This window comes from Mesorhizobium sp. A623 (genome assembly GCF_054489405.1).
Genome location: NZ_JBTMXB010000020.1, coordinates 1 through 57,671, shown reverse-complemented (window position 1 = coordinate 57,671; position 57,671 = coordinate 1). Strand labels below are relative to the sequence as shown.

46 protein-coding genes and 2 tRNA genes are annotated in these 57,671 nt (G+C 61.3%); 22 read left to right on the top strand and 26 right to left on the bottom strand.

Features of this window, described 5'->3' with window-relative positions:
• Nucleotides 1-43 precede the first annotated feature (43 nt).
• Nucleotides 44-2,152, top strand: coding sequence for a S9 family peptidase (locus ACX3P1_RS18895; RefSeq protein ID WP_459081156.1), 2,109 nt, complete (start codon nucleotides 44-46; stop codon nucleotides 2,150-2,152).
• Nucleotides 2,153-2,167: 15 nt separating this feature from the next.
• Here the strand turns inward: ACX3P1_RS18895 and ACX3P1_RS18890 are convergent, their stop codons facing one another.
• From ACX3P1_RS18890 to ACX3P1_RS18875, 4 genes are all read right to left on the bottom strand, one after another.
• Nucleotides 2,168-3,115 carry a cytochrome c gene (locus tag ACX3P1_RS18890; protein WP_459081155.1) on the bottom strand — a complete coding sequence of 316 codons (948 nt, stop codon included), beginning with the start codon at nucleotides 3,113-3,115 and terminating at the stop codon, nucleotides 2,168-2,170.
• 7 nt (nucleotides 3,116-3,122) lie between these two features.
• Nucleotides 3,123-3,560, bottom strand: coding sequence for a c-type cytochrome (locus ACX3P1_RS18885; RefSeq protein WP_459081154.1), 438 nt, complete (start codon nucleotides 3,558-3,560; stop codon nucleotides 3,123-3,125).
• A 157-nt stretch (nucleotides 3,561-3,717) separates the two neighbouring features.
• Nucleotides 3,718-4,320 carry a superoxide dismutase gene (locus ACX3P1_RS18880; protein WP_459081153.1) on the bottom strand — a complete coding sequence of 201 codons (603 nt, stop codon included), beginning with the start codon at nucleotides 4,318-4,320 and terminating at the stop codon, nucleotides 3,718-3,720.
• A 103-nt stretch (nucleotides 4,321-4,423) separates the two neighbouring features.
• Nucleotides 4,424-5,302, bottom strand: coding sequence for a branched-chain amino acid aminotransferase (locus ACX3P1_RS18875; RefSeq protein WP_459081152.1), 879 nt, complete (start codon nucleotides 5,300-5,302; stop codon nucleotides 4,424-4,426).
• Nucleotides 5,303-5,455: 153 nt separating this feature from the next.
• Between ACX3P1_RS18875 and ACX3P1_RS18870 the strand changes: the two genes are divergently transcribed.
• Both ACX3P1_RS18870 and ACX3P1_RS18865 read left to right on the top strand, forming a co-directional pair.
• Nucleotides 5,456-6,118: a haloacid dehalogenase type II gene (locus ACX3P1_RS18870; protein ID WP_459081151.1), complete on the top strand. Its 663-nt coding sequence runs from the start codon at nucleotides 5,456-5,458 to the stop codon at nucleotides 6,116-6,118.
• A gap of 178 nt (nucleotides 6,119-6,296) precedes the next feature.
• Entirely contained in the window at nucleotides 6,297-7,115 is an 819-nt protein-coding gene (locus ACX3P1_RS18865) for a L,D-transpeptidase (protein ID WP_459081150.1), read from the top strand.
• 17 nt (nucleotides 7,116-7,132) lie between these two features.
• Here the strand turns inward: ACX3P1_RS18865 and ACX3P1_RS18860 are convergent, their stop codons facing one another.
• On the bottom strand, nucleotides 7,133-8,680 hold the full coding sequence (locus ACX3P1_RS18860; protein WP_459081149.1) for a helicase HerA-like C-terminal domain-containing protein: 1,548 nt from the start codon (nucleotides 8,678-8,680) through the stop codon (nucleotides 7,133-7,135).
• A 209-nt stretch (nucleotides 8,681-8,889) separates the two neighbouring features.
• On the opposite strand from ACX3P1_RS18860, the gene ACX3P1_RS18855 reads away from it, so the two are divergent.
• Both ACX3P1_RS18855 and scpA read left to right on the top strand, forming a co-directional pair.
• A complete protein-coding gene (locus ACX3P1_RS18855; protein ID WP_459081148.1) occupies nucleotides 8,890-10,332 on the top strand; it encodes a methylmalonyl-CoA mutase subunit beta in 1,443 nt (480 codons plus the stop codon).
• Nucleotides 10,329-12,446 (top strand): methylmalonyl-CoA mutase, encoded by a 2,118-nt coding sequence (scpA, locus tag ACX3P1_RS18850; protein ID WP_459081147.1) that lies wholly within the window; start codon nucleotides 10,329-10,331, stop codon nucleotides 12,444-12,446. The genes ACX3P1_RS18855 and scpA overlap by 4 nt, the downstream gene beginning before the upstream one ends.
• 274 nt (nucleotides 12,447-12,720) lie before the next feature.
• On the opposite strand, the gene ACX3P1_RS18845 is transcribed toward scpA, so the two are convergent.
• The 4 genes from ACX3P1_RS18845 to ACX3P1_RS18830 form a co-directional block, all read right to left on the bottom strand.
• Nucleotides 12,721-13,194, bottom strand: a complete 474-nt coding sequence (locus tag ACX3P1_RS18845) for a GreA/GreB family elongation factor (protein WP_459081146.1) — start codon at nucleotides 13,192-13,194, stop codon at nucleotides 12,721-12,723.
• Nucleotides 13,195-13,288: 94 nt separating this feature from the next.
• Entirely contained in the window at nucleotides 13,289-14,293 is a 1,005-nt protein-coding gene (locus ACX3P1_RS18840) for an asparaginase (RefSeq protein ID WP_459081145.1), read from the bottom strand.
• Nucleotides 14,294-14,368: 75 nt separating this feature from the next.
• A complete protein-coding gene (locus ACX3P1_RS18835) occupies nucleotides 14,369-15,085 on the bottom strand; it encodes a Stf0 family sulfotransferase (protein ID WP_459081144.1) in 717 nt (238 codons plus the stop codon).
• 9 nt (nucleotides 15,086-15,094) lie between these two features.
• Nucleotides 15,095-16,261, bottom strand: a complete 1,167-nt coding sequence (locus ACX3P1_RS18830) for an acetyl-CoA acetyltransferase (protein ID WP_459081143.1) — start codon at nucleotides 16,259-16,261, stop codon at nucleotides 15,095-15,097.
• A gap of 168 nt (nucleotides 16,262-16,429) precedes the next feature.
• On the opposite strand from ACX3P1_RS18830, the gene betI reads away from it, so the two are divergent.
• The 8 genes from betI (at nucleotide 16,430) to ACX3P1_RS18790 (ending at nucleotide 25,001) form a co-directional block, all read left to right on the top strand.
• A complete protein-coding gene (gene betI / locus ACX3P1_RS18825; RefSeq protein ID WP_459081142.1) occupies nucleotides 16,430-17,023 on the top strand; it encodes a transcriptional regulator BetI in 594 nt (197 codons plus the stop codon).
• Nucleotides 17,020-18,543 (top strand): choline-sulfatase, encoded by a 1,524-nt coding sequence (gene betC, locus ACX3P1_RS18820; RefSeq protein ID WP_459081141.1) that lies wholly within the window; start codon nucleotides 17,020-17,022, stop codon nucleotides 18,541-18,543. Before betI ends, betC begins: the two co-directional genes overlap by 4 nt.
• 1 nt (nucleotide 18,544) lies before the next feature.
• Complete coding sequence (locus ACX3P1_RS18815) at nucleotides 18,545-19,183, top strand: glutathione S-transferase family protein (RefSeq protein WP_459081140.1); 639 nt, start codon at nucleotides 18,545-18,547, stop codon at nucleotides 19,181-19,183.
• A complete protein-coding gene (gene betA, locus ACX3P1_RS18810) occupies nucleotides 19,180-20,841 on the top strand; it encodes a choline dehydrogenase (RefSeq protein ID WP_459081139.1) in 1,662 nt (553 codons plus the stop codon). Before ACX3P1_RS18815 ends, betA begins: the two co-directional genes overlap by 4 nt.
• Before the next feature lie 54 nt (nucleotides 20,842-20,895).
• Nucleotides 20,896-22,359 (top strand): betaine-aldehyde dehydrogenase, encoded by a 1,464-nt coding sequence (gene betB / locus ACX3P1_RS18805; RefSeq protein WP_459081138.1) that lies wholly within the window; start codon nucleotides 20,896-20,898, stop codon nucleotides 22,357-22,359.
• 196 nt (nucleotides 22,360-22,555) lie between these two features.
• Nucleotides 22,556-22,632, top strand: a tRNA-Pro gene (locus ACX3P1_RS18800).
• A gap of 276 nt (nucleotides 22,633-22,908) precedes the next feature.
• Complete coding sequence (locus ACX3P1_RS18795) at nucleotides 22,909-23,274, top strand: TadE/TadG family type IV pilus assembly protein (protein ID WP_459081137.1); 366 nt, start codon at nucleotides 22,909-22,911, stop codon at nucleotides 23,272-23,274.
• Complete coding sequence (locus ACX3P1_RS18790) at nucleotides 23,271-25,001, top strand: TadG family pilus assembly protein (RefSeq protein ID WP_459081136.1); 1,731 nt, start codon at nucleotides 23,271-23,273, stop codon at nucleotides 24,999-25,001. The genes ACX3P1_RS18795 and ACX3P1_RS18790 overlap by 4 nt, the downstream gene beginning before the upstream one ends.
• Nucleotides 25,002-25,012: 11 nt before the next feature.
• Here the strand turns inward: ACX3P1_RS18790 and bglA are convergent, their stop codons facing one another.
• The 7 genes from bglA to ACX3P1_RS18755 are packed head-to-tail and all read right to left on the bottom strand — an operon-like array spanning nucleotide 25,013 to nucleotide 37,743.
• A complete protein-coding gene (gene bglA, locus ACX3P1_RS18785) occupies nucleotides 25,013-26,644 on the bottom strand; it encodes a beta-galactosidase BglA (protein WP_459081135.1) in 1,632 nt (543 codons plus the stop codon).
• A 17-nt stretch (nucleotides 26,645-26,661) separates the two neighbouring features.
• Nucleotides 26,662-28,635, bottom strand: coding sequence for a glycogen debranching protein GlgX (glgX, locus tag ACX3P1_RS18780; RefSeq protein ID WP_459081134.1), 1,974 nt, complete (start codon nucleotides 28,633-28,635; stop codon nucleotides 26,662-26,664).
• 10 nt (nucleotides 28,636-28,645) lie between these two features.
• The gene (locus ACX3P1_RS18775; RefSeq protein WP_459081132.1) at nucleotides 28,646-30,274 is read right to left on the bottom strand and encodes an alpha-D-glucose phosphate-specific phosphoglucomutase; all 1,629 of its coding nucleotides are present in this window, start codon (nucleotides 30,272-30,274) and stop codon (nucleotides 28,646-28,648) included.
• Nucleotides 30,275-30,277: 3 nt separating this feature from the next.
• Complete coding sequence (gene glgA / locus ACX3P1_RS18770; protein WP_459081131.1) at nucleotides 30,278-31,723, bottom strand: glycogen synthase GlgA; 1,446 nt, start codon at nucleotides 31,721-31,723, stop codon at nucleotides 30,278-30,280.
• A gap of 1 nt (nucleotide 31,724) precedes the next feature.
• Complete coding sequence (glgC, locus tag ACX3P1_RS18765; protein ID WP_459081130.1) at nucleotides 31,725-32,990, bottom strand: glucose-1-phosphate adenylyltransferase; 1,266 nt, start codon at nucleotides 32,988-32,990, stop codon at nucleotides 31,725-31,727.
• Between the two features lie 20 nt (nucleotides 32,991-33,010).
• On the bottom strand, nucleotides 33,011-35,224 hold the full coding sequence (gene glgB / locus ACX3P1_RS18760; RefSeq protein WP_459081129.1) for a 1,4-alpha-glucan branching protein GlgB: 2,214 nt from the start codon (nucleotides 35,222-35,224) through the stop codon (nucleotides 33,011-33,013).
• Nucleotides 35,225-35,280: 56 nt separating this feature from the next.
• Entirely contained in the window at nucleotides 35,281-37,743 is a 2,463-nt protein-coding gene (locus ACX3P1_RS18755) for a glycogen/starch/alpha-glucan phosphorylase (protein ID WP_459081128.1), read from the bottom strand.
• Nucleotides 37,744-37,968: 225 nt separating this feature from the next.
• Between ACX3P1_RS18755 and ACX3P1_RS18750 the strand changes: the two genes are divergently transcribed.
• Nucleotides 37,969-38,892, top strand: coding sequence for a carbohydrate kinase family protein (locus tag ACX3P1_RS18750; protein WP_459081127.1), 924 nt, complete (start codon nucleotides 37,969-37,971; stop codon nucleotides 38,890-38,892).
• A gap of 224 nt (nucleotides 38,893-39,116) precedes the next feature.
• Nucleotides 39,117-40,259, top strand: a complete 1,143-nt coding sequence (locus ACX3P1_RS18745) for a DegT/DnrJ/EryC1/StrS family aminotransferase (RefSeq protein ID WP_459081126.1) — start codon at nucleotides 39,117-39,119, stop codon at nucleotides 40,257-40,259.
• 3 nt (nucleotides 40,260-40,262) lie between these two features.
• On the opposite strand, the gene cysQ is transcribed toward ACX3P1_RS18745, so the two are convergent.
• From cysQ to ACX3P1_RS18725, 4 genes are all read right to left on the bottom strand, one after another.
• Nucleotides 40,263-41,051 (bottom strand): 3'(2'),5'-bisphosphate nucleotidase CysQ, encoded by a 789-nt coding sequence (cysQ, locus tag ACX3P1_RS18740; RefSeq protein WP_459081169.1) that lies wholly within the window; start codon nucleotides 41,049-41,051, stop codon nucleotides 40,263-40,265.
• A gap of 10 nt (nucleotides 41,052-41,061) precedes the next feature.
• Nucleotides 41,062-43,011: a sulfate adenylyltransferase subunit CysN gene (cysN, locus tag ACX3P1_RS18735; RefSeq protein WP_459081125.1), complete on the bottom strand. Its 1,950-nt coding sequence runs from the start codon at nucleotides 43,009-43,011 to the stop codon at nucleotides 41,062-41,064.
• A gap of 3 nt (nucleotides 43,012-43,014) precedes the next feature.
• Nucleotides 43,015-43,920, bottom strand: coding sequence for a sulfate adenylyltransferase subunit CysD (gene cysD / locus ACX3P1_RS18730; RefSeq protein WP_459081124.1), 906 nt, complete (start codon nucleotides 43,918-43,920; stop codon nucleotides 43,015-43,017).
• A 311-nt stretch (nucleotides 43,921-44,231) separates the two neighbouring features.
• Nucleotides 44,232-44,822, bottom strand: coding sequence for a biotin transporter BioY (locus tag ACX3P1_RS18725; protein WP_459081123.1), 591 nt, complete (start codon nucleotides 44,820-44,822; stop codon nucleotides 44,232-44,234).
• A gap of 124 nt (nucleotides 44,823-44,946) precedes the next feature.
• Between ACX3P1_RS18725 and ACX3P1_RS18720 the strand changes: the two genes are divergently transcribed.
• Nucleotides 44,947-45,855 (top strand): MBL fold metallo-hydrolase, encoded by a 909-nt coding sequence (locus ACX3P1_RS18720; protein ID WP_459081122.1) that lies wholly within the window; start codon nucleotides 44,947-44,949, stop codon nucleotides 45,853-45,855.
• A gap of 5 nt (nucleotides 45,856-45,860) precedes the next feature.
• On the opposite strand, the gene ACX3P1_RS18715 is transcribed toward ACX3P1_RS18720, so the two are convergent.
• On the bottom strand, nucleotides 45,861-46,649 hold the full coding sequence (locus ACX3P1_RS18715; protein WP_459081121.1) for a DUF1499 domain-containing protein: 789 nt from the start codon (nucleotides 46,647-46,649) through the stop codon (nucleotides 45,861-45,863).
• A gap of 82 nt (nucleotides 46,650-46,731) precedes the next feature.
• On the bottom strand, nucleotides 46,732-48,360 hold the full coding sequence (locus ACX3P1_RS18710; protein ID WP_459081120.1) for a fatty-acid--CoA ligase: 1,629 nt from the start codon (nucleotides 48,358-48,360) through the stop codon (nucleotides 46,732-46,734).
• Between the two features lie 169 nt (nucleotides 48,361-48,529).
• On the opposite strand from ACX3P1_RS18710, the gene ACX3P1_RS18705 reads away from it, so the two are divergent.
• Complete coding sequence (locus ACX3P1_RS18705; protein WP_459081119.1) at nucleotides 48,530-48,889, top strand: hypothetical protein; 360 nt, start codon at nucleotides 48,530-48,532, stop codon at nucleotides 48,887-48,889.
• Nucleotides 48,890-48,996: 107 nt separating this feature from the next.
• Here the strand turns inward: ACX3P1_RS18705 and ppdK are convergent, their stop codons facing one another.
• The gene (gene ppdK / locus ACX3P1_RS18700; RefSeq protein ID WP_459081118.1) at nucleotides 48,997-51,660 is read right to left on the bottom strand and encodes a pyruvate, phosphate dikinase; all 2,664 of its coding nucleotides are present in this window, start codon (nucleotides 51,658-51,660) and stop codon (nucleotides 48,997-48,999) included.
• A 210-nt stretch (nucleotides 51,661-51,870) separates the two neighbouring features.
• Here ppdK and ACX3P1_RS18695 point away from each other — a divergent pair, with 210 nt between their 5' ends.
• The 4 genes from ACX3P1_RS18695 to ACX3P1_RS18680 all read left to right on the top strand — a co-directional run bounded on the left by ACX3P1_RS18695 (nucleotide 51,871) and on the right by ACX3P1_RS18680 (nucleotide 54,797).
• Nucleotides 51,871-52,215 carry a VOC family protein gene (locus ACX3P1_RS18695; protein ID WP_459081117.1) on the top strand — a complete coding sequence of 115 codons (345 nt, stop codon included), beginning with the start codon at nucleotides 51,871-51,873 and terminating at the stop codon, nucleotides 52,213-52,215.
• A 160-nt stretch (nucleotides 52,216-52,375) separates the two neighbouring features.
• Nucleotides 52,376-52,450 (top strand) — tRNA-Gln (locus ACX3P1_RS18690).
• A gap of 198 nt (nucleotides 52,451-52,648) precedes the next feature.
• Complete coding sequence (locus ACX3P1_RS18685; protein ID WP_459081116.1) at nucleotides 52,649-53,959, top strand: DNA methyltransferase; 1,311 nt, start codon at nucleotides 52,649-52,651, stop codon at nucleotides 53,957-53,959.
• Nucleotide 53,960: 1 nt separating this feature from the next.
• Entirely contained in the window at nucleotides 53,961-54,797 is an 837-nt protein-coding gene (locus tag ACX3P1_RS18680; protein ID WP_459081115.1) for a NotI family restriction endonuclease, read from the top strand.
• Nucleotides 54,798-54,893: 96 nt separating this feature from the next.
• Here ACX3P1_RS18680 and ACX3P1_RS18675 read toward each other — a convergent pair whose 3' ends face one another.
• From ACX3P1_RS18675 to ACX3P1_RS18665, 3 genes are all read right to left on the bottom strand, one after another.
• Complete coding sequence (locus ACX3P1_RS18675) at nucleotides 54,894-55,151, bottom strand: hypothetical protein (protein WP_459081114.1); 258 nt, start codon at nucleotides 55,149-55,151, stop codon at nucleotides 54,894-54,896.
• Nucleotides 55,151-55,423, bottom strand: coding sequence for a hypothetical protein (locus ACX3P1_RS18670; protein ID WP_459081113.1), 273 nt, complete (start codon nucleotides 55,421-55,423; stop codon nucleotides 55,151-55,153). Before ACX3P1_RS18670 ends, ACX3P1_RS18675 begins: the two co-directional genes overlap by 1 nt.
• 121 nt (nucleotides 55,424-55,544) lie before the next feature.
• A complete protein-coding gene (locus ACX3P1_RS18665) occupies nucleotides 55,545-56,042 on the bottom strand; it encodes a hypothetical protein (protein WP_459081112.1) in 498 nt (165 codons plus the stop codon).
• Nucleotides 56,043-56,090: 48 nt separating this feature from the next.
• Here ACX3P1_RS18665 and ACX3P1_RS18660 point away from each other — a divergent pair, with 48 nt between their 5' ends.
• Nucleotides 56,091-56,363 (top strand): hypothetical protein, encoded by a 273-nt coding sequence (locus ACX3P1_RS18660; RefSeq protein ID WP_459081111.1) that lies wholly within the window; start codon nucleotides 56,091-56,093, stop codon nucleotides 56,361-56,363.
• Nucleotides 56,364-57,671: the final 1,308 nt, after the last annotated feature.

Below are 57,671 nucleotides of genomic sequence, written 5' to 3'. Positions count from 1 at the left end.
TGTGCTCACTCGCCGCCACAGATTCCTTTGATCGCGAGACGATATGACAAAAGCCGCAGCCTTCCCGAGAATGAGCCCGCCGCAAACGGGAAAAAGGGCAACCTCCGATACGCATCACGGCATTACCCGGACGGACGATTATGCCTGGTTGCGGGCCGATAACTGGCGGGAAGTATTCAGGGACCCGTCGGTGCTCGACCCCGCCATTCGAAAGCACCTCGAGGACGAGAACGCCTACCAGTCGGCGCTCATGGCCGACACCGGCGCGTTGCGGAAATCGCTGTTTGGCGAAATGAAAGGGCGCATCAAGGAAGACGATTCGTCCGTGCCCATGAAGGACGGACCGTATGCCTACGGCTCGTCGTTCAAACTGGGCGGCGAACAGCCCCGCTATTTTCGCACGCCCCGCGACGGCGGGCCCGAGACGATCCTGCTCGACGGCGACGCCGAAGCGGAGGCAAAGCCGTATTTCCGCCTTGGCGGCATCGACCACTCCGGCGACCATGAACGGCTTCTATGGGCCTTCGACGACAAGGGCTCCGAATTCTACACGCTGCGGGTGCGCGACATTGCCAACGGGACCGACCTCGCCGACGAGATTGCCGACACCGGCGGCGGCGGCGTGTGGGATGCCGCAAACCGCGGCTTCTTCTATACGCGCCTCGATCCCAACCATCGCCCCTCGAAGGTGTTCTACCACGCGCTTGGCGACAGCCCCGAAAACGACAGGCTCGTCTTTGAGGAAACCGATCCGGGCTTCTTCATGGGCGTCGGCGGCACGCGCAGCAACGAATGGATCCTGATCGGCATCAACGACCACGAGACCTCCGAATACAGGATATTGGCGGCAAGTGATCTTACCGCCGAGCCGAAACTGGTGGCGGCGCGCGAAACCGGGCTGGAATACGAACTCGAGGAAGGCGGCGATGTCTTCTTCGTCCTGACCAATGCCGACGGCGCGAAAGATTTCAAGATCATGACCGCGCCTGCTGCCGATCCGGTGCGCGCCAACTGGAAGGAACTTGTGGCCCATGAACCGGGCCGACTTATCCTTTCGGTCATGGGCTTCAAGCATCATATGGTGCGGCTGGAGCGCAAGGACGGACTGCCGCGCATCGTCATCCACGACCGCGCGAGCGGCGAGGAACATTCGATCTCCTTCGACGAGGAAGCCTTCTCGCTTGGCCTGTCTGGCTCCTACGAATACGAAACCGAGATGATGCGCTTTTCCTATTCGTCGATGACGACGCCCGCGCAACTGTTCGACTACAACATGCGCAGCCGCGAACGCACCCTGCTCAAGACGCAGGAAGTACCGTCCGGCCATGACGCGGACCTTTATGTCACCCGCCGCCTGATGGCCCCTGCCGATGATGGCGAACTGGTGCCGGTGTCGCTGCTCTACCGGAAGGACACGCCGCTCGACGGATCGGCGCCGTGCCTGCTTTATGGCTACGGTGCTTACGGCATCACGATCCCGGCTTCCTTCAACACCAATTGCCTTTCGCTGGTCGACCGCGGCTTCGTCTATGCCATTGCGCATGTTCGCGGCGGCAAGGACAAGGGCTATGGCTGGTACGACGACGGCAAGCGCGAGTTCAAGACGAACACTTTTACCGACTTCCTGGCGGTGGCCCGCCATCTCGTTGCCGAAAATTTCACCGCGCATAATCGCATCGTCGCGCAGGGCGGCTCGGCCGGCGGCATGCTGATGGGAGCCATCGCCAACATGGCCCCGGAAGCCTTCGGCGCGATCGTTGCCGAAGTCCCGTTCGTCGATGTGCTCACCACCATGCTCGACGACACACTTCCCCTGACGCCTCCCGAATGGCCCGAGTGGGGCAATCCGATTGCATCCGAGAAAGACTACAAGACGATTGCCGCCTATTCGCCCTACGACAATGTGGCAGCGCTTGCCTATCCGCCAATTCTGGCGCTTGCCGGCTTGACCGACCCGCGCGTCACGTATTGGGAGCCGGCCAAGTGGGTAGCCCGTTTGCGCGAGCGCAAGACCGACGACAATCCGGTCCTGTTCAAGATCAACATGGATGCCGGCCATGCCGGCGCATCGGGACGATTTTCACGGCTGGAGGAGATCGCCTTCACCTATGCCTTCGCGCTCAAGGTGATGGGCAAGGCCGACATCTCCTGAAGTGCTCGCGTCCGATCAGGGAGACGGCTTGCGCGCCGGATACCCGTTCGGGTGCGGCGGTATGGTCTTGAGATAGGCCGCGATCGCGGCGCGGTCCGCGGGCGTCAGTTTGGCCATGTTCTCCTGCACGTCGACCATGGTCCCGCCTACGGAATCGAAATCCGGCGTGAAGCCGGTTTCGAGATAGTCGGCAATTTCCGTCACCGACCAATTGCCGATACCGCCCTCGCCAGCCGTGATGTTGGGAACCACGCCTGTGCCTTCGGCAGCGACAGCACCGGACAGCCACTCGCTCTTCCTGCTGCCACCGGCCAGCGTGCGCGGCGTATGGCATTCGCCGCAATGGCCCGGTCCTTCGACCAGATAGCGGCCAGCCAGAACCTCGTCCGGCGTGCCTTCCGGAAAGGACACCACCGGCTCATTGCTCAGGTAAAGCCGCTTCCAAAGACCAACGCCGCGCCGAATATTGAACGGAAAGCGAAGCGAAGCGCCGGGCGCTTTGCCGGCCACGGCTGGAAGCGTCTTCAGGAAGGCATAGAGATCGCCGATATCGGACGGCTTCATGCGCGCATACGATGTGTAGGGAAACGCCGGATAAAGATGCTCGCCAGCGGGCGAGACGCCCTTCATCATGGCGTTGGCCAGATCCTCGGCCGACCAGTTGCCGATGCCGTCCGTCTTGTCCTGCGAGATATTGGGGGGAACGAACGTACCGAACGGCGTCTTCAGTTCCATGCCGCCGGCAAGTTCGAGACGAGCCGCACCCTCCGCTTTCGGACGGGCATGGCAGGACGCGCAACCGCCGGCATGAAAAATGCGCTCGCCCCGCGCCGCGTCGCCCGGCCCAAGCAGCGCCAGCGTTTGTGCATCCAGCCTTTCGGGCGCGGAAAGGAACCAGCCGGCAACTGCCACGACGCCTGCCGCGAGAATGGCCGCGCCGACAAGCTTCCGCCCCCAGGGCATCGGGCTATCAGCTCTTCTTGATCCGGTACGCCTTATGGCAGGTGCCGCAATCGCCCCCCAGAACGCCAAGCTGCGTCTTCAGCGCATCGACATCGGCGGGTGCCGCCGCATTGACGGCCTTCACGTCGGCGAGATATTTATCCTCGGCCGCCTTGAAGCCGGTCATGTCTTCCCAGATTTTCGGCGATGCCGTCGTATCGCCCTCGTTGCTGCCCGCCGGGAAAAGCGCATCGATGTCGAGCTTCTCCGCATTGACCTGCAGCGCCTGCAAGGCCGCCAGCACTTCGCCCGCCTCGAACGGCTGCTCGCCCTTGACCACCTTGGTCAAGCCGCCAACGATTTTCCCGCGCTCCTTCATCAAGGCCTGACGGTCGAGAACCTGGTCAGCAAAGACGGCCGAGCCGCTTAGTGCAAGCATAGAGATGGCGAGGATGAGCTTTCTCATGCGGTCGTCTCCGGGTTAAAGAGGGTTGTTGGCTTGATAATGATGCGCAAGGTGGCCGAAAGTTTCCGCGCTTTCGACTAACGATTGCGTGATCAAGGATGCAAACCGCATCCAGACAAAAAACCCGGCCGAAGCCGGGTTTCCTGAAGCGAAAAGGTCAGCCCTTCGCTTTTTCGTAAAGCTCGAGCACGTGGTCCCAGTTGATGAGGCTGTCGACAAAGGCTTCGAGGTATTTCGGCCGGGCATTGCGATAGTCGATGTAATAGGAGTGTTCCCAGACATCGACGCCGAGGATCGGCGATGCGCCATGAACCAGCGGGTTCTCGCCGTTCGGCGTCTTGGAAATGGCGAGCTTGCCGTCCTTCACGGAAACCCATGCCCAGCCCGAACCGAACTGCGTGGTGCCGGCGGCGATGAAGTCGGCCTTGAACTTGTCGTAGCCGCCGAGATCGCTATCGACCGCCTTCTGCAACGCGCCCGGCAGTTTGTTCCCGCCGCCGCCCTTCTTCATCCACTTCCAGAAGTGGATGTGGTTGTAGTGCTGGGCGGCATTGTTGAACAAGCCGGCATTTTTCCCGAAGGACTGCTTGACGACTTCCTCCACCGAGAGATCGCCCATGCCGGCTTCGGCGGCCAGCTTGTTGCCGTTGTCGACATACGCCTTGTGATGCTTGTCGTGATGATACTCCAGCGTCTCCTTCGACATGAAGGGCTGCAAAGCCTCGTAATCATAGGGCAAGGCGGGAAGTTCAAAAGCCATGGTGTTACTCCTCAAAAAAATCCGGTATCGCTTACCGAACAAAGATAGGGCTGGATCGGTCGAAGACAACGCCGGGACCGATGCGCAGATGCGTTTTAGCCGGTCATCCGGCCGAAGTCGAATGCGCCCATTCCCAATAAAGCGCACGCGCTTTCTTGGCTACCGGTCCGGGCTGGAGGCTCCGGTCCTCGATCCGGGTCACGGGCACGATCTTTGAATGATTGCCGGTGGAGAAAATTTCGTCCGCTTCGAGGAAGTCGCGCACCGAAAGCGTTTTTTCCGTGACCTGGAAGCCATGATCGGCCAACAGCGCCATGGTGCGGGCGCGCGTGATTCCGGAAAGAAACGTGCCATTGGCGGCGGGCGTGAACACATGCCCGCCCTTGACCAGGAAAACGTTCGAGCTGGCCGTCTCGGCGACATTGCCAAGCATGTCCAGCACCAGCGCGTTGTCGAACCCGCGCATCTTGGCTTCCATGATCGCGCGGCCATTGTTGGGGTACAGGCACCCCGCCTTGGCATTGGTCGGCATGGTTTCCAGCGTCGGCCGCCGGAAGGGCGAAACGGAAATGGAAAACCCGCTGGGCGCGATCATCGGCGATTCGTACAGGCAAAGACAAAAGCGGGTCGAGGCCGGATCGGCGGGAACGCCCATATAGCCGCCGTCCTCCGCCCAGTACATGGGGCGGATATAGACCGCGGTGTTGCCGTCGAATTTCTTCAAACCATCCCACGTCAATTCCACGATGCGTTCGGGCGTCATGGTCGGCTTGAGGCCAAGGGCGATGGCGGAGGCATTGACCCGCTTGGCGTGAAGATCGAGATCGGGCGACACGCCTTCGAACCAGCGGCCGCCGTCGAACACGGTGCTGCCCAGCCACATGGCATGGCTGCGCGGCCCGATCAGGGCAACATTGCCTTCGTGCCAGTCGCCGTCAACGAAAGTCCAGGTCGCGGATTGCGCCGCTGCCGCCAGTGTCATGGTCTTGATCCGTTCCGATGTGTCGTGTGCCGGTATTGGAAAGCCGTTTGGATCGCGCCGTCAACCGGCAGAGCGCGGTTTTGTTGACGCCAGCGCCGTATTCGACTGAAATCAGGGCTTGCGTCCAGTGCCGCCCCGTCACACAAATGTGCAATGCAACATTCCGCCTATGTATTCGACGCCTATGGCACCCTGTTCGACGTGCACGCCGCCGTGCGCCGCCATGCCGATGCGATCGGACCGGATGGACATGCGCTTTCCGAACTGTGGCGCGCCAAGCAACTGGAGTATTCCTGGGTCCGCACCTTGATGGGGTCCTATGCCGATTTCTGGCAACTGACCGAGCAGGCGCTCGATTTTTCGCTCAGCAAGTTCCCGTCCGTCGATCCGGCCATCAGGCCAAGACTGCTCGACGCCTATTGGCGGCTCGACTGCTATCCTGAAGTGCCCGCCGTGCTGAAGGCATTGAAGGCGGCCGGCGCTCGGCTGGCCATTCTTTCCAACGGATCGGCCGAAATGCTGGACGCCGCCGTCCGCTCGGCAGCGCTCGACCAGGTGCTGGACGACGTGTTTTCCGTCGATACGGTCAAGCGGTTCAAGACCGACCCGTCCGTGTACGACATGGTGACGACGAACTGGCGGCTTTATCCCGGCGCGATTTCCTTCCAGTCCTCCAACCGGTGGGACATCGCAGGGGCCGCCAAATTCGGCTTCCGCACCGTATGGATAAACCGCACCAACCAGCCGGAAGAATACAGCGACTATTCGCCAAGCCTCATCCTTCCCTCGCTCGACGGCCTGCCGGCCAGCGGCTGATCGGCCGCGCTGTTGCATAAAAGCCACAGTGACAGGCTTGCCACATCATCGCCTTGGTTTGCCCACCATCCAGCCAGAATCGGAACCGTCTATCGCGCCGACAGTTTATCGTGAGGTTTCGCGCCGCCCGCCGGCGCCTTTACGTATGCTCGCGATACGGGAATTAGAAAAGGCCATTATGAACAGATCCGCATCACTGCTGCGCATGAACCGCAGAAGCTTTCTGAATACCGCCGCGCTCGGCGCTGCCTCCATCGCCGTATCGGCCTGCACCACGACGAGCCAGGCACCGACAGAGCCGCCGCAGCCGACCTATTCAGAGCCGCCGCTCGGGGGTTATGCGGAAATGTATGGCCCCATGGTGGACGAGGGTTTCGAGATACCGGCGATTCCCATCCAGAAAATCGATCCGCAGTTCCTGCGTCAGATCGTGCCCGATCCGACCGGCGAACAGCCTGGCACCATCGTCGTCGATACGACAGGGCATTTTCTCTATCTCGTGCGCGAAGGCGGACAGGCGATCCGCTACGGTGTCGGCCTTGGCCGCGCCGGCTTCGAATGGTCGGGCAAGGCCGTCGTCGAATGGAAGCGAAAATGGCCGAAATGGACCCCGCCGGACGATATGATCGCGCGCCAGCCCGAACTGGAAAGATACAGCGTCCGAAACGGCGGCATGCAGCCCGGCCTGACAAATCCGCTCGGCGCGCGCGCGCTTTATATTTTCCAGAACGGCGAAGACACGCTCTATCGCCTGCACGGTTCGCCGGAGTGGAATTCGATCGGAAAATCGGTTTCGTCCGGCTGTGTGCGGCTGATGAACCAGGACATCATCGACCTCTACGACCGGGTTCCCAATCGCACGCCCATCCTCGTCACCAGCAGTGTTGGAGCGCAGGTGCCGATGGCGTCCTACCAGAGCGGCGAGCCGATCGATGCCGGCGTGCCGGAAGGCTCGGTGCTGCTTGGCCGCGTCCGGTCGTTTTCCTCGATCTTCTGATCGGTGAAAGGGCGCGCTCAGCGCCCTTTCGAAAAACTTCCCAGGATGCCGCGTACAATAGCGCGGCCAAGCGACGAACCGACGGAGCGGACCACGGACTTGATTGCCGCTTCCGTGACCGACTGGCGGTTCGACGCGCGCGGCGACGGTGCGCGGCGTCCCGCCTGCTTCGGGGCTGTATCATCGCCGCCGAAACCGGGGATTGTCCAGCGCGATCCGCCTGAATCACCCTGCCCGGCCGATTCTTCCGCCTCCTGAGCGGCCTGCGCCTTTTTCTGCAGCATTTCGAACGCGGATTCGCGGTCGATCACCTCGTCATATTGGCCGGCAACCGGGCTTTCGAGCATCAGTTTGCGCCGCTCTTCCGGGGTGATCGGCCCCAGCCGCGACGATGGCGGGCGAATCAGCGTCCGCTGCACCATGGACGGAACGCCCTTTGCTTCCAGCGTCGAGACAAGCGCCTCGCCCGTTCCCAACTGGGTGATCGCCTTGGCGCAATCGAAATCCGGATTTGGCCGAAAGGTGTCGGCCGCCGTCTTGACCGCCTTCTGCTCACGCGGCGTATAGGCGCGAAGCGCATGCTGCACGCGGTTGCCGAGTTGCGCCAGCACGGTTTCGGGGATGTCGAGCGGGTTTTGCGTTACGAAATAGACGCCGACGCCCTTCGAGCGGATGAGCCGCACCACCTGCTCGACGCGATCCACCAGCACCTTGGGAGCGTCTTCGAACAGGAGATGCGCTTCATCGAAAAAGAACACCAGGCGCGGCTTGTCGGGGTTTCCTATCTCGGGCAGTTCCTCGAACAATTCCGACATCAGCCAGAGCAGGAAGGTCGCGTAAAGCCGGGGGTTCATCATGAGCTTGTCGGCGGCCAGCACGTTGATGGCGCCGCGCCCGTCGCGGGTGGTTCGCATGATGTCGGCAATTTTTAGCGCCGGCTCGCCGAAGAAATGCGAGGCCCCCTGCTGCTCCAGAATCAGCAGCGTACGCTGGATGGCGCCGACGGACGCCTTGGTGACGTTGCCGTAGCGTGCGCCAATTTCGTCCGCGCGGCTGGCTATGTTGGCGAGCAGGGATTGCAAATCCTTCAAGTCCAGCAGCAACAACCCCTCGTCGTCGGCGATGCGGAAGGCGATGTTCATGATGCCTTCCTGCGCTTCCGAAAGGTTCATCAGGCGCGACAACAACAGCGGCCCCATCTCGGACACGGTCGCGCGAATCGGATGCCCCTGCTCGCCGAACAAATCCCAGAAGATCACCGGGAATTCCTGGAATTCATAAGGGTCGAGCTTGATCGTCTTGGCGCGCTTGACCAGGAAATCCTCGGCGGTTCCCACCATGGCGATGCCGGACAGGTCGCCCTTGATGTCGGCGCAAAATACCGGCACGCCGGCATTGGAAAAGCCCTCCGCCAGAATTTGCAGCGTCACCGTCTTGCCAGTGCCTGTCGCTCCCGTAACCAGCCCATGGCGGTTTCCGTATTGAAGCAGAAGCTGCTCGGCGCGCTGGTAGCTGTCGTCCGGCTTGCGGCTTGCGCCTAGGAAGATGCTTTTCTCGTCCGCCATATATCCGGTCTCCGACAATCCAAATGGTTACCGCTTGCCGCGCGCAAAACGGTGGCCGAACGTATAGTGGGCCTGTGGCACAGCGACAATGGCTACCGGCCCGGCCCGGCCAAATTGGCTATCGAGAGCGGTGTTTGCATTGCGATACCGGGCTATCGACCCTACACTGGACCGAGTTGGCCGAAGCGGCCGATAGGACGGGAATTTGGATGACTACGGACGCCTTGACCGACAATAGTGATTTTGCGGCTGCCGATCGGCAGCGCTGGCGTCTGCTGGCCGAAAAGGCGCTCGCCGGAGCTTCGTTCGAGGACAGTTTGGTGTCCCACAGCGATGACGGCGTTCGCATCGATCCGCTCTATGGGCGGGCCGCGGACGCGGCTGCCGCACTGCGGGTCAGGCCGGACGCGCCGTGGACGATCAGCCAGCGCGTCGACGACCCGGACGTCGCCCGCGCCAAGGCGCAGATCGATGAAGACCTGGCACAGGGCGCTACCGGTCTGTCTCTTGTTTTCGAGGGCGCGCCGAACGCGTTCGGCTATGGCTTGCCCAGCACGGTCCAGGCGCTTGAAACGGTGCTGGACGGCGTGCCGCTCAACCAGGTTCACCTGCGTATCGATGTCCATCCATCAAGCCGGGCCATGGCCGATTGGCTGGTGGCGCTCCTGACCCGACGGCGCGTCGACCCAGCAAAGCTCAACATATCCTTCGGCATCGACCCGGCGGCGACCTTTGCGGGAACGGGCCGGCTGCGCATGTCGATCGAGGCGCTGCAGGCTTCGATGCCGCAATCGCTGGCGCATTTCTTCGCCATGGGCGTTCCGGGCGTGCTGCTTGAGGCCGATGGGCGGGTCTTTCACAATGCCGGCGCCACCGAAGCGCAGGAACTCGGCATCATGCTGGCATCGGCGGTGTCGCATCTGCGCCTGTTCGAGGAAGCGCGCCAGGCCCTCATTTACGCAGCACCTCATATCGGCTTCGTGGTCAGCGTCGACCAGAACCAGTTTCTGTCCATGGCCAAGGTCCGCGCCTTGCGCACGCTATGGGCGCGGGTGCAGCAGGCCTGCTCGATCCCGGCCTCCAACGCCGCCGTCCATGCCGAAACGTCGTTCCGGATGATGACGGCGCTGGACCCGGAGACAAATATCCTGCGCACGACCATCGCCTGTTTTGCCGCCGCTGTCGGCGGCGCCGATTCGATCTCGATCCTGCCGCACACGATTGCCCACGGGCTGCCCGGCGGCTTTGCCCGCCGCATCGCGCGCAACACGCAACTGATCATGGCGCGCGAAAGCCACATCGACTATGTCAACGATCCGGCGCGAGGGGCGGGCAGCATCGAAGCCCTGACCGAAAGCCTGTGCGAAGCGGCATGGGCCGAATTCCAGCGTATCGAAACCGAAGGCGGCATCCTGCCAAGCTTGCGCGACGGCCATATCCAGAAGCGCGTCAACGCGGCGCTTGCCGGGCGGCGAAAAAGCTACGCCCAAGGCAAGATCGCCATCGTCGGCACCACGCTCTATCCATCCAAGACTGAGCGGCCCGTCGAGACACTAAAGGCCGGGCGGCGACCTGAACCAACCGATGGGCTGGTTTTCTGCGAGCCGCTTCACCCCATCCGCCTCGACCAGACGACGAAGGCCCAGCAATGATCCCCGACTTCACCCAGATCGCCTGGTCCAAGGCCCCTGCCCGCGCGGCCAACGTCGAAGGACAGTGGCTGACGCCGGAAGGCATCGCCATCAAGCGCCTCTATGGCGAAAGCGACCTCAAGGACCTGTCGCATCTCGATACTTTTCCCGGCTTGGCGCCCTTCATGCGCGGGCCATATCCGACCATGTATGTCCAGAAGCCGTGGACGATCCGCCAATATGCGGGGTTCTCGACGGCGGAGGAATCCAACGCGTTTTACCGGCGCAACCTTGCCGCCGGCCAGAAAGGCCTTTCCGTCGCCTTCGACCTCGCCACCCATCGCGGCTATGACAGCGACCATCCGCGCGTTGCCGGCGATGTCGGCATGGCCGGTGTTGCCATCGATTCCATCCTCGACATGCGCCAGTTGTTCGACGGCATCCCGCTCGACGAGATGACCGTATCGATGACCATGAACGGCGCGGTACTGCCGATCCTGGCGCTTTACATCGTCGCGGCGGAAGAACAGGGCGTGGCCCAGAAAGACCTCGCCGGAACCATTCAGAACGACATTCTGAAAGAGTTCATGGTGCGCAACACCTACATCTATCCGCCGAAGCCCTCGATGCGTATCGTCTCGGATATTTTTTCCTATACGTCGCGGCACATGCCGAAATTCAACTCGATCTCGATTTCCGGCTATCACATGCAGGAAGCGGGCGCGACGGCCGACCTGGAACTCGCCTACACCATCGCCGACGGCATCGAATATGCGCGCGCCGGCGTCGCAGCCGGGCTGGATATCGACAAGTTCGCGCCCCGGCTTTCCTTCTTCTGGGCCATCGGCATGAACTTCTTCATGGAAGTGGCCAAGTTGCGCGCCGCGCGCCTCATCTGGGCGCAACTGATGCAGAAGAATTTTGCGCCGAAAGACCAGCGCTCGCTGTCGCTCAGAACCCATTGCCAGACTTCGGGCTGGTCGCTGACGGCGCAGGACCCCTACAACAACATCGCCCGTACCATGATAGAGGCGATGGCGGCGACGCAGGGGCACACGCAGTCGCTGCATACCAATTCCTTCGACGAGGCGCTGGCCCTGCCGACTGACCATTCGGCGCGCATCGCACGCAATACGCAACTCATCCTGCAAAAGGAATCCGGCACCACCGCCATCATCGATCCATGGGGCGGCTCCGCCTATGTCGAGCGGCTGACGCACGATCTGGCGCAGCGCGCATTGGCGCATATCGAGGAGATCGAGAAGCTTGGCGGCATGGCGGCGGCCACCGAAAAGGGCATCCCGAAACTTCGTATAGAGGAAGCGGCCGCACGCACGCAGGCGCGCATCGATTCCGGCGACCAGATTCTCGTCGGCGTGAATGCCTTCCGGCCGGACAGTGATACGAATGTCGATGTGTTGAAGATCGACAACGCCGAAGTGCGCGCGCGCCAGCTTTCAAAGCTGCAGCAATTGAAGGGCACGCGCGACGTGAACGCCGTCGAAACGGCACTGGACGCGCTGACCCGCGCCGCCGAAAATGGCGAAAACCTGCTGGATTTTTCCATCCGCGCCGCCCGCGCCAACGCGACCGTGGGCGAAATCTCGCTGGCGCTGGAAAAGGCCTTCGGTCGGCATGTCGCCACCGTGCAAACCATTTCCGGCGTCTATCGCAAGGCGCTGGGCGAGACCCCGGCTGTGGATCGGCTTCAGCAAAAGATTGCCGCCTTCGAAAAGAAGGCCGGCTGCAAACCGCGTATCCTTGTCGCCAAGATGGGCCAGGACGGGCATGACCGCGGCCAGAAGGTCATCGCCACCGCCTTCGCCGATCTTGGCTTCGACGTGACGGTCGGCGCGATGTTCCAGACGCCAGACGAGATCGCCAAGCTCGCCGCCGATCACGACGTCCATATCGTCGGCGCGTCGTCCCTGGCGGCTGGCCATCTGACGCTGATCCCCGAGTTGAAAGACGCGCTGAAGAAATCCGGCCACGACGACATCCTGATCGTCGCCGGCGGCGTTATTCCGCCGCAGGACTACGATGCGGTGCTGAAAGCGGGGGCAGCGGAAATCTTCCCGCCTGGAACGGTTATTCCCGACGCGGCCGAACGGCTGATGGACAGGCTGCTTTCTTAGCAAATCGACGTGTGGTAAGGAGAAAACATCTATCTGGGGTTGCGTTATGTCAAAGCTGAGCCAGACCGATGAGCAAAAGCTCGTAATCGCCCGCCAACTTATGGCCCGATATCATATTGCCATGTCGGTACTGACACAGGGCGTTCCCCGCACATGACCGACGAATTCAAGCAGAAACTCGTCGAAGCGAAAGAAAAATTGGCGCCCTATACGATCGCTGCGCGCGCGGTGAAGTCAAAGTAGTCGACGGAGCACTATCGGTGCGGGCGAGGCCTCAGCCTGCCCCCAGCCCGACAATCTCCCATTCCTTGCCGTTGACGGTGGCAACGTCGCCAACCTTCTTGCCGAACAAGGCGCGGGCCATCGGTGAGACATGCGAGATCGAGCCCTTGGCGGGGTCGGCCTCGTCCTCACCGACGATCTTCCAGGACACCGATTTCGCGCCCTCGCTTTCGAGTTCGACGATCATGCCGAACCGGACGACCTCGCTGTCGCTCTCCGGTATCGACAGTTCCGCGCTCTCGCGCCGCGCCGCCCAGTAGCGAAGATCGCGTGAAACCACAGCAACGCGCTGCTTGTCCGCCTCGGCTTCCGCCTTCGCCAATTCCTCGCGCAGATCGGTAATTTCGGCATCGATCCCGTCCAGGCCGTCTTGCGTGACCAGATTCCGATGCTCGCTGATCGGGCGCTCGCCAATGCTGGCGATGGCGTTTTCGCTGTCTTCCTCGCGGGTGAAGGCTCTGCTCATGCATGAAACTTAGGCTCGGGCGCGGGCCTTCACAAGTAATTCCCGAGCTTGCCGGCCTTTATCGGCCGGCAGTGCCAGCAATCACATAGGACGTTCAGGCCAGCGCTGCCGTCGGGCGCAGGCTGGCAACGGAAATGCCGTTCCAGTTCTTCAAAACCGGATTGGCCTGCCCGCCCAATTTAGCCGCTACCGCGTCGTCCTTCGACAGCAGTTTTGCCAATACGGCAGCGATCATGATTTCGACGGCGCGGGACGCGCCGTCGTCGCATTTGAGCGCGATACCCAGCCCAAGCTCAGGCAATGCCGCGCAATAGACGCCCTCGGCTCCGGTCTTGACGAAGATGCGCCCGGGTGCGGCTTCCATCAGCGCGACATCGGCACGGTCGGTGCCGGAAACCAGGAACGGCTCGGCCATGCAGGCGGACATCAGCCGCTTGGCGGCTTTCGCTCGTTGAGGCCCGAGCCCGTTGCCCGTTGTCATCCGCGCGAAGCCGCGCGCAAAATCGCGCAGCGGCACGGCATAGGTCGGGATCGAGCAGCCATCGGTGCCGCGATGGGCCTCGTCATGGGCGGCACCCGTCACGGTTTCCATCGCCCCGCGCACCATCTCCTGCAAGGCGTGGCCGGCCTTGACATAGCCCCGATGATCGATGCCGGCATGAGCGCATGTGCACAAGAAGCCCGAATGCTTGCCGGAACAATTGTTGTGCAGCGCGCTTGGCAAACCGCCGGCGCGTGCCAGATCGATCGTCGCGGCTTGCCTGGATGGCCAATGCGCGCCGCATTCCAGCGCCGACACATCAAGGCCCGCTTTGCCGAGCATGGAGCTTGCCAGTTCGGTATGGGTCGGCTCGCCCGAATGCGAGGCGCAGGCCAGCGCCAGTTCGCGCTGCCCGAAGCCGTAGGCGTCCGCCGCGCCGCTCTCGACAAAGGGCAGCGCCTGGATCGCCTTTACCGCCGAGCGCGGAAAGACGGCGCGCGCCGTGTCGCCGATTTCCCAGACCGGCTTGCCGTCGCCGTCGAACACCGACACCGCGCCGCGATGCGAACTCTCCACCACCGCGCCGCGCAGAACCTCAACCAGAACCGGATTAGTCACTTCGTTACCCTCACAATGGCTCCCCTTCGGAAGCCGTCACGGCCGTCAGCGGCAAAGAAAATGGCCTTACGCTGCTCAGCCGGCCATCACGGTGTCAAGCACCTGAAGATCGGAAAACTCCGCTGTGAAGCGGCGACGCCACTCCTCATTTATCCCGTCTGCCTGACGATCGAATTTGTACCAGTCCTCGCGACCCAGTTCGCAATTTCCCTCGACCATCGCATGGGTCGCGATCCGATGCACGACACGCTGCGGATCGGCGGTTACCTCCTCATAGGTCGTCCTCACCGGCACAACGCCGTTCCTGGCGAAGTACAGTTCCCACCGAGCCCGCCGGCCCAATAAATCGCGAACAATGTCCTGCAGGCCGCGACCGTCATACTGTGCCACGCCGCCCGGCGTAATGGGTGGCAGGCCGGCCACCCAGACATCCGTCTGCTTGGCCTTGAGCAGTGAAATCGCCTGGCCGAGAATGTCTTCCCTCGTCAACAAGACAAAAAAGACCTGCCCAAGATCCCGGGCAAGGTCGACATGCGGCAGAACGCGGTCCATTGCCCATGGGTGCATCTTCAAGGCGAGCACGCCGTTTGATGTCATGCCACGCGCGACGGCTTCACTAAACTGGTCCGGCACGTCTTCCGGGTAGCCCTCGTGATGCGAGCGCATCCAATGCGTATTGAAATACTCGTATGGCCTGCCCAGGATTCCGGTGGTCGCCATATGCTGCGATAGAAGATGCGAACCCGTTCTCTCGTCTGTGCAAAGAAGGATTGTTTTCTCAGGCAGGACCATGGGCCGTTTCTACCTTATGCGGTCGAGGATCGACACGTAATTGGCGACTGCAGCACCCCCCATGTTGAAGATGCCGCCGAGCATTGCGCCCGGTACCTGGATGCCACCGGCCTCGCCGGTCAGTTGCATGGCGCTCAGCACATGCATGGAAACGCCGGTCGCGCCGATCGGATGGCCCTTGGATTTCAGCCCGCCCGAAGGATTGACCGGCAAGCGGCCGTCCTTCGCGGTTTCGCCGCTGAGCGCGACTTTTGCACCCTCGCCCCGCTTGGCCAGCCCCATCGCCTCATATTCGATCAGTTCGGCGATGGTGAAGCAGTCATGCGTTTCGACGAAGGATAGGTCGTCCAGCGTCACGCCGGCACTCTTCAGCGCCTTGGCCCAGGCCACCTCACAGCCCTCGAACAGAAGAATATCGCGCTTCGACATCGGCAAAAAATCCTGCACATGCTCGTTGGCGCGGAAGGCCACGGCCCGGCGCATTTTCAGCGCGTTGGTTGAATCGGTCAGCACCAATGCCGCAGCCCCATCCGACACCAGCGAGCAATCCGTGCGCTTGAGCGGGCCAGCGACGAAGGGGTTCTTCTCGCTTTCGGTGCGGCAGAACTCGTAGCCGAAATCCTTGCGCAGCTGCGCGTAAGGATTATCGACGCCGTTCTTGTGGTTCTTGGCCGCAATCGTCGCCAGCGCATCCGACTGATCGCCATGGCGCTGGAAATAGGCGCTGGCGATCTTGCCGAAGACACCGGCGAAGCCCGCCGGCGTATCGCCGTCCTCCGGCAGATAGGAGGCGCGCAACAGGTTGCGGCCGATCTCGGGACCGGGCGTCGTCGTCATCTGCTCCGCACCGACCACCAGCACGACACGGGCCGCCTTGGCTTCGATGGCACGGATGCCCTGACGCACTGCCGCCGAACCGGTGGCGCAGGCGTTCTCGACGCGCGTAGCCGGCTTGAAGCGCAGCCGGTCGTCTGCCTGCAAGACCAGGCTCGCGGTAAAATCCTGTGCGGAAAAGCCGGCGTTGAAGTGGCCGAGCACGATCTCGTCGACCTCGTCGGGGCCGATGCCGGCGTGCTCCAGCGCCTCTGCCGCCACCGTGGTGATCAGGTTTTCGAGCGTCTCGCCCTCGAGCTTGCCGAAGCGCGAATGCGCCCAGCCGACGATACATGCGGTCATCACAATCTCCTTCCTGTTCGACGGCGTGGCCACCGCCAACAAGTTTCCTGCAAAATGGACGCCCGCGCCCGTCCCGTAAAGCAAAGTTTGCATTGGTTCGCGTCTGGCTCATCGAATTTTTGTTGATTGACGGGTCAATAAAAAATAAACTGACCCGAGGAGACTTCAATGCCAAAGATCGGAATGGAACCGCTGCGCCGCAAGGCGCTGATCGATGCGACAATCTCGGCGATCGGCGAGCGCGGTTCGCTGGACGTCACCATGTCGGATATCGCCGGACGCGCCGGCGTGTCTTCCGCGTTGGCGCATCATTATTTCGGGGCGAAGGACGAGTTGCTGCTGGCGACAATGCGGCATCTGCTGGCAGAGTTGGGCGCGGATGCGCGGCGCGTTTTGCATGCAGCGCCCACAGCCCGCGCGCGCGTCTCGGCGGTCGTTGCCGTCAACTTTTCCACCGTCCAGTTCAGGCCGCAGACTATTGCCGCCTGGCTCGCCTTCTATGTCGAGGCACAGCGGTCGCCGGCACTGCGCCGCTTGCTGAAGGTCTATGCGCGTCGCCTGCATTCCAACCTGATGAGCGGGCTGGCCAGCATCGTGTCGCGAAGGCAAGCTGATCAGATCGCCGAAACCACGGCAGCGCTGATCGACGGGCTCTATATCCGACGCGCGCTGATGGACGGCGTGCCGGATGCGGCAACGGCCATCGCGCTGATCGAAGACTATCTGCACCTGAAACTCAGCCAGCAAAAGACAGCACAATGACCGGTCAGCCGAATTTCCTCATCATCATGGTCGACCAGTTCAACGGGACGTTGTTTCCCGATGGCCCGGCGGATTTCCTGCATGCGCCACACCTGAAGGCGCTGGCCGCGCGCTCGGCCCGCTTCAAGAACAATTACACGGCCTCCCCGCTATGCGCGCCGGGCCGCGCCTCGTTCATGAGCGGGCAATTGCCCTCGCGCACCGGCGTCTACGACAACGCCGCCGAATTCGTCTCGTCGATCCCGACCTATGCGCATCATCTGCGCGCCGCCGGCTATCGCACCTGCCTGTCGGGGAAGATGCATTTCGTCGGGCCGGACCAGTTGCACGGCTTCGAGGAACGGCTGACGACGGACATCTACCCGGCCGATTTCGGCTGGACGCCGGACTACCGCAAGCCCGGCGAACGTATCGAATGGTGGTATCACAACCTCGGTTCGGTCACCGGGGCCGGCGTTGCCGAAATCACCAACCAGATGGAATATGACGACGAGGTCGCCTTCCACGCGGAGCAGAAACTCTATCAATTGTCGCGTGAAAGCGACGGCCCACGACGACCATGGTGCCTCACCGTCTCGCTCTCGCACCCGCACGACCCGTTCGTCGCGCGCCGCAAATACTGGGACCTCTACGAGAACTGCCAGGCTCTCGACCCGGAAAGCGCGTTCATTCCCTATGAGAAGCAGGACGCGCATTCGCAGCGCCTCTACAAGGCCAGCGACTACGACAGCTTCGACATCACCCGCGAGCAGATCCGGCGCTCTCGGCGTGGCTACTTCGCCAACATCTCCTATGTCGACGACAAGGTCGGCGAGCTTCTGTCGGTGCTGGAGCACACGCGGATGGCCGACGATACCGTTATCCTGTTCTGCTCGGACCATGGCGACATGCTGGGCGAGCGCGGCCTGTGGTTCAAGATGAGCTTCTTCGAAGGCTCGGCCCGTGTGCCGCTGATGGTGGCCGGCCGTGGCATTCCAGCAGGCCTCTATACCGAGCCGGTCTCCAATCTGGATATCTGCCCGACGCTCTGCGACATCGCCGGCGTCGACATGAGTGCGGTCATGCCGTGGACGGACGGCCAATCGCTCAAGCCTCTGACCGAAGGGGTCGCCCGGACGGAACCGGTGCTGATGGAATATGCCGCCGAGGGTTCCTATGCACCTATGGTGGCTATCCGTGACGGAAGCTACAAATTCGTCCATTGCGAAATCGACCCGCCGCAACTGTTTGACCTCGCGGCTGATCCGCTGGAGCGCGACAACCTCGCCGCCGATCCGGCAAACGCCGCGCTCGTCGCATCATTCATGGAAAAGGTGCGCGCGCGCTGGGACATGGCCGGTTTCGACGCCGCCGTGCGCGAGAGCCAAGCACGCCGCTGGGTCGTTTATCCGGCACTGCGTAACGGCTCCTACTTTCCGTGGGACTTCCAGCCGCTGCAAAAAGCTTCGGAGCGCTACATGCGCAACCACATGAATCTTGACACACTCGAAGAACAGAAGCGCTTTCCGCGAGGAGAATGAAATGATCACCATCTGGGGCAGGACCACGTCGTCCAACGTGCAGACCGTCATGTGGGCGTTAGCAGAACTCGGCGTCGAGCATGAGCGCATCGACGCGGGCGGGCCTTTCGGCGGGCTCGATACGCCGGAATACGCCGCGATGAACCCCAACCGGCTGGTACCGGTGCTGCGCGATGAGGGCGAGTACATTTGGGAAAGTTCCTCGATCGTGCGCTATCTGGGTGCGCGTTATGGTTCCGAGCAGTTCTGGCCGACCGATCCGCTGAACCGCGCCAAGCTCGATCAGTGGAGCGACTGGACCAAGACGACGCTGGTGCCGGCCTTTCTGACCAACGTCTTCTCGCCGATGATGCGCAACAAGCCCGGCGAGCGCGACGAGGCAGCCATAGCCAAGGGCGTCGCAAACCTCGCCAAGGTGATGCGCATCTTCGACAAGCGGCTGTCCGAGGGCGACTATCTCGGCGGCGACGAGCCGTGCTTTGCCGACATGGTCGCCGGCGTGCTGCTCTACCGCTATTTCACGCTCGAGATCGAGCGCACCCACCTGCCCCACCTCGCCGCCTATTACGAGCGACTGACACATCGCCCCGCCTACGCTCGGCACGTCATGGTTTCCTACGACAGCATGAGAGCGAAATGACTTCCAGCCTCGAAGCCGATTTCGTCATCATCGGATCCGGCTCGGCTGGCTCGGCCATGGCCTACCGCCTGTCGGAAGACGGCAAGCACTCGGTCATCGTCATCGAATTCGGCGGCACCGATATGGGGCCGCTGATCCAGATGCCATCGGCACTGTCGATCCCGATGAACATGCCGCATTACGATTGGGGTTTTTCGAGCGAGCCGGAACCGCATCTGGACGGGCGCACGCTGGTTACACCGCGCGGCAAGGTTTTGGGTGGATCGTCGTCCATCAACGGCATGGTCTATGTGCGCGGCCATGCGCGTGATTTCGATCATTGGGCTGAGCAAGGGGCGACCGGCTGGGGCTACGCCGACGTGCTTCCCTATTTCAAGCGCATGGAAGATTCGGAAGGCGGCGAGGAAGGCTGGCGCGGCAAAAGCGGGCCGCTGCATGTCCAGCGCGGCCTTCGCCGCAACCCACTCTATCAGGCCTTCATGCAAGCCGGCGTACAGGCGGGCTTCGAACTGACCGACGACTATAACGGCTCGAAGCAGGAAGGCTTTGGGCCGATGGAGCAGACGATTTTTCGCGGCCGCCGCTGGTCCGCGGCCAACGCCTATCTGCGGCCGGCGCTAAAGCGGCAAAACGTACGTCTCGTCAAGGGCTTCGCCCGACGCGTCATCATCGAGAATCAACGAGCGGCGGGAGTCGAGATCGAGGCTCATAAGAAGATTCAAATCGTTAAAGCGCGGCGTGAAGTGATCGTCGCCGCCTCCTCCATCAATTCGCCTAAAATCCTGATGCTGTCGGGCATCGGCCCGGCCGCCCATCTCCAGGCGAACGGCATCGACGTCGTCGCCGACCGCCCCGGCGTCGGCCAGAACCTGCAAGACCATCTCGAGCTTTACATCCAGCAGGAATCGACGCGGCCGATCACGCTGAACTCGGTTCTCAATCCCTTTTCCAAAGCGCTCATCGGCGCGCGCTGGTTGCTGTTCAAGAGCGGCCTGGGCGCCACCAACCATTTCGAGGCTGCCGCCTTCGTGCGCTCCGCCGCCCGCGTCGACTATCCCGACATCCAGTATCACTTCATCCCCGCCGCCGTGCGCTACGACGGCAAGTCGGCGACCAAGGCGCACGGTTTTCAGGCGCATGTCGGGCCGATGCGCTCGAAATCGCGCGGCGCGGTGAGCCTGCGCTCGCCCGACCCGAGGGCGAAGCCCAAAATCCAGTTCAACTACATGTCGCATCCCGACGACTGGCGTGATTTCCGCCATTGCATCCGGCTGACCCGCGAGATTTTCGGGCAGGCGGCATTCGATCCCTTCCGGGGTGAAGAAATCTCGCCCGGCAAGGCGGTCCAAAGCGATGAGCAACTCGACGATTTCATCCGCAATCATGCAGAGAGCGCGTTTCATCCCTGCGGCACCTGCCGGATGGGACGTGCTGACGATATAGGCAGTGTCGTCGATCCGGAGTGCCGGGTCATCGGTGTGGATGGCCTGCGGGTCGCCGATTCCTCGATCTTTCCGCGCGTCACCAACGGCAATCTCAACGGCCCTTCGATCATGACGGGTGAAAAGGCGTCCGACCATATTCTCGGCCGCGTACCGCTTTCCCCTTCCAACCAGGAGCCATGGATCAATCCGCGCTGGCAGGTATCCGACAGATAGAGCATGATCCGGCCACCGCCATCCAAGCGCCTCGCGACAAAACTGGAGACACCCATGCGCGCCCAACCGACGGCATCGCACTATATCAACGGCCGCTTCGTCGAAGACGATCACGGCGCGCCGCTGACTGTCATCTATCCGGCAACCGGCGAAACGATCGCGACATTGCATTCGGCAACGTCGAACATCGTCGAGTTGGCGGTCGAGGCCGCGCGCGCCGCACAGCCGGCCTGGGCGCGGCTGAAGCCGGTGGAGCGCGGACGTATCCTGCGCCGCGCCGCCGAAATCCTGCGCGCGCGCAACGCCGATCTCGCCCGGCTGGAGACGCTGGATACCGGCAAGGCAATCCAGGAGACGCTGGTGGCGGACGCGGCATCGGCTGCCGACTGCCTCGAATATTTCGGGGGCGCGATCCCCGTCTTCAACGGTGAGTCCGTCGATCTCGGCGGCCCGTTCGCCTATACGCGGCGCGAAGCGCTGGGCGTCTGCGTCGGCATCGGCGCCTGGAATTATCCGATCCAGATCGCCGGCTGGAAGTCGGCGCCGGCACTGGCCATGGGCAACGCCATGGTATTCAAGCCCTCCGAAAACACACCGCTTTCGGCGCTGGCCCTGGCGGAAATCTATACGGAAGCCGGTCTGCCGGATGGGTTGTTCAACGTCGTGCAAGGTTATGGCGACGTGGGTGCAGCGCTTGTCGAGCACGAAGCCGTCGCAAAGGTCTCGGTCACGGGTTCGGTGCCGACCGGGCGCCGGGTCATGGCGCTTGCCGGATCGAAAATGAAGCATGCGACCATGGAACTGGGCGGCAAGTCGCCATTGATCGTCTTCGACGATGCCGATCTCGAAAACGCCATTGGCGGCGCGATGCTGGGCAATTTCTACTCTACCGGCCAGGTCTGTTCCAACGGCACCCGCGTCTTCGTGCAAAAGGGCATCCACGATCGCTTTGTCGAACGATTGGTGGAACGGACGAAAAATATACGCATCGGCGATCCGCTCGACCCGGAAACGCAGATGGGACCGCTGGTCAGCAAGGCGCAGCACGACAAGGTTATCGGTTATCTGGGCATCGGCCAGCAGGATGGCGCGACGCTCGCCGTCGGCGGCAAGGTGCCGTCGCTGCAAGGGTTCGAGGGCGGGTTCTTCGTGGAGCCGACCGTCTTCACCGGCGTCACCGACACCATGCGGATCGCGCGCGAAGAAATATTCGGGCCGGTGATGAGCGTGCTGAAATTCGACGAGGAAGACGAGGTGATCGAGCGCGCCAACGCGACCGAATTCGGCCTCGCCGCCGGCGTATTCACGCGCGACCTGGCACGCGGCCACCGCGTCGTCGCCGACCTTCAGGCGGGCACCTGCTGGATCAACACCTATAATCTGACGCCGGTGGAAATTCCATTCGGCGGCGTCAAGCAGTCCGGTATCGGCCGCGAGAATTCGCTTGCCGCCCTGACGCTCTATTCGCAGTTGAAGTCGGTCTATGTCGAGACCGGCGACGTTGCGAGCCCTTACTGACCTCAGACTGAGTCGGCCGGATCGATGAACGTTTTTGCTCGTCGACCGGCCTGCCCCAAGTGCGAACTGGCCTCTTTCTGGAGCGAATAACCGGCCCAACCGGGCGTCCATTGGAGAAGCCTGCGAATTGCGACATTCGGGCCGCCATTGCGCTTGCAGGATCGGAATGCGCCGGTTATAAGCCCGCCACTGGTCACGGAGTGTAGCGCAGCCTGGTAGCGCACGTCGTTCGGGACGACGGGGTCGCAGGTTCAAATCCTGCCACTCCGACCAGAAAATCTCCCGTATCTTGCTCCCTGCGTTGCAGGTGAGCCACCTTTCCCTTGACGGAGCCCGTTCGGCTCATTTCCCTTGCGCCGCCACCTGGAAAGACCTCGCTTTTGTAGCCTGGTTGTATATTTCAACTAAATACAACCATAGATTTAAATCGAGCTTCCCGATTTTTGCAATCGGGCTTGGCATGCTGCGGGCATGTCAAAGCATTCAACTCCTCTTTCCTGCAGCCGTTTCCGCGAATGTCGCGCCGGAACATCGGCGATCGAGTTTGCCATGCTGGCGCCGATCTTCGTTCTTTTCCTGCTCGGAATGATTGCATACGGCATCTATTTCGGCGCCAGCCATTCGGTCCAGCAGATTGCTGCCGATGCGGCGCGCCTGGCGATCGGCGGCCAGAACGCTACCGAGCGGGAGCAGATCGTCACCGATTACGTCGCTGCCAATGCCGGCGGCTATCCGTTCATCGACCGGACCAAGCTTACCGTCAGCGCACGCGACAGCGCCAGCGTGGCCAACCAGTTCGATGTCTCGATCGGTTACGACGCGCGCAACCTGCCGATCTGGAACCTGCTGCCGGATCTGCCCATGCCCGGCACCACCATTACGTTCCGCTCGACCATCCGTGTTGGAGGCATATGATGCCGTCATTGTCCGGAAACAGGAGCCGAAACCTCTTCCGCCGCATGCTGGCCGACCGCCGCGCCAATTTTGCGGTAATGACGGCCTTGAGCGCCCCCGTCGCCATCGCCCTATGCGCGGTCGCCATCGACGAAGGCTCGCTCTATACCGAGCGTCGCTCCACGCAATCCCTGGTCGATATCGCGGCCATCACGGCGGCAGCCAATATCGACAAGGCGCAGGCCGCTGTCCTGCTTACCCTGAAGGACAATGGCCTCTCCTCTGTCGTCATCGACAACCCGGGTGAGCTACCCGAGGCCGGCAAGGCAGTCGTGGCGATCATACGCGGACGCTATTCGGCAACCGCCAGCCCTGCTACGCGATTCGAGGCCGGCAAGGAGCCCTATAACGCGGTGCGTGTTTCCCTGCGCAAGCTGGGCACGCTGCATTTCGGCGGGGCGCTGATGTCGCCGCCGGTGATCGGCACGACCGCCGTCGCCAGCGTTTCGGCGCAAGCGGCCTTTTCCATCGGCTCACGGCTTCTTTCGGTCGATACCGCCAGTTCCCCCATCCTCAATGCCGTGCTCGGCGGTCTGCTCGGGACCAGTCTTTCGCTGAACGTGATGGACTACCGGGCGCTGGTGTCGGCTGATATCAACGTCCTTTCCTTCATCGACGCGCTTGCCGTCCGGCTCAACATGACCGGCGTGACCTATGACGATGTGCTGGCATCGGAGGCGACCGTCGGGCAAATCGCGCGGACAATGGCGGACGTGCCGGGACTGGACGGCACAAGCAGGCTGGCGCTGCAGGCGATTGCGCTAAAGGCGGCCGGCGCGGGCAAGATCGGGCTCCGGAGCCTGGTCGATCTAGGCCCGGTCGGTCGGCTTGGCCTTGGACAATCGGCTGGCCAGCTATCCGTCGTTGCCAACGCCCTGTCGATGCTGACCGCATCGGCGGTGCTCGCGGACGGGAAGCATCAGGTCGATGTCGATCTCGGGGCCAACGTTCCAGGTCTGCTGTCGACCCGACTCAGCATCGCCATCGGCGAACCGGAACAGCATTCGGCATGGCTCGCCGTCGGCGAGAAAGGAACCGTGGTGCGTACCGCCCAAACGCGCATCCGCCTTGTCGTCGGGGTGGGCGGGCTTGGCTCCCTGCTCGGCAAAGTCGTTACGCTGCCGCTTTATGTCGACATCGCCTATGCCAAGGGCGAGCTCGCCGACATCTCCTGCAGCGCCGGGCGCGTCGAACAGGTCAACATCGATGCGACGCCGGGCGTGACCGATCTGCGCATCGCCGCCATCGAGAGCTCCGCGATGACCGATTTCAGCCGGCCGCCGGTTTTTTCACCCGCCAAACTCGTGGACGTTTCCTTGCTTGGGCTTGGCTTGGTTTCGATTTCGGCGCAAGCACGCGCGGCAATGGAAAACAGCAAGGCGACCAGCCTCCGTTTCAGCAGCAACGACATAAAGACCCGAGCCACCAAAGGCGTTTCGACGCATGAGCTTACCGGTTCGCTCGCCGGGACGCTGCTTGGCAGCCTGCAACTGGAAGCCCATGTCCTCGGCTTGAAGATCGGCGTTCCAACGGCGGTTACCCAGGCCTTGGGGACGACGCTGCAGGCGGCGACCACGCCCCTCGATACCGTTCTCGACAATCTTCTGGCGCTTCTGGGCATCGAGATAGGCGCCGCCGATATCCGCGTTACCGGCGCGACGTGTGGGAATTCGGTGCTGGTGCAGTAACAAGACGCCGGTCAGTAAAGCTGGCCGATGAAGCAGCGCAATTCGGGCAATGACAGCGCCCCACCCTGCAAGGCCGCGCCGTAGCCTGCGAAATCGACAGCCTCGACCGGACCAAGTTCCGGCGGCAGCGCCCACACCGCCGGCTTTGCCGCGAAGTTGAAGACGCATAGCAGCCTTTCGCCAGCGCCCTCGCGGATAAAGGCAAGCACATCGCCCTCGGCATCGAGGAAGCGAATGGACCCGGACGCCAGCGCAGGGTGCGCGCGCCGCAATGCCAGCACGGCGCGGTAGTGAGCAAGCACCGACAGATCGTCGGCGTTCTGGACATCCACGGCCTTCACCCGATGGCTTTCCGGCACCGGCAGCCAGGGCTTTGCGGTCGAGAACCCCGCATTGTCAGCACTGGCTTCCCAGACCATCGGCGTACGGCAGCCATCCCTGCCCTTGAAGCCGGGCCAGAAGCGGATGCCGTAGGGATCGCGCAAATCCTCGAAGGCGATATCGGCTTCCTCCAGCCCCAGTTCCTCGCCTTCGTAAAGACAGATGGAACCACGCAAGGCGCACAGCAGTTCGATTGAGAACTTGGCGACCGCAACCGTGTCGCCGCCGGGCTGCGTCCAGCGCGTCACATGGCGCGCCACGTCATGGTTGGAGAACGCCCAGCACACCCAGCCGGAAGGCGCGGCGGCCTCGAAGGCTTCAACGCAGCCGCGCACATGCGCCGCCGAACACTCCGGCCCGAGCATGTCGAACGTGTAGCACATATTGAGTTTGTCGTTGCCGGCCGTATAGGCAGCCAGCGTCTGCAACGAGCGGCTTTCGTCACCGACTTCGCCGACCACGGCATGCCCCTCGCTCTCATCGATCAAGGTCCGAAACCGCTTCAGGAAATCGATGTTCTCCGGTCGCGACTTGTCGAAAAGGTGCTCTTGGAAATTATACGGATTGGTGTCCGTATTCGTCCCGTCGAGGCTTTCCGGCAACGGCGGGTTGCTGCGCAGCCACCGGTCCTGGATGTAGTAGTTGACCGTATCGAGCCGGAAGCCGTCGACGCCGCGCTTTAGCCAGAAGCGAACCGTCTCGAGCACCGCGTCCTGCACGTCCATATTGTGAAAATTGAGCGCCGGTTGCGAACTCAGGAAATTGTGCAGGTAATATTGCCGGCGGCTCGAATCCCATTCCCATGCCGGGCCGCCGAACACCGACATCCAGTTGTTGGGCGCGGTGCCGTCCGGCCTGGCATCGGCCCAGACATACCAATCGGCCTTGGGATCGGCCCGGCTGGCGCGGCTTTCGATGAACCATGGGTGCCGGTCGGAAGAATGCGCCAGCACCTGGTCGATGATGACTTTCAGCCCCAGCCCGTGCGCCTCGGCAATGACGGCGTCGAAATCCTCCAGCGTGCCGAACAACGGATCGACCGCTTCGTAATCGGAGACGTCATAGCCCATGTCCGCCATCGGCGACTTGAAGAAGGGCGACAGCCAGACAGCATCGACGCCCAGCGACGCGACATGGCCCAGACGCTTGACGATGCCGCGCAGATCGCCGCTGCCGTCGCCGGTGGTGTCCTGGAACGAGCGTGGATAAATCTGGTAGATGACGCAGCCCCGCCACCACTCGGCCTTGTTGTCGCCTGCCATTGCATCCTCCTGTGGCGCTACGCCCTGCGCTCGACCATGAACACCACCGTGCGCCCCGGCACCATCTGCGGATCGTCGCCGGCTTGCTCGGGAGCCGGCAAAGCCGGGGCCCAGTCACAGCCTTGCCGGGCCGGTAGCAAGAACCGGCATGGCTGACGGTCGCCATTGATGGCAATCGCTGCCCATCCATCGCCTGTCCCAAGCAGCATGACAAGCCGGCGCCGGTTGGGATCACGCCAATCGGCTTCTTCAAGCGGCACGCCGGCTTCGGTCAGCCACGCCACGTCCGGGCTTTCGTCAGGACGCGGCGCACCGGTCAGGAAAGCCGTTTCAGCAAGCACCGGCACCGCGCGGCGCAGCGCGCCCAGCGCGAAGGCATAGGCTTCCAGCGCACGGTCTCGCCCTTCCCAGTCGAGCCAGGTGATTTCATTGTCCTGCGCATAGGCGTTGTTGTTGCCGCGCTGGGTTCGGCCGAATTCGTCGCCGGCGGTCAGCATGATCGTGCCGCGCGAGGCAAACAGCGTCGCCAGCAGCGCGCGCACGTCGCCGGCGCGTTGTGCTTCGATTGCGGGGTCGGCCGTTACGCCCTCGACCCCGTTGTTCCAGGAAAAATTCTCATCATGGCCGTCGCGGTTCTGCTCGCCATTGGCCTCGTTGTGCTTGCTGGAATAGGCGGCGATATCGGCCAGCGTCATGCCGTCATGGGCGGCGATGAAATTGACCGTTCTGATTTGCGGCCCGCCGGCAAACACATCCGAGGACCCCGCCAACCGCGTCGCCAGCGCGCCGACCATGCCGCTGTCGCCGCGCCAGAAACGCCGGACATCGTCGCGGTATCTGTCGTTCCATTCGAGGAAGGGCGATCCGAAATTGCCGAGTTGATAACCGCCCGGTCCTATATCCCATGGTTCGGCAATCAGCACCCTGTCGCCAAGCACCGGATCGTTGCGCATGGCGTCCAACAGGGGTGCGTGCGGGTCGAAACCGCGGCTCACCCGACCGAGAACGGTGCCGAGATCGAAGCGAAAGCCGTCGATGCCGGCGTGGCGGACAAAATGCCGAAGACTGTCGAGAATGAGTTCCCGAACGACGGGGCGCTCACAGGCAACCGTGTTGCCGGTGCCCGTGTCGTTGACGAGCTTGCCATCCGCGCCACGCGAAAAATAGGCCTGACCATCCAACCCACGCAACGAAAGCGTCGGGCCAAGCGCATCGCTTTCGCCGGTATGGTTGAAGACGAGATCGAGAATGACGCCGATGCCGGCATCATGAAGTGCTGTCACCGCATCGCACAGGTCCGCCAGCCCGCCCGGCGCAAGGCGCGGATCGAGCGCCATGAAGGTCACCGGATTGTATCCCCAGGCATTGGTGAGGCCTAGCGGCGGCAGATGCCGCTCGTCAATCTTGGCCGTCACCGGCATCAGTTCGACGGCAAAGACGCCCAGTTTGCGCAGATGCTCGATAATCGCAGGCGCCGCCAGCGCCCGGATGGTGCCTCGATCCTGTTCCGGCACGCCTGGATGCCGCATCGAGAAAGCGCGCACCGCCACTTCATAGATCAGGCCGCCGGGCCGGAACAGAGGCGGCGCTGCCGGAACGGTGCGCGGAGCTAACGCTATCGCCTTCGGCATTAGCGACGCCGTATCGCCGCCCTCGCCGCGCCGGGCGGCAAGACGCGCGTCATAGGCATACGGGCGGTCGATCTCGAGCGCGTAAGGGTCGACCAGCAGCTTTTGCGGGTCGAACCAGAGGCCGCGTTCCGATGCGTAATCGCCATCGGCGCGAAAGCCGTAGCGGGTGCCCGTGCCAAGCCCCGAAATGAAAAGCGCATGGATGCCCTCGCCTTCCTGCTTGAGTTCTAGCCGGTCGGTTTCCCGGTCTCCGGCCGCATCGAAGATCGACACCCAGACGCGCGCAGCATTGCCCGACCAGACGGCAAAGCGAATGCCGCCGGGCTGAACAAGGCTTCCGAATCTCGGTTGGTCTTGCACGCGCACTGGCTCAGGTGATGACAGTAGGCTTGGCTCGCCCGGTATGGCTGTGGATACCCGCAATATCGTCGGCGGCGGCGATCAGGTCGGCAAGTGCCTCCTGTGTGTCGATGTCGTGCCGGGCCGGGTCAGGCTCGTAGCGTTCGATATAGACGCGGAGCGTCGCCCCGGACGTGCCGGTGCCGGACAGGCGGAAGACCACGCGCGAGCCGCCCTCGAACAGAACGCGGATGCCCTGATGCTCGCTCACCGAGTGGTCGACCGGATCGTGATACGCGAAATCGTCGGCCTTCTCGACCGTCAACCCGCGCACCGTCGTTCCCGCAAGTGTGGCAAGCTTGCCGCGCAATTCATCGATCAATGCATTGGCGCGCTCGCTGTCGACCTCTTCATAATCGTGGCGCGAGTAATAGTTACGCCCGTAGGTCGCCCAATGATCGGTGGCTATCTGCTTGGCGCTTTGCCCGCGCGCCGCCAGGATCGACAGCCATAACAGCACCGCCCACAGCCCATCCTTCTCGCGCACATGGCTGGAGCCGGTTCCGGCACTTTCCTCGCCGCAGATCGTCGCCATGCCGGCGTCGAGCAGATTACCGAAGAACTTCCAGCCGGTCGGCGTTTCGTAAATACCGATGCCGAGCTTTTCGGCGACCCGGTCGGCAGCGCCGCTGGTCGGCATGGAACGGGCGATGCCCTTCAATCCTGCCTTATAGCCCGGAGCGACGGTCGCGTTGGCCGCCAGCATCGCCAGCGAATCCGACGGCGTGATGAAGATGCCCTTGCCGATGATCAGGTTGCGGTCGCCGTCGCCGTCGGACGCTGCGCCGAAATCCGGCGCATCCGCGCTCATCATCTCGTCATAGAGAGACTTGGCGTGGACGAGGTTCGGGTCCGGGTGATGCCCGCCGAAATCGGGCAGCGGCTTGAAATTACGGCAGGTGCCGTCCGCCGCCCCCAGGCGGTGCTCCAGAATTTCCTTCGCATAAGGCCCTGTCACGGCGTGCATGGCGTCGAAGCGCATGCGGCACCCTGATTCAAAAAGCTTCCGCAACGCATTGAAATCGAAAAGACTTTCCATCATGTCGGCATAGTCTTTGACGGAATCGATGACCTCGACGGTCATGCGTTCGATTTTGGTCGTGCCGACCGTGTCGATATCGACGGGAGCGTTGTCGGCGATCTTGAACTGCGAAATCGCCTTCGTCCTGGCGAAGATCGCATCGGTGATTTTCTCAGGCGCAGGGCCGCCATTTTCGGCGTTGTACTTGATGCCGAAATCGCCATCCGGGCCGCCCGGATTGTGGCTGGCCGACAGGATGATGCCGCCAAACGCCTTGTATTTGCGGATAATGTGTGATGCCGCCGGAGTCGACAGAATGCCGCCCTGCCCGACCATGATTTTGCCAAAACCATTGGCGGCGGCGATGGAAATCGCCTTCTGGATGATTTCGCGGTTATAGTAGCGGCCGTCGCCGCCGATCACCAGAATCTTGCCCGAAAACCCGTCCAGCGCGTCGAAGATCGACTGGATGAAATTCTCCGCATAATGTTCCTGCTGGAATACCAACACCTTCTTGCGCAGACCGGAAGTTCCCGGCTTCTGGACGTCATAGGGCTTGGTCGCGACGGTGCGTATCATGCGTTACTGAGCCTTTTTCGAAAGAAGCCGGGCGTAGAGTTCGACGTATTTTTCGGCGCTTCGATCCCAGGACACATCGGCTTTCATGCCCTGGCGCTGGAGCGAACCCCATATCAGTGGGTTCTGGTAAAGCGTCGTCATCCGCTGGATCACGTGCAGCAGCGCGCCGGCGTCGTCTGGCGCGAACTGGAAGCCGGTAGCAACGCCGGCCGAAACCGCCGCTTCATTGGCGTCGATGATCGTGTCGGCAAGGCCGCCGGTGCGCGCGACGATCGGCACGCAGCCATAGCGCAGGCCGTAAAGCTGGGTCAGGCCGCAAGGCTCGAAACGCGACGGGATAACGATGGCATCGCAGCCGCCCTGCATGAGATGCGACAGCCCCTCGTCATAACCGACGACCACGCCAACCCGGCCGCGATGGCGGGCGGCGGCGGCAAGCAGCGCGCCTTCCAGCCCTGCGTCGCCCGATCCCAGAACGGCGAGACGCGCGCCGGCTGCGACAAGCCCGTCGATGACGGAGACCAGCGTGTCCATGCCCTTTTGCCAGGTCAGCCGGCTGACCACGCAGACGATCGGACCGTCTTGGCGATCGAGCAAAAACCGCTCTTCCACGGCCGCCTTGTTGGCTTTGCGCGCCTTCAGCGTCTTGGCCGAATAGGTCGACACCAGATGCGGGTCCGTCTCCGGATTCCAGACATCGACATCGATGCCGTTGACGATGCCGTGCAGGTCGCTGGCTCGCATGGTAATCAGCCCGTCCAGACCCATGCCGAACTCGGGCGTGCAGATTTCCTGCGCGTAGGTCGGCGAAACCGTGGTGATCGCCCAGGCGGCCTGCAGCCCCGCCTTGAGGAAGCCGACGCCGCCGTAATATTCGACGCCGTCGAGCGCCATCGCGGATGCCGGCAGGCCGAGTTCGGGAAAAATGCCGGCAGGGAACCGGCCCTGGAAAGCGAGGTTGTGAACCGTCATCACCGATGGCGTGCTGGTCGCCTTGCCGTAGCGCATGTAAGCCAGCGTCATCGCCGACTGCCAGTCATGTGCATGGACGATATCCGGCGCGTAGCCAGCGATGCTGCCAGCGGCAATGTCCTCGCCGGCCTGGCTGAGCGCTGCAAAGCGCTGCCAATTATCCGCCCAGTCGGCCCCGGCCGGATCGCCATAGGGACCGCCGGGCCGGTCGAACAGATGCGGCGCGTCGAGCACGAACAGGTCGAGTCCGGCAAGTTGCACCGCGTGGATCGCGGCCCTGCCGCCGTACAGTTTAGGATAGGAAAGGACGGCTTTCTTTTTCTTGAACGCGGCCATCACCACCGGATAGCCTGGGATGAGGCTGCGCATGGTTACGCCCTTGCCGGCCAGGGCGACAGGCAGCGCGCCGGCCACGTCGGCAAGGCCACCGGTCTTGATCAGCGGATAGATTTCCGGCGTGACGGAAAGGACCTGCATCCTACAATTCCAGCCTGTCGATCATCGTTTGGGTAATCAGGCAGATGCCTTTTTCGGACACGCGAAAACGCTTGGCGTCGAGCACCGGGTCCTGGCCGACCACCAGCCCTTCGGGTATTTTCACGCCGTGGTCGATGACGACGCGTTTCAAATGCACGTTGCGGCCGACGGTGCAGTCGGGGAGCATCACCACCTCGTCCAGCGACGAGAAGGAATTGATGCGCGCGCCAGTGAAAATCAGGCTGCGCCGCAGCGAGGCACCGGAAACGATGCAGTCGCCCGACACCAGCGACGAGACGGCGGAACCGCGCCTGCCGTCCTCGTCGTGCACGAATTTTGCAGGCGGCTTCAATTCGGCATAGGTCCAGATCGGCCAGTCGCCGTCGTAGAGATCGAGTTCCGGCGTAATGTCGGTCAGGTCGATATTGGCTTCCCAATAGGCGTCGACCGTGCCGACGTCGCGCCAATAGGCCTGCGCTTCGGAGGTGGAGCGTACGCAGGATTTGGCGAAGCGGTGGGCGATCGCCTTGCCGCCCTTGACGATCTCCGGGATGATGTCCTTGCCGAAATCGCGGCTCGAATTGGGGTCCGCGGCGTCCTTGCGCAGCATCTCCATCAGGAATTTCGTCCGGAACACGTAAATGCCCATCGAAGCCAGCGCAAAGTCCGGCTTGTCGGGAATGCCGGGCGGATCGGCGGGCTTTTCGACAAAGGACAAAATATTGTCCTTCTTGTCGACATGCATCACGCCGAAGCCGGCCGCTTCCATGCGCGGCACTTCAAGGCAACCAACCGTGACGTCCGCGCCGGCATCGACATGCTGGCGCAGCATCAGTTCGTAATCCATCTTGTAGATGTGGTCGCCGGCGAGGATGATCATGAATTCCGGGCTGTAGCTCTCAATGATGTCGATGTTCTGATAGACGGCATCGGCGGTGCCTTCGTACCATTGCGTTTCCGAAACGCGCTGGCTGGCCGGCAGGATGTCAAAACTTTCGTTGCGCTCGGGCCGCAAGAAGTTCCAGCCGCGCTGCAAGTGGCGGATCAGCGAATGCGCCTTGTATTGCGTCGCCACCCCAAGCCGGCGAATACCGGAATTCAGCGCGTTGGAAAGCGCGAAATCGATGATGCGGGTCTTGCCGCCGAAATAGACGGCGGGCTTGGCGCGCCGGTCGGTCAATTCCTTCAGGCGGCTGCCGCGCCCACCCGCCAGAACATAGGCCATGGCGTCACGCGCCAGCGGCTGGGTCCGTTTCGTCTCCACCATCTAAAACCTCCCCTTGAAACTCACTGCGGAGTAAATTCCAGCATGATCGTGGCCAGCGGCGGCAGCAGCATCGTCGCCGAGATTTTTCCACCCTCAGTGCGGGCTTCGACCGCACCGCCATTGCCCTTGCCGGAGCCACCATATTCGGCGGCATCGGTATTGATGATCTCGCGCCACGCCCCTTCGACGGGCAGCGGCACTCGATAATTCTCGCGCGGCATGGGCGTGAAATTGCATATGACGGCGACGGGCTTTTCACCCGGTGCGCTGCGCAACCAGGCGAACACCGAATTGGCGCTGTCGTCCACGATCAGCCAGGAAAAACCTTCCGGCTCGCAATCGCGCGCATGCAGCGCCGGCTTTGAGCGATAGAGGCGGTTCAGGTCGCGCACCGTATCGCGCACGCCGCGATGCGGGGCGAAATCCAGCAGGTTCCAGTCGAGCGCGCGCGCTTCCGACCATTCGCGCCGTTGCGCGAATTCCTGTCCCATGAACAGCAGCTTCTTGCCCGGATAGCCCCACATGAACGCATAGAACGCACGCAGCGTGGCGAACTTCTGCCAGTCGTCGCCAGCCATTTTTTCAAGCAGCGTACCTTTTCCGTGCACGACTTCGTCGTGTGAGAGCGGAAGCACGAAATTCTCGCTGAAGGCGTACATCAGCCCGAAAGTGAGATCGCTGTGGTGGTGTTTGCGGTGGATCGGCTCGCGGGAAAAATACTCCAGCGTGTCGTGCATGAAGCCCATGTTCCACTTGAAGCCGAAGCCAAGGCCGCCCTCATGCACCGGCTGCGATACCTTCGGCCACGAAGTCGATTCCTCGGCAATGGTCATGACGCCGGGATGGTGGCCATAAAGCTCCTTGTTCATCTTCTGGAGGAAGGCGACGGCCTCCAGATTCTCGCGCCCGCCCTTTTCGTTTGGCAGCCATTCGCCGGCCTTGCGCGAATAATCGAGGTAGAGCATTGAGGCGACCGCATCGACGCGAAGCCCGTCGACATGGTATTTTTCGGCCCAGAACAAAGCGTTGTTGACGAGGAACGACACCACCTCGCGGCGGCCGAAATTATAGATCGCGGTGTTCCAGTCGGGATGAAAGCCTTTGCGCGGGTCGGCATGCTCGTAAAGGGCGGTGCCGTCAAACTTCGCCAAGCCATGCTCGTCCACGGGGAAGTGCGCCGGCACCCAGTCGAGGATGACGCCGATGCCGGCGCGGTGTGCGCCGTCGATGAAGCGGGCAAAGCCGTCCGGATCGCCGAAGCGGGCCGTCGGCGCATAAAGACCGGTCGTCTGGTAGCCCCATGACGGATCGTAGGGATATTCGGAAATCGGCATGAACTCGATATGGGTGAAGCCCGTATCGACGACATAGGGGATCAGCCGCTCGGCCATTTCGTCCCAGGACAGGAACGAGCCGTCGTCGCGCAACTGCCACGAGCCGGCATGCACCTCATAGATCGAGATCGCCTCGCGCCGCAGATCGGCCTTGCGCCAATACGCGCGGTGCGCGGCGTCGCCCCATTCATGCGCCGGCGGCACGGCGATAACCGAAGCTGTTGCCGGCCGCAGTTCCGACTTGAAAGCGAACGGATCGGCCTTTAGCGGCAGGCGCACGCCGTCCGGCCCGATGATCTCGTATTTGTAGGCTCGGTCGGCCCCGACATCGGGGACAAACAGTTCCCAGATGCCGGTGTCGCGGCGGTCGCGCATCGGATGGCGGCGGCCGTCCCATTCGTTGAAATCACCGACGACCGAGACACGCCGCGCATTGGGTGCCCAGACGGCGAAATGCACGCCGGAAGCCCCCTCATGCTCGATCAGATGCGCGCCAAGCTTGTCGAACAAGCGCAGATGCGAACCCTCGGCGATATAGTAATCGTCCATCGGCCCAAGCACAGGGCCGAACGAGTACGGGTCGGTCAGCGTCCACTCGCCGCCTGCATTTTTCGCGTGATAGCGCAGCGGCTGGCGCTTCTTGATGGAAAGTTTTCCCTCGAAGAAGCCGGTATCGTTGGTGCGTGTCAGTTCGCCGACCTCCTTGCCGGCGAGCGTGCAGGCGATGACGGTCTCGGCACCGGGCACGAAACAGCGGGCGACGATCCCCCTGCCCGCCTGCTGCACACCGAGGATCGCAAACGGATCGCCATGGGTGCCCGCGACAATCGCTGCGACATCGCTGGCTGCGGCTAGCGCCACCGGCTCGACAGACGCTGCGGACGCGCGCGGTGTTCTCATCAAGCGACGCCCTCCCCAAGCGTCTGGCCACATGAAACGGGCCTCATGCAATCACATCAAGCGGGTACGTTCCAGATGTCTTTCGCATATTCGCGGATCGTCCGATCGGAAGAGAACCAGCCGACGCGCGCGACATTGCGGATCGCCCTCGCCTGCCAGTCAGCGCTGTCGCGCCAGACCTCATCCACCTGGCGCTGGGCCGCGGCATAGGCATCGAAATCGGCCGCCACCATGAACCAGTCGCTGTTGTAGATGCCGTCGATCATATCGCGGTAGCGCCCCGGATCGCCGGGCGAAAATACCCCCGATGAGATCGCAGCGAGTGCTTGCGCCAATTCGGGCGACCCTTCGATGACGGCTCGCGGCTGGTAGCCGTTGTCGCGGCGCTCGGCCACTGCTTGCGTCGTCAGGCCGAAAATGAAGATGTTGTCGTCGCCGACACGTTCCTTGATCTCGACATTGGCTCCGTCGAGCGTGCCGATAGTCAGTGCACCGTTCAACGCGAACTTCATGTTGCCGGTGCCCGAAGCCTCCATGCCGGCGGTCGAGATCTGTTCCGACAGGTCGGCGGCCGGTATCATGATTTCGGCCAGGCTGACATTGTAGTTTGGCACGAACACGATTTTCAAAAGGCCGCGCACCGCCGGGTCGCTGTTGATGACGCGGGCGACGTCGTTCGCCAGTTTGATGATGAGCTTGGCGTTGTGATAGCTGGGCGCCGCCTTGCCGCCGAAGAATTTCACGCGCGGCATCCAGTTGCGCTCGGGGTGCGAGCGTATCTGATCGTAGAGCGCAACCGCCTCCAGAATGTTCAGCAGTTGCCGCTTGTACTCGTGGATGCGCTTGATCTGGATGTCGAACAGGGCAGACGGATCGAGTTTGATGCCGAGCCGTTCAGCCACGAGATTGGCGAGCCGCACTTTGTTCGCCCGCTTGACGCCTGAAAATTTCTCGCGAAACCCGGCATCGTCGGCAAACGCCTCCAGTCCCTTGATCGCGTCGATACCGTCGAGAAAGGCGTCGCCGATCGTCTCGCGCGCCAGCGCGGTCAAGCCCGGATTGCACTGGATCAGCCAGCGGCGCGGCGTAATGCCGTTGGTCTTGTTGTTGATGCGCTCAGGGTAGAGCCGGTGAAGATCGGCGAACACTGTCTGCTTCATCAGTTCGGTATGCAGTGCCGACACGCCGTTGATCGAATGCGACCCGACAAAGGCCAGATTGCCCATGCGCACGCGCCGGTCGCCATTTTCCTGGATCAGCGAAATGCGGCCGATCTCCTCGTCGGAAAACGCTTTGGCCGCGCGCGCTTCGATCAGAATCTGCGCGTTGATGGCATAGACGATCTGCATGTGGCGCGGCAAAAGCCGCTCGAACAGCGGCACCGGCCAGCTTTCCAGCGCTTCTGGCAAAAGCGTGTGGTTGGTGTAGCCGAAGGTGCGCTTGGTGACATCCCATGCCGGATCGAAATCCATGCCATGGACATCCATCAAAAGCCGCATCAACTCCGGCACGGCGATGGCCGGATGCGTGTCGTTCAGGTGAATGGCGGCCTTGTCGGGCAGCGTGGCGAGATCGCCATATTGACTGAGGTGGCGCTGGACGATGTCCTGCAAGGAAGCCGTCGAGAAAAAATACTCCTGCCGGAAGCGCAGTTCCTGCCCTTCCTTGTGCGAATCCGCCGGATAAAGCACGCGCGACAGCGCATCGGCCTTGTTGCTCTCGACCAGCGCGCCGATATGGTCGCCGGCGTTGAACTTGTCGAGCAGGATCGGATCGAGCGGCATGCCGGACCACAGCCGCAGCGTGTTGACGCGGTTGGCGCGCCAACCGACAACCGGCGTATCGTAGGCCACCGCCAGCACCCGTTCAGTGGGCTTCCAGACATGGCGTTCGGGTTCCCCCTCCGGCGCGGCCATCACCTCGACGGAGCCGCCGAAACCGACCTCGAAGGAGCGCTCGCGGCGCTCGAACTCCCAAGGGTCGCCATGGTCGAGCCAGGTTTCAGGCAGTTCGACCTGCCAGCCATCATGGATTTCCTGCCGGAACATGCCGTTGGCGTAGCGAATGCCATAGCCATGGGCGGGAATATCGACGCTCGCCATCGATTCCATGAAGCAGGCGGCAAGACGGCCAAGGCCGCCATTGCCAAGGGCTGCATCCGGTTCGAGGGCTGCAATCGCATCGAGATCGACATTCAGCGAGGCCAGGGCAGCCCGCATCTCCTCCATCAGCCCGAGATTGGAAAAGGCATCGCGCATCAGCCGGCCGATCAGGAATTCGAGCGACAGGTAATAGACACGCTTCCTCTTGTGTTCGTAGGCTTCCTTGGTCGCCTCGATCCAGTGATCGACGATGCGGTCGCGGACCACGACGATGGAAGCGGTCAGCCAGTCATGCGGGGTGGCGACGGTCATGTCCTTGCCGACCCGGTATTTGAGTGCCTTGAGCACCTCGCTGGCAAGCGCCTTGGGGTCGGGCTTTTCCAGACCGGCTTCGGCAATTTTCGTCACACGCGTCATGTCGTCTCTTCAATACTGGCCCGCATCCTGCGGAAATCTTCAAGAATGTATCGCCCCTTGACCGTTCATGCTAGGCGATGGCCAAAGTTTTTCAACCGATTTAAATGACCGAGAACGCCAAGCCACAGACAGATTGTTGCAACCGGTGAGTCCAAGCTTTATGCCGACATCTCAGGCGTTGCGCCGATATCATTGTGTCATCGATTAGCCGGGGACCCGAAAACCATGATCCTTTGCTGCGGGGAAGCCCTTATCGACATGCTGCCGCGCAAAACCAGCGCCGGAGAAGCTGCATTTTCGCCTTATGCCGGAGGGGCGGTGTTCAATACCGCCATTGCGCTCGGCAGGCTCGGCGCGCCGGTCGAGTTCTTTTCCGGCCTGTCGACTGATCTGTTCGGGCAGCAGCTCACGCGGGTGCTGGCGCAAAGCAAGGCCGGGACGCGCTATGCGCATTTTTCGGCGCGGCCGACAACCATGGCCTTTGTCGACCTGAAGGATGGTCACGCCAGCTATCTGTTCTACGACGAGGGAACGGCCGGACGCATGCTGTCACCAGCAGATCTGCCCGACCTCGCCGATGACGTCGACGCCCTGCTGTTCGGCGCGATCAGCCTCATTCCCGAACCATGCGGGTCGACCTACGAAGCGCTGATGGCGCGGGAGTGCGAACGCCGCGTCACCATGCTCGATCCCAACATCCGGCCGGGCTTCATCCCGGATCGGGCCAAGCATACCGAGCGTATCCGGCGGATGATGGGCATGGCCGACATCGTCAAGCTGTCGGACGAGGACCTGGACTGGTTCGGCGAACCGGGGTCGCGCGAAGAGATCGTCCACCGCTGGCTCGGTCGCGGACCGAAGCTGATCGTGGTGACGCGCGGCGGCGACGGCGCTGTCGGCTACACCAAAAACCACAGTGTCGACATCCGGCCGGACAAGGTCGAGGTAGTCGATACGGTTGGGGCCGGCGATACGTTCAACGCCGGCATTCTCGCCTCGCTGCACGAGCAGAAATTGCTCACGAAGGCTGCAATCTCCGATCTGTCGCAGGACGCCATACGCGATGCGCTGACGCTGGGAGCCAAGGCCGCCGCCATTACCGTGTCGCGCGCCGGCGCCAACCCGCCCTGGCGACACGAACTCGCCTGACTTCGCCCGATGCGCGAAGCGATCACTTTATGTTTATGTTTTTCGCCCCGGCAAATCGGGTCGCGGCCACCGCGCCGCAACGACTTGATTTCAGCCGCACCGTCGCGCCTCCCGGCAAGCGCCAGGTAACGCTGCTGCTGCACGAACGGCCTAAGCTGGCGCTTTCTCGATCCGCTCAACTCTGATACGAGCGCTTGTTTCCGGAAAACTTTTTGAGAGCCGACATGCAATTCATCGATCTTGGCGCACAGCGCGCGCGTATCAGCGACCGGCTCAAGGCGGCAATCGACCGCGTTGTCGACGAGGGGCGCTATATTCTCGGACCACAGGTGGCGGAATTCGAGGCCAAACTCGCCGACTATATCGGCACCAAGCATGTCATTGCCTGCGCCAACGGCACGGATGCGCTGCTGCTGCCGCTGATGGCATCGGGCATTGGCCCCGGCGACGCGGTGTTCGTGCCGAGCTTCACCTTCGCCGCCACCGCCGAAGTCGTGGCGCTACGGCAGGCGGAGCCGGTGTTTGTCGACGTCGATCCGAAGACCTACAACATCGACATTTCCAGCCTCGAAGCGGCCATTTCCATGGTCAAAAGCGAAGGCCGGCTGAAGCCGAGGGCGATCATCCCCGTCGACCTGTTCGGCCTTGCCGCCGACTACGACGCCATCATGGCCATCGCCAACCGCGAAAACCTGCTGGTCATCGAAGATGCGGCCCAGTCGATGGGCGGCTCGACGGACGGGAAAATGTGCGGCGCGTTCGGTCATGTCGGCTCGACCAGCTTCTATCCGGCAAAGCCGCTCGGCTGCTACGGCGACGGCGGCGCGATGTTCACCAATGACGATGCGTTGGCCGAAAAGCTTCGCTCCTTCGCCTTCCACGGCAAGGGCGAAACGCAGTACGACAACATCCATGTCGGCATCAATTCGCGCCTCGACACAATTCAGGCCGCGATCCTGATCGAAAAACTCGCCATCCTCGAAGACGAGATGGAAGCCCGCCGCACGGTAGCGCAGCGTTATGCCGATGGCCTTGGCGACATCGTCACGGCAGCGAACAACCCCACTGGCGGACGCTCGGCCTGGGCGCAATACGCCATCGAAACGCCGAAGCGCGACGGATTGCGGGCGCATCTCACCGAAAAGGGCATTCCCTCGGTGATCTACTACGTGAAGCCGCTGCACAGCCAAGTTGCCTACAGCAGCTATCCGAAGACGCCGACCGGGCTCAAGGTTTCGGAAGAATTGCCCAACCGCATCCTGTGCCTGCCGATGCACCCCTATCTGAGCGAGGCCGACCAGGACCGGATCATCGAGACGATCCGCAACTATATCGGCTCGAACTCGCAAAACGCCGCCGCCGAGTAAGATCTAGGCCTCGTCGCTGGTCTTGCCGGTGGCGATGAAATGCGGGTTGGCGAAGTCCTCGTCGTCCGGCTGGTTGCGCTTGCCGTAGGCGAGCGGCTTTCCATCCAGCGTTCGCGTCATGCCGCCAGCGGCGCGCAATACGGCGTCGCCGGCAGCCGTGTCCCATTCCATGGTGCGGCCGAAGCGCGGATAGACGTCCGCCTCGGCGCTGGCCAGCAGGCAGAATTTCAGCGACGAGCCGACCGAGACGATTTCGGCCATGCCCAGCGAGCGAATATAGGCGTCCGTTTCCGGCGTGTTGTGCGAGCGGCTGGCGACGACGGCTAGCGGCTCCCCCGCGCCCCGCGCGACAATCGGATGCCGGCCGGTGATTTCGTAATCGTCGTCAATGTCGAGGGCCTCTGCCCTGCCCGGCCTTCCGGAAAAGAAGCGCTTGCTGCATGGCGCAAACACAACGCCGACTTCCGGCCTTCCATCCCGCACCAGCGCGATGTTGACCGTGAAATCGGTGCGGCGATTGACGAATTCCTTGGTGCCGTCGAGCGGGTCCACCAGGAAGAATGCCCCGTCGAGACGCGGCGGCACGATGCCGACGGAGGCCTCTTCTTCCGCCACGCAGGGAATATCGGGAAACTCCGCACGCAGGCCAGCCAGGATGATTTCCTCGGCAACCCTGTCGGCTTCCGTAACGGGTGAATTGTCGGCCTTGCGGTCAACGGCGCAGCCTGCCTGGAAAACGCGCATCACCTCGCGCCCGGCCGTCAGGGCCAGGCGCTCGAATACGTCCAGCATTCGAATGGCGTCAGATTCCGCCGCCGTCATATTGGTCTTCAGCACTGTCGCGCTCGATCAGCCAGAGTTCCAGGGCCTCCACCAGTTGCTCGGGCGAACGCCCCAGCGTCCGCAGGTGGATTTCGGGATTTTCCGGCGCTTCATAGGGGGAATCGACGCCGGTGAAATTCTTGATCTCGCCCTTCAAGGCACGGGCGTAGAGACCCTTGGTATCACGCCGGGCGCATTCCTCGAAAGGTGTATCGACGAATACCTCCACGAACTCTCCGGGCGCCATCAATTCGCGCGCCATGCGCCGCTCGGCGCTGAACGGCGAAATGAAGGACACCAGCACGATCAGCCCCGCATCGGTCATCAGCCGCGCCACTTCCGCCACGCGGCGAATGTTTTCGACGCGGTCGGCATCGGTAAAGCCCAGATCCCGATTGAGGCCGTGCCTGACATTGTCGCCGTCCAACAAAATGGTGTGGCGGCCGGCGGAATGCAGCTTCTTCTCCAGCATGTTGGCGACGGTCGACTTGCCCGACCCCGACAAGCCGGTGAACCAGAATACCGCCGGGCGCTGGTTCTTCATCTCCGAGCGGGCGCGCTTGTCGACGTCCAGCGATTGCCAGTGGATGTTTTCGGCACGACGCAGCGCATGCAGGATCATACCCGCGCCCACCGTGGCATTGGTGATGCGGTCGATCAGGATGAAGGCGCCGGTTGCGCGGTTGTCGCCAAACGCATCGAAAACGATCGGCGTCCGGGTGGAGATATTGCAAACGCCGACCTCGTTCAGGCCAAGCGACTTTACCGCCTCATGTGCGAAGTCGTTGATGTTGACCCGGTATTTCAGATCGGTGACGGTAGCACCCGCCTGGTCGGTTTCCGTGCGCAATATGTAGGAGCGGCCGGGCAGAAGCGCGTTTTCGTCGAACCAGACGATGTTGGCGGCAAACTGGTCGGCGACCTGCGGGCGCGCCGTTGGCGAAACCAGCATGTTGCCGCGCGACACCTCCACCTCGTCGTCCAGCACAAGGGTGACAGCCTGTCCGGCCACAGCCTGCTTGAGATCGCCGTCCTGCGTGACGATGCGCTTGATGCGCGCCGCCTTGCCGGATTTGGCGACGACGATCTCGTCGCCCGGCGACACCTGGCCCGACGCCACCGTGCCGGCAAAGCCGCGAAAGTCGAGATTGGGCCGGCTCACATACTGCACGGGAAACCGGAACGGCAGATCGGCGGCATGCTCATCGACCAGCACCGTTTCGAGGTGTTCCATCAGCGTCGGCCCGTCATACCAGGGCGTCTTGTCCGAGCGCCTTGAAACATTGTCGCCGTAGCGGGCCGACATCGGGATCGGCACGATGGTCTGGAAACCCAGCTTTTGCGCAAACGCGCCGTAATCGGCGACGATCTGCTCAAAAACTTGTTCGTCGAAATCGATGAGGTCGATCTTGTTGACGGCCAGCACGATATGGCGGATGCCGAGCAGCGAGGCGATGACCGAATGACGCCGCGTCTGGCGCAGGACGCCCTGCCTTGCATCGACCAGCACGATGGCAAGATCGGCCGTGGAAGCGCCTGTCGCCATGTTGCGTGTGTACTGCTCATGGCCCGGTGTATCGGCGACGATGAACTTGCGTCTTGGCGTGGCGAAGAACCGGTAGGCCACGTCGATGGTGATGCCCTGCTCGCGCTCCGCCTCCAGCCCATCGACCAGCAGCGCGAAATCGACGTCGTCGCCGGTGGTGCCGTGCTTGCGCGAATCGCGCTCCAGGGCCGCCAACTGGTCCTCGAATATCTGCTTGGTATCCGACAACAGCCGCCCGATCAGCGTCGACTTGCCGTCGTCGACCGAGCCGCAGGTGAGGAAGCGCAGCAGCGTCTTCTTTTCCTGCGCGGCAAGATAATCACGCACGCTATCGGCGCCGGGGTCCGTCGCGCCTTGAGAAAGATTTTCAGCGGTGGAGCGCATTTTTCAAAAATATCCTTCGCGCTTCTTCTTTTCCATCGAACCGGCCTCGTCGCGGTCGATCAGCCTGCCCTGCCGCTCGGAGGTGCGCGCGGTGAGCATTTCGCTGACGATCGCCTCTAGCGTGTCGGCCTCGGACTCGATCGCGCCGGTCAGCGGGTAGCAGCCGAGGGTGCGAAACCGCACCAGCCGGTTCTCGACCACCTCGCCCGGCAGCAATTTCATGCGCTCGTCGTCCTTCATGATCAGCATGCCGTCGCGCTCGACCACCGGACGCCGCTTTGCGAAATAAAGCGGCACGATCGGAATATCCTCCTGCAAAATGTATTGCCAGATATCCAGTTCGGTCCAGTTCGACAGCGGAAAGACCCGGATCGATTCGCCCGCGGCCACGCGTGTGTTGTAGATGTTCCACATTTCCGGCCGCTGGTTCTTCGGGTCCCATGCGTGTTGCGCATTGCGGAAGGAGAAGATGCGCTCCTTGGCGCGCGATTTTTCCTCGTCGCGGCGCGCGCCGCCGAAGGCCGCGTCAAAACCGTATTTGTCGAGCGCCTGTCTCAGCCCCACCGTCTTCATGATGTGCGTGTGCGTATTCGAGCCGTGGTCGAACGGGTTGATATGATCGCGAACGCCATCCTGGTTGATGTGGACGATGAGGTCGAAGCCAAGCTTTTTGGCGATGGCGTCGCGAAACGCGATCATTTCGCGGAATTTCCACGTCGTGTCGACATGGAGAAAGGGAAAGGGCGGCTTGGCCGGATAAAACGCCTTCATCGCCAGATGCATCAGCACGGAGGAATCCTTGCCGATCGAATAAAGCATCACCGGCTTGGCGAAGTTCGCCGCAACCTCCCGGAAGATGTGGATGGATTCGGCTTCGAGCCGTTGCAGGTGGGTAAGCGGAGCGTGCATTGCCAGGCCATTCTTTCATCGCGCCGCGCAGGTGAACCGTAGCGGCGTCCGATCCGTTCATTGCCGTGTTGTTTAGCAGTTGCGGCGAAGCGAGGCCAATGCGCTTCGCCCTCGCGAAAGTACCGCGCGCGAACAAATTTGCCTTGATTGGCTGGAGCGGGGCAATTTCCTTCCAACCCGAAGGGGCGATGGACGGTCCGTCAACGCAAAGACGCTCCAGCGGGGTTGCCGCTGGAGCGTCTTTATCGTGCGGGAATTCAGTGCCGCGCCGGCTTTCGTTCGCAGGCTCCGCGCTACCGCTTTTGCTTCATTCAGCGCTTCGGAAGCAGCGCCCAGATTGCCGGCACAAGGGCCGAAGCCAGCGCGACCTTGATCAGATCCGGCGCGATGAAGGGCAGGATGCCGAACTGCCATGACTTTTCAGGGCCGATCAGCATGGCCAGCCAGGCAAACCCCATGGCCATCATGATGACTTCGGCTACGAGTGCCGCACCAAAGAACTTGGCGATGCTGCGATCCCAGCCGCGATCCGCCGCCCAGCCGACGATTGCCGCAATGACCACGAAACCGGCAAGGTAGCCGCCCGTCGTGCCCAGCATGTAAACCATGCCGATGCCCTTTTCCGGCGTGCTCTGGAACACGGGTAAACCAGCTGCGCCTTCGGCCAAATAAAGAAGAACCGTCGCAACACCGAGGCGCAGGCCAAAGGCGGCGGCAATCAGCGGCACGGCGAGCGTCTGCAAATTCATGTCGACCGGTCCGAGCACGACTTTCGTCTTGGCGGACAGCGTCAGAAGCAGCGTGCCGGCCACGGCCAGCAAAAGCTGCACGGCCAGCCGCGCCACGCCTTTTTCCGGCAGGGCAAGAGACACCAGTGGACGCATTGTTGTTGCAGTAGCCATGATCATTCCCATTTCCGTTTAACGCCGACGCAGGTGTCGCGGCTTGCGTTTTTCTATATTGGCTTCCGTGCTATGCGGCAATCGGTTTTGCCGTTCTGACCCACCGAGCTTTGTGAACACGCCCATGGCCCTCAATTTCGACGCCAGTTTCGACCCGGCTTATGGCGAGGCCGTATCGGTTGCGCAAAACGTCCTTCGCCTGACCGCACCCAACCCCAGCCCGTTCACGTTCCACGGCACCAACAGCTATGTCGTCGGCAGCGATTCTCTGGCCGTGATCGACCCCGGCCCCGACAACGACGCCCACCTGAATGCCTTGCTGAAAGCCATCGGCGGGCGGCCGGTCAGCCACATCTTCGTCAGCCATACGCACCGGGATCATTCGCCGCTCGCCGCCCGGCTGAAGGCGCAAACCGGGGCGCTCGTGCTGGCGCAAGGCCCGCACCGCCCGGCCCGGCCGCTGCGCATCGGTGAAATCAATCCGCTCGATGCCAGCGCCGACATGGAATTTACGCCCGACATTGCGTTGCCGGATGGATCGGTCATCGACGGCGGCGGCTGGTCGATCCGCGCCGTGGCGACGCCGGGCCACGCCGCCAATCACCTGGCTTTCGCGCTTGAAGGCACCGGCATCCTGTTTTCGGCCGACCATGTCATGGCGTGGGCGACTACCATCGTCGCGCCGCCCGACGGCGCGATGGCCGACTACATGAAATCGCTGGACCGGCTGATCGCCCGCGACGACCGGTTGCTGCTGCCCGGCCATGGCGGCCCGGTAACAAAACCGCGCACCTTCATGCGCGGCTTGAAGGCGCACCGCAAAATGCGCGAGCGCGCCATTCTGGAACGCGTCGTCATGGGTGATCGCACCATCAAGACCATTGTCGAAGCCATCTATCGCGGCACGGACCCGCGCCTGCACGGCGCCGCCGGCCTTTCCGTCCTCGCCCATCTGGAAGATCTTGTCGCGCGCGGCCTCGTCGTCACGGAAGGCGAGTTGGCGCTGGATGGGATTTTCCTGCCCGCTCCCTAGCTGAGCTATTCGGCTGCTGCCGTACCGACGCGCCCGGCAACTTCCTGATCCAGTTCCGCCAGAAAACCTGCAATGCGCGCCGCGTTGTCGCCAAGGTCGTAGCGGCCGTACCGCGACGCCGAGCGCATATCGACAAGCGTCGCATCGCCGCTATCGGTCACGCGGATGGCGACATCGGCGGGAAGGTCGAGGATGAAGCTTTTGGCCACGGTGTCGATGATGACCTCGCTTTGCGCATCGGCGGCAGGAATGGGTCCGGTCAGCGGCCAGCCCTGACGCTTCGCCACCGTCTCCACGGCATCGACGATTTCATCCGCCGGTGCGTCGTAGCTGCGCCCGGTCGCCAGCGGGTAATTTTCCGCCTGCAGCCGCTGTTCGCCCGGAGTGAGCGGCGCAAGCACGTTCATATCCCTCGACCGATCGACAGCGCTGGCAAGAGCCGGCGGATCGGCAAGGTCGGTCGATATATCGCGCAGCGGCGGCGTGGTGGCGATCTGGTAGGCCACGAACCCGTAAGGCGCCAGCACCAGCAGCGCACCCAGGGCGCCGACGGTCAGGTCGCGGCCGCCCCGGTCGCCAAAATTCCACAGCCGCGAGAAGGCGAAGCCGGCGAAAAGCAGCGCGAGTGCAGCAAGCAGGGCAACCAGGCCGAGCACCCAAAGATAGCCCTGCGTTTCCACCAGCCCGAAGTGATGCCCCAGCCAGACCGTCGCCAGCAACACCAGCGAAAAAGCAGCCACGCGCCGCGACCAGCCCGCTGCCTTCGACGTCTGCCGCTCAGGATAGCTGCCCATGAAATCTCGCCGCACATTCCAACCCCGTCCGCGCAAGGCTTAGACAATTTCCGCTCAGGATTGAAGCCGAAAGCGTGCCGGCCTATTGCGTCGGCAGACGATAGTTCCTGAATTGCTCCCGCAGCGCGGTTTTCTGGATCTTGCCGGTAGCGGTATGGGGGATTTCGTCAACGAAGGCGACGTCGTCGGGCATCCACCATTTCGCGACCTTACCTTCCATGAAGCCGAGGATCTCCGCCTTGGCAACCTCCCTGCCCGGCTTGCGCACGACGACCAGAAGCGGCCTCTGGTCCCATTTGGCGTGGGGCACGCCGATGACCGCCGCTTCCGCGATGTCTGGATGGCCGACAGCCAGATTCTCCAGTTCGATGGTGGAAATCCACTCGCCGCCCGATTTGATGACGTCCTTGGCGCGGTCGGTGATCTGCATGTAGCCGTTGGGGTCGATATGCGCGACGTCGCCGGTATCGAACCAGCCTTCCGTGTCGAACTGCTCCGCGCCGGTATCGCCATAATAGGCGCGCGCCACGGCCGGGCCCCGCACCTTCAGCCGTCCGAATGTCCTGCCGTCCCATGCACGTACGTTGTTTTCGTCATCCGTTACCTTCAATTCGACGCCGAACGGCGCAAAGCCTTGCGTTTTCTGGACGTCGAGCTTGGCCTCCCCGGTCAGGCCGGCAACTTCGGGCTTCATCGTCCCCAATGTGCCGAGCGGCGACATCTCCGTCATGCCCCAGGCATGGACGACCTCGACGCCGTAATTGTCCTCGAATTTCTGGGCTATCGCACGAGGGCAGGCCGAACCGCCGATGACGACTTTTTTCAGATGCGGCAATTGTCTTCCCGTTTCCTCCAGATATTGCAGCAGCATCAGCCAAACCGTCGGCACGGCCGCGCTGAACGTCACTTTTTCTGTGTCGAGCAATTCATAGATCGAAGCGCCGTCCATCTTGCCGCCGGGCATGACCAGCTTGGCCCCGACCATCGGCGCGGCCTGGCCAAGCCCCCACGCATTGGCATGGAACATCGGAACGACGGGCAGGATGACATCGCGCGACGACAGGCCCATGGCGTCCGGCATGGCGCCGATCATGGCGTGCAGCACATTGGAGCGGTGACTGTAGAGAACGCCCTTGGGTTCGCCCGTCGTGCCGGAGGTATAGCACATGCCGGCCGCAGTGTTTTCATCGAACGTTTTCCACTGAAAATCGCCGTCGGCTTCTTCCAGCCATTCCTCGTAGGCCACCGCGCCTTGCAGCGTCGTTTGCGGCATGTGCGCGCGATCGGTCAAAACGATCACCTTTTGCAGCGACGGAACCGCTCCGGCGATCTTTTCGACCAACGGCAGGAAAGTCAGGTCGACGAAAATCGCCTTGTCCTTGGCATGGTTCATGATCCAGGCGATCTGCTCGGGAAACAGGCGCGGGTTGAGCGTGTGGTAGATCGCGCCGATGCCCATGATGCCATACCAGGCCTCGATGTGACGGGCGGTGTTCCAGGCCAGCGTCGCTACTCGGTCGCCAAGCCCGTAGCCGTCCCGCTCCAGAAGCTGCGCAACCTTGAGCGCCCGCAAGCGGATGTCGGCATAGGTCGTGCGTACGACCGGCCCTTCTATGGAGCGGGAAACGACCTCGCGCCTGCCGTGCTGCAGGGCTGCATAGTCGATCAACTTGTGGCAAAGCAGGGGCCACTCCTGCATCAATCCCAGCATGATGGTCCTCCCTCTCTTTATTTTTGGGCCTTTTCTTTATTTTTGGGAAGAACGGGCCGATTGTCCAGCATGGATGCATGCGGCCAAGGCCGAACGTCATAATCCAGCCACTGTAAGCGCCGATCCTAGCCGGCAAGGGGCGCGACTGGCGAAACGAATGAGGTCTCGCATGGAAGTGCATGACGATGACGCAATCCTTGAAAACACGCTGGCCGAAAGCCTCGGCGAGCTTGTGCCGGACAACCACGCCGTTTCCGACGACGCGTTCATCGAAGTCGTGGCCGGTGCGCTGGAAGCGGTGAGCGGCACGTTGCTGTTCAGGATGCGGGCCGAAATCGACGGGCATGAACAGCACGTCGCGGCCGCCAGCTTCGGTGACGGCGGCAACCGTCAATTCCTGCTCCTGACATTGCCGGCCAGCGGCGGCGGCGCGCTGAAGGTCGAACCCATATCCAAAAGCGCCAACCCGGTTGCCGGCATCGCAGCCGCCTATGCCGGCTTGATGGACGCGTTTCAGGCCGCGGCTTGATCAGTCGCCAGCCCGCCGAAATCGGAGAGCTTGCGGGGAAGACGGTCACGCATTGATTCGGGTAACCGTCCTAACCGTTTGTTCCTAAATCTGTTATTCCTGCCGCCTCACTGCTTCTTCACCGCCGCCTGCGCCGCGGCCAAGCGTGCAATAGGCACCCGGTAAGGCGAGCAGGAGACGTAATCCAGGCCGACATCCTCGCAGAAATGGATCGATGCCGGATCGCCGCCATGTTCGCCGCAGATGCCGAGCTTGATTTCCGGACGCACTGCCCTGCCCTTGCTTGCCGCCATGCGCACCAGTTCGCCCACGCCCTCCACGTCGATCGACACGAACGGGTCCTGCTCGACGATGCCTTTTTGCCGGTAGGTCTCCAGGAACGACGCCGCATCGTCGCGCGAAATGCCAAACGTAGTCTGCGTCAAATCGTTGGTGCCGAAGGAGAAGAACTCGGCGGTGGCGGCGATGACATCGGCGCGGATTGCGGCACGCGGCAATTCGATCATGGTGCCGGTGAGATAGTCGATATGGACACCGGTTTCCTCCATGACGCTCTTGGCCACGGCATCGATACGCGCCTTGACGTAGGCGAACTCCTTTTCGATGCCGACCAGCGGCACCATGATTTCCGGAACGACCAGCGCTCCGGCCTTGCGGCCCGCCTCGACCGCCGCCTCGAAAATGGCGCGCGCCTGCATTTCGGCGATCTCTGGATAGGAGACGGCCAGCCGGCAGCCGCGATGCCCCAGCATCGGGTTGAACTCGTGCAGGGCTTCGGTGCGCTGGCGTAGCTTGTCCGCCGGCACGTTCATGACGCGTGCCACTTCCGCGATTTCTTCTTCCGTCTTCGGCAGGAACTCATGCAGCGGCGGATCGAGCAGGCGGATCGTCACCGGCAGGCCCGCCATGATCTCGAACAGTTCGAGGAAATCGGCGCGCTGCATGGGCAGCAGCTTGTCGAGCGCGGTGCGCCGGTCCTTCTCGGTATCGGCCAAAATCATCTCGCGCATGGCAACGATGCGGTCGCCGTCGAAGAACATATGCTCAGTGCGGCAAAGCCCGATGCCCTCAGCTCCGAAAGAGCGCGCCATGCGCGCGTCCGCCGGCGTTTCGGCATTGGTGCGCACCTTCATGCGGCGCGCGGCATCCGCCCACTCCATGATCGCTGCGAAGTCGCCGGACAATTCCGGCTGCAGCATCGGCACGGCTCCCTTGAGCACCTGGCCGTTGCTGCCGTCGATGGTGACGATGTCACCCTTGTTCAGGACGATGCCCCGCGCCGTCATGGTGCCGGCCTTGTAATCGACGCGCAGCGTGCCGGCCCCCGATACGCAAGGCTTGCCCATGCCACGCGCCACCACGGCGGCATGGCTGGTCATGCCGCCACGCGTCGTCAGGATACCCTCGGAGGCATGCATGCCGTGAATGTCTTCGGGGCTGGTCTCGATGCGAACGAGGATGGCCTTGCGGCCCTGCTTCTTCAGTTCTTCCGCGTCGTCGGACGAAAACACGATCTCGCCGGTGGCAGCACCCGGCGAGGCCGGCAGGCCCACGCCGATGACATCGCGCGCGGCCTTCGGGTCGATGGTCGGGTGCAGCAACTGATCGAGCGAAGCCGGATCGATGCGGGCAACCGCCTCGGCCTCGGTAATCATGCCGTCCCTGGCCATGTCGACCGCGATCCTCAGCGCGGCTTTCGCGGTGCGCTTGCCCGAGCGCGTCTGCAACATCCACAATTTGCCGCGCTCGATGGTGAATTCGAGGTCCTGCATATCGCGGTAATGCTGTTCCAACCGGTTGGAAATCTCAACGAAGTTATTAAACGCATCCGGCATCAACTTCTGCAGGGAAGGCTTGTCGGAACCCGCCGCAATGCGCGCCGTTTCCGTAATGTTCTGCGGCGTGCGGATGCCGGCGACTACATCCTCGCCCTGCGCGTTGACCAGGAATTCGCCGTAAAGCTGCTTTTCGCCGGTCGAGGGATTGCGGGTAAAGGCAACGCCGGTGGCCGAGGTTTCGCCCATATTGCCGAACACCATGGCCTGGACGTTAACCGCCGTGCCCCAGCTTTCGGGAATGTCGTGCAGGCGGCGATAGGTAATGGCGCGCGCGTTCATCCAGCTCGAAAATACCGCGCCGATGGCGCCCCAAAGCTGCTCGCGCGGCGATTGCGGGAACGGCTTGCCCAGTTCTTCCTCGATCTGCTTCTTGTAGAGGGTAATGACCCCCTGCCATTCGGCGGCAGACAGTTCTGTGTCGAGTTCATGACCGAGCGACGCCTTCTGGTCCTCGAGGATTTCCTCGAACACCTCATGGTCCAGCCCCATGACCACATTGCAGTACATCTGGATGAAGCGGCGGTAGCTGTCATAGGCGAAACGCTCATCTCCGGAATCGGCGGCCAGAGCCTCGACCGTCTCGTCGTTCAGGCCAAGATTGAGCACCGTGTCCATCATGCCGGGCATCGACGCGCGCGCGCCGGAGCGCACCGAAACCAGCTGCAATTTCTGCGGATCGCCGAAGCGGCGGCCCGTCAGCCGCGCGATATGATCGAGGGCTTTATCGATTTCGCTTTCGAAAGCGGGAGGGAACGCCTGGCCGTTGTCATAGTACCAGTTGCACATTGCGCTGGTGATGGTGAAGCCGGGCGGCACCGGCAGGCCAAGGCTGCACATTTCGGCGAGGTTGGCCCCTTTGCCGCCGAGAAGGTTCTTGTCGGAGGCTCGCCCCTCGGCCGCCCCGTCGCCGAAGGTGTAGATCCACTTGGTCATGCATGTTCTCCAGTGCTCGGAGATTGGAAAAGGCCCGACGAAGCCAACGGTTCCGCCCCTGTCGCAAAGATGCGATATGACGCGGCCGTGCGAAAGGCAAGGCTGCGTGTCTGCAAGGGCCCGCTACAATCGATTAAGGAAACCGAAGCCGAAACCACTTGCGTACGGCTGAGAGCAGTATTAGAACATAAAGAGAACGAGAGGTGAGCGATGAAACAGAACGGCAAGCTCGATTATCTTGAAATGCCGGCCGTCGGCGGTACGCTGGACAGCGTCAAGGCATTCTACAGCGCTGCTTTTTCGTGGTCGTTTACCGATTACGGGCCGAATTACTCCGCCTTCAGCGAAGGGTTGGACGGCGGCTTCCAGACAGACGGCTCGGACGCCGTGGCAAAGCCCTTGCCGGTGCTTTATTCGGAAAATCTGGAAGAGAGCCTGGACGCGGTGGAAAAGGCCGGCGGCAGGATTGCCCGGCCCATCTTCGCGTTTCCAGGCGGAAGACGCTTCCATTTTACCGATCCGGCAGGCAACGAACTGGCGGTATGGGGCGAGTAGATCGCCTCACGCCGGCTGATTTGCGCGGTTCGGTCGCTTGCCGGACGCGTGCATCGGGTGGGTCGGGAAAACCGGCCTCAAAGGCTGGCGCAAACGCATTGTGCTTTTGATCGGCTCTGCTTATAAGGCCGCTCGTGTCGATTCAGCCTAATCGGCCTGTTGGGGCGTCGCCAAGCGGTAAGGCAACGGTTTTTGATACCGTCATTCCCAGGTTCGAATCCTGGCGCCCCAGCCATCGATATTTTTTCCTTATTTTTCAATCGCTTAGATAATATTAGTAAATGCTAAGTGTTACAACCTCGTGGATGCTCCACGAGGCACAACTCGCTCACTTCCCATCCTATGGCAAGATTGTCGTGAGTTTGGCGCATCTTCTGTAGCGACCAATCTGTGCCCTGATATGGTTCACGGCATTGTTTTGAGGGCGAATCGTATGAATGACATCGGTATGCAATTCCAGCTTCCGCTCTCTTTGCCAGAAAATCTGTCGCAATCGCGCAATTGGAGGGGCACAACTAATACGGAGGCCGATGGCGTATATGGTTGGTATCGCTATATCCAAGACTTCACCGGGGATTTCGCAGAAAAGTGGATCAGCAAAACCTTCTCTGAAGGGAGCTTAGTGTGGGATCCCTTTGTCGGTTCCGGCACCACGATTGTTGCATGTCAAAAGCTCGGAATTGACAGCGTTGGCTACGATGCCAATCCCTTTATGATTGAAGTGGTCCACGCGAAGACTGACTGGGGACTATCGCCCGTATTAATTGAGGAAGAGCTGCATTCCATCCTTGCTCAAGCCAAGAACCGCTTCGGGATCAAAATACCAAAATATATCGCATGGTCCGATTATGAACCCCTCATGGAGGGGCGAAATGACTTTCACGGCGATCCAAAGTTGCGCAAATGGATTGCCCCTTCGGTTGCGGAAGAAATTAGGTGGCTGGTCTCAGAAATTGAGAAGTCGAGCGATGCGCGTGTAAAGCGCTTTCTCCGCCTAGCAGTGGCTTCAATCATAATTCCAGCCTCAAATATGATACTTAAGCCCAATATTTCGTATCGATCAAAGGCCACTGTTGAATATCCGGTCGTAGAACATTTCGAAGCACGATGTCGCGCGATGATTGCCGAATACAGGAATCTTACGCAAATCGAAATCGGCTCATCAAAAGTTGAATTAGGCGACGCTAGAACCGCCGGCCCTCATAGAGCGGATGGTATCTTTACGTCGCCCCCTTACCCCAACGATATGGAGTATGTTCATCAGACAAGGTTGGAATTAGCTTTGTTGAATCATACTTCGGACAAGAAAGAGCTTACTGCTCTCAAGAAGCGCATGGTCTCGTCTAGTGTAAAGCTCGTCTACCGCGAAAATGAATGGCAAAAAGCCGAAGGCATGGAAGTTGATGCCGTTCGTTGCGTATACACGAAGATTGCCGAGACACTGGTGGGACGCAACTGGGGTTGGAATCCTGCAGATATGGTAGCCCAGTATTTTGGGGGAATGCGGGCAATAATGCGAAATTGGCACCAGAGGCTTGCCCCCAACGCTATCGCAGCGGTGGTCGTCGGAGACTCAGCATTCAATGGCATTAAGGTAGCAACGGACGAGCTTTTGGCCCGGTGCGGAGAAATGGAAGGTTTTGCAATTGAAGATATATCGGTGTTCCGTCAACGCTGGAATAGCAAGCACGAGATCGAGCTACGTGAAAGCGTCGTAGTCCTTCGGAATAAGGGTATACAGTAAAGTGAGCAGGATACTTGAACTCTTTGGCCACTCGACAAGAGAAAATGTAGAATGGAAAACAATTGTAAGAGACCAATTGTGCCCTTACTCCGACAAGAAGTGCTTTAAAATTCGAAAAAGTGATCCTACAATATCGATTGGATCCTGTGTTGTCGCACAAGGAAGAGAATTAAAACCGCTGGTGATCTGTCCAAACAAATTTTTGACGGGCAAGGGCAAGGCATTTGTGGATTGCCTTCACCTGCTTACCCTTCATGAGCCGGGAAACGAAATTCACCTTTTGCCGGAACAATATATTCCTGGGGGCAGCGTGGATTATTTCTTGGTATCTGCGAGAAAAGGAAACGCGATTGATTTCGTAGGTATTGAATTCCAAGGATTGGATACTACTGGAACGGTGTGGCCGTTCCGGCAAGATTTTCTAAAGTCTCATGGCATAAATGTTCCGCCTTATGAAGCGGGCACATTTGGCGTCAATTGGAAGATGACAGCAAAAACAATTTTGGTGCAGTTAAACCATAAGATTGGAACTTTCGAAGGTATGAACAAAAAGCTTGTTCTCGTCCTTCAGGATGATCTCTTGACTTATATGCGGAAGATTTTCTCATTTAGTGATTTGCAAAAAGCTCGACTCGGGGACTCTATGCATTTTCATCCTTATAAATGTTCTTTAACTGACGATAAAATTGAAATGACACTCACGGAGCGATTTAGCACTGATGCCGTAGGTGTCGCGAAGGCGATGGACCTCGGTGCGAGCAGCAATCTCGTTCTGGACGAGGTGCTCGCCAAGCTCTCGTCAAAACTTACCGAACGCTCACTTCTTTCCCTCTTCTAGGCACTTATAAAGGAAAGAAGCCCGCCGAGTCTCCCCGGCGGGCTTCTGGTCGGTCGGCGAGGATCGGGCGGCTAGGGTTCCAACGTCACCACATCGTCAGCGGGGATCGCGGAAGATCGGATAGCCGTCTTCGTGCTGCTCGCTGCACCAGTTTTCAATCGTATCTAGAAGGTCCGTGGCCTCCTGCGGGTAGTCGAGCAACACCGCATCCGGCGTTGCGCGGATGCGCTCAAGCGTGTTGCCGATCAGGTCAAGCAAAAGCTCGCGAGCCTGTTCGTTCTTGGCATCATGCTTGGCTTTACACTCGGCCGCTGCGTTGATGATTATCTCGCGAAGTGCGGGACTGAGCGCCATTACGCGGCCTCCTGCACGGCCTGCGGAAAGAGAACGCGCAACGTCCTACCGCGCTGGAAATATTCGATAGGCTTGCCGGTGCGGTTCGCCACACTCTGGAAATGGACCATTTCCCCGGCCCAATCCCAAAGGACTTCTAACCGCCTTGCGCTCCGGTCATCGTCGACATTGTCGATCAGCCAAGCAAACTGCTCCAAGCGCTGAAGCTTCACTTCCGTGAGTATTTCCGACGATGCCAGCTCGGCCATGTTTGCGATATTTACATTAGTCATTATATAATTCCTCGCCCTTTGGGCATTAGGTGCCGGTGTTGACGCACCGGCATTTGATTGAACTGCTTCATGACGGCGCGGCCCTTGGGTCGCGTCGTTTTGCGTTAGGCTGTCTGGTTCCTCAATCTCCTTTCACTTCCCACTGTGGCAGCGCTCGCCGGACTTGCCTGTCCAGTTGGGCGCGAAGTTTGTGAAGGCGGGCGCTTTCCGCGAGCGCCTTCTTTTTTGCGGTTGGGTCGGACAGGTCGGATTGCTCAAGTTTGGCAATCGACTGGTCGATTTCCTCGCGCTTGTATCGATTGATGATGCCAGCAAGTTCCGTGGCCGCGTCGAGGTAAGCGCCAACCATGCGCTCTGCCCTGCCAATCGATCCGCGATAGGGGCCATCGGTGTCCGGGTCATGATCGGGATCATCATCAGACACGAACACCGGAAGGCCATCCGGTTTGACGCCACCCCATTCAAGGTTGGTCCTCACCTCTTCCCAATTCGGATTGCCATCTACGAACTCGTAAAACTTGATCGTCGCGACTGCGTCGGTCGGATCACCGGCCAGCTTTTCACGCTCTGCCTTCCTTGTGAGGGAAAGACGCTTCCGCTCTAATGGGGTCATTGCCATATCGTTTATCTCCGCTGTGAACGTGAAAATAGAATTCACGTTCACAAAATGCAAGAGGCAATCGCACAATTATTTTCAGGATGCATCACCCCGAATATATTCCGGCCAAATGTCCGCAACCTCGCCGAGCGCGATCTTGATTTCATCCGGCCCTACCTCGCCGGTGAGAGGGCATGGCTCAAGCGTCAGAAGCGCCGCGACAAGCCGGTCGTATGTTTCGGTTTCAATGTAGATTTCCAAGGCAATGTATCTCCGCCGATTGGTGTTGAACAGATTCGATATGAATCTGTTCGCGGAAGGATGCAAGCCTTAAAGGCGTAAATATCTTTTATTTTCAAATACTTAGATAAGTCAGTAGTGACTGAACCACCAATTACTCGGGCCTTTGGCCCTCCCTGCGCGCTTCGCTTGCTGCCCGCTGCGCGGGCAATCGTGGGGCTATTCCGGAGAATTGGTTAGTTTGTTTCTTTCTAACAATCCCTGCGGTGATGAGCTTTCCCCCCCCTGTTAGAAAGTGAGTAAAATCACGATCTAACAAAGGAGGGAAATTCTTCTGCGTATAAAGAGTGTTGAAGCTACTAGCCCTTATCAGGGGCGGGAGGCGGTTGGCTAAACCTCCCATAAAGCCGAATCCCGGTCCTTGCGAACCTCCAACGGTAATCACTTCCGGCAAGCTCGAACACAACAAGCCGGGAGCATCAGGTTATCCCTACGCCATAGCGTGTTCGATAGAGCCTGAATCTTTTAAGGTGAAACTTTCGAAGCCTGGGCTTCATGGCGCGATGCGAGAGGCGAGGAAGGTCGCTTCGATCTCCATTTTGTGGGCTTGGACACAGGACGACGGTCTCGTATTCCGTCGATTACAAATGACCTTCAAACACGTAGCGCAGAAGCGCTCCAAGCCTATATCCTATCAAATTGATGGCCTGATAGGTATTCCGGGACGATCTCGAATAGTTCTTTGGGGAGGGTGCGCGACCTACTTTGTGTATTCGCTGCTTGCCCGAGACGGGCTTAGGGGACTTGGTAATTGGTTCGCTGGCAATCGATCAATGAGGATCAATGCGAAGTATAGATGAGGATTTGTCAGATATCCAGAAAAATCTCGGATTTCGTGCATTTTCGAAGATTTCCCTACCTAACGCTCACAATCGACCATGGGGACGCCGTAGAGGGGCTTTAGCTATTTACGGTATATGGGCCGGAAGTAGCACTGGTCGACGCTGACGACCGTCAGTGTGGCGCTGCGACGCTAACAAATGCATTCTAAGTAGTTATCGCTGATCGATGAAGATTTATTATCAGACTCTTGACTTCGCCAGCGAGATACACTAAATTTCGTGAAGTTGCATAGGCTTGGTTCCCTGTTCAACAGACTGGCACTTGAAGAGGTCGCACGGAAGGGTGCGGCCTTTTCTTTTGCGTCAATTGCTGATTTTCGATCAGCGCCCGCGACTACGGCTGTTGCCGAGGTTCCCCGGCCTTGTTGCGCGCCTCATCTCGTCGGCAACCACCCCTCGCATGGTCGCCTCCATCTGTCGGGCCATTTTCCGCGCAAGGTCATCATTTTGGGCAGGTGTGCCGGCGGAACCATTGACGGTGATAGGCGCACTGATTTGAACGGTCGGC

Excerpts from the sequence above, each read along its gene's own strand:
- ACX3P1_RS18830 (WP_459081143.1), bottom strand. The coding sequence starts at position 16,261 with ATGACCGCATGTATCGTCGGCTGGGCGCATTCGCGCTTCGGCAAGCTC.
- ACX3P1_RS18685 (WP_459081116.1), top strand. The coding sequence starts at position 52,649 with ATGAATGACATCGGTATGCAATTCCAGCTTCCGCTCTCTTTGCCAGAA.
- cysN (WP_459081125.1), bottom strand. The coding sequence starts at position 43,011 with ATGCGCTCCACCGCTGAAAATCTTTCTCAAGGCGCGACGGACCCCGGC.
- cysD (WP_459081124.1), bottom strand. The coding sequence starts at position 43,920 with ATGCACGCTCCGCTTACCCACCTGCAACGGCTCGAAGCCGAATCCATC.
- ACX3P1_RS18660 (WP_459081111.1), top strand. The coding sequence starts at position 56,091 with ATGCAAGAGGCAATCGCACAATTATTTTCAGGATGCATCACCCCGAAT.
- ACX3P1_RS18755 (WP_459081128.1), bottom strand. The coding sequence starts at position 37,743 with ATGACGCGTGTGACGAAAATTGCCGAAGCCGGTCTGGAAAAGCCCGAC.
- ACX3P1_RS18855 (WP_459081148.1), top strand. The coding sequence starts at position 8,890 with ATGACTACGGACGCCTTGACCGACAATAGTGATTTTGCGGCTGCCGAT.
- ACX3P1_RS18705 (WP_459081119.1), top strand. The coding sequence starts at position 48,530 with ATGGAAGTGCATGACGATGACGCAATCCTTGAAAACACGCTGGCCGAA.
- ACX3P1_RS18835 (WP_459081144.1), bottom strand. The coding sequence starts at position 15,085 with ATGGTCCTGCCTGAGAAAACAATCCTTCTTTGCACAGACGAGAGAACG.
- ACX3P1_RS18875 (WP_459081152.1), bottom strand. The coding sequence starts at position 5,302 with ATGACACTGGCGGCAGCGGCGCAATCCGCGACCTGGACTTTCGTTGAC.
- cysQ (WP_459081169.1), bottom strand. The coding sequence starts at position 41,051 with ATGCTGGACGTATTCGAGCGCCTGGCCCTGACGGCCGGGCGCGAGGTG.
- ACX3P1_RS18675 (WP_459081114.1), bottom strand. The coding sequence starts at position 55,151 with ATGGCGCTCAGTCCCGCACTTCGCGAGATAATCATCAACGCAGCGGCC.
- ACX3P1_RS18895 (WP_459081156.1), top strand. The coding sequence starts at position 44 with ATGACAAAAGCCGCAGCCTTCCCGAGAATGAGCCCGCCGCAAACGGGA.
- ACX3P1_RS18710 (WP_459081120.1), bottom strand. The coding sequence starts at position 48,360 with ATGCTGGGATTGATGCAGGAGTGGCCCCTGCTTTGCCACAAGTTGATC.
- ACX3P1_RS18790 (WP_459081136.1), top strand. The coding sequence starts at position 23,271 with ATGATGCCGTCATTGTCCGGAAACAGGAGCCGAAACCTCTTCCGCCGC.
- ACX3P1_RS18665 (WP_459081112.1), bottom strand. The coding sequence starts at position 56,042 with ATGGCAATGACCCCATTAGAGCGGAAGCGTCTTTCCCTCACAAGGAAG.
- ACX3P1_RS18670 (WP_459081113.1), bottom strand. The coding sequence starts at position 55,423 with ATGACTAATGTAAATATCGCAAACATGGCCGAGCTGGCATCGTCGGAA.
- ACX3P1_RS18815 (WP_459081140.1), top strand. The coding sequence starts at position 18,545 with ATGATCACCATCTGGGGCAGGACCACGTCGTCCAACGTGCAGACCGTC.
- ACX3P1_RS18720 (WP_459081122.1), top strand. The coding sequence starts at position 44,947 with ATGGCCCTCAATTTCGACGCCAGTTTCGACCCGGCTTATGGCGAGGCC.
- ACX3P1_RS18695 (WP_459081117.1), top strand. The coding sequence starts at position 51,871 with ATGAAACAGAACGGCAAGCTCGATTATCTTGAAATGCCGGCCGTCGGC.
- betC (WP_459081141.1), top strand. The coding sequence starts at position 17,020 with ATGACCGGTCAGCCGAATTTCCTCATCATCATGGTCGACCAGTTCAAC.
- betB (WP_459081138.1), top strand. The coding sequence starts at position 20,896 with ATGCGCGCCCAACCGACGGCATCGCACTATATCAACGGCCGCTTCGTC.
- bglA (WP_459081135.1), bottom strand. The coding sequence starts at position 26,644 with ATGGCAGGCGACAACAAGGCCGAGTGGTGGCGGGGCTGCGTCATCTAC.
- ACX3P1_RS18885 (WP_459081154.1), bottom strand. The coding sequence starts at position 3,560 with ATGAGAAAGCTCATCCTCGCCATCTCTATGCTTGCACTAAGCGGCTCG.
- ACX3P1_RS18880 (WP_459081153.1), bottom strand. The coding sequence starts at position 4,320 with ATGGCTTTTGAACTTCCCGCCTTGCCCTATGATTACGAGGCTTTGCAG.
- ACX3P1_RS18860 (WP_459081149.1), bottom strand. The coding sequence starts at position 8,680 with ATGGCGGACGAGAAAAGCATCTTCCTAGGCGCAAGCCGCAAGCCGGAC.
- ACX3P1_RS18865 (WP_459081150.1), top strand. The coding sequence starts at position 6,297 with ATGAACAGATCCGCATCACTGCTGCGCATGAACCGCAGAAGCTTTCTG.
- betA (WP_459081139.1), top strand. The coding sequence starts at position 19,180 with ATGACTTCCAGCCTCGAAGCCGATTTCGTCATCATCGGATCCGGCTCG.
- scpA (WP_459081147.1), top strand. The coding sequence starts at position 10,329 with ATGATCCCCGACTTCACCCAGATCGCCTGGTCCAAGGCCCCTGCCCGC.
- betI (WP_459081142.1), top strand. The coding sequence starts at position 16,430 with ATGCCAAAGATCGGAATGGAACCGCTGCGCCGCAAGGCGCTGATCGAT.
- glgC (WP_459081130.1), bottom strand. The coding sequence starts at position 32,990 with ATGGTGGAGACGAAACGGACCCAGCCGCTGGCGCGTGACGCCATGGCC.
- ACX3P1_RS18715 (WP_459081121.1), bottom strand. The coding sequence starts at position 46,649 with ATGGGCAGCTATCCTGAGCGGCAGACGTCGAAGGCAGCGGGCTGGTCG.
- ACX3P1_RS18725 (WP_459081123.1), bottom strand. The coding sequence starts at position 44,822 with ATGGCTACTGCAACAACAATGCGTCCACTGGTGTCTCTTGCCCTGCCG.
- ppdK (WP_459081118.1), bottom strand. The coding sequence starts at position 51,660 with ATGACCAAGTGGATCTACACCTTCGGCGACGGGGCGGCCGAGGGGCGA.
- glgB (WP_459081129.1), bottom strand. The coding sequence starts at position 35,224 with ATGAGAACACCGCGCGCGTCCGCAGCGTCTGTCGAGCCGGTGGCGCTA.
- ACX3P1_RS18775 (WP_459081132.1), bottom strand. The coding sequence starts at position 30,274 with ATGATACGCACCGTCGCGACCAAGCCCTATGACGTCCAGAAGCCGGGA.
- ACX3P1_RS18890 (WP_459081155.1), bottom strand. The coding sequence starts at position 3,115 with ATGCCCTGGGGGCGGAAGCTTGTCGGCGCGGCCATTCTCGCGGCAGGC.
- ACX3P1_RS18750 (WP_459081127.1), top strand. The coding sequence starts at position 37,969 with ATGATCCTTTGCTGCGGGGAAGCCCTTATCGACATGCTGCCGCGCAAA.
- glgA (WP_459081131.1), bottom strand. The coding sequence starts at position 31,723 with ATGCAGGTCCTTTCCGTCACGCCGGAAATCTATCCGCTGATCAAGACC.
- ACX3P1_RS18870 (WP_459081151.1), top strand. The coding sequence starts at position 5,456 with ATGCAACATTCCGCCTATGTATTCGACGCCTATGGCACCCTGTTCGAC.
- ACX3P1_RS18795 (WP_459081137.1), top strand. The coding sequence starts at position 22,909 with ATGCTGGCGCCGATCTTCGTTCTTTTCCTGCTCGGAATGATTGCATAC.
- ACX3P1_RS18745 (WP_459081126.1), top strand. The coding sequence starts at position 39,117 with ATGCAATTCATCGATCTTGGCGCACAGCGCGCGCGTATCAGCGACCGG.
- ACX3P1_RS18845 (WP_459081146.1), bottom strand. The coding sequence starts at position 13,194 with ATGAGCAGAGCCTTCACCCGCGAGGAAGACAGCGAAAACGCCATCGCC.